Below are 57,671 nucleotides of genomic sequence, written 5' to 3'. Positions count from 1 at the left end.
GTTGAAGAGTTCCAGCATTGCCTTGACCGAACGCCTAATCTTCCGTTTGGTGTTATTAAGCGGATCATTTGCCAAGAGCTGGACCGCCCTATTGACCAAGTGTTTTCCGAGATTGATCCAGTAGCCCTCGCCTCAGCGTCTATTGCGCAGGTTCACGCTGCTCGATTGATCACCGGTGAAGATGTTGTGATCAAAGTTCAGAAACCGGGCGTTGAGAATATCTTGCTCACCGATTTGAACTTCCTGTATCTCTCGGCTCGTGTTCTCGAAACCTTGGCACCGAAGCTATCTTGGACATCCTTATCCGGGATTGTGGAGGAAATTCAGCGCACCATGATGGAAGAATGCGACTTCATCAAAGAAGCGAACAACCTAAAGGTGTTCCGAAACTTCCTTCACGATACTCACAACGAAGATGCCACTGTTCCTGTTGTTTATGAACATTGCAGCACTCGACACATTCTGACGATGGAACGTTTTTACGGTGTTCCCCTTACCGACTTGGAGAGCATTCGAGGTTATGCAAAGGATCCTGAACGCACACTGATTACAGCGATGAACACCTGGTTTTCCAGTTTAACCCAGTGTGAGTTTTTCCATGCTGATGTGCATGCGGGCAACTTAATGGTGTTGAAGGACGGGCGTGTTGGTTTTATCGATTTTGGTATTGTTGGCCGCATCCGACCAGACACTTGGCAGGCAGTGAGTGATTTTATTTCGGCCGTTATGGTTGGCAATTTTGACGGCATGGCCGAGGCAATGATTCGTATAGGTATCACCAGCCAGACAGTGAAAGCTGCTGATTTGGCGGCCGATTTACGTAAGTTGTACCAACAGATGGATAAAATGGTGCCTGACCATGTTCCTTACCAAGCCGATCAGGCGGAAGATGACGTGAACAGCATTCTTATGGATATGGTCAAAGTGGGTGAGAGCCATGGCCTCCACTTTCCACGGGAGTTTGCATTGCTTCTGAAGCAGTTCTTGTATTTTGACCGCTACGTACACATTCTTGCGCCGGAAATGGATGTATTTATGGATGACCGTTTAAACATGCTCCACTAAAGGCGGTCGCCTTCACCATCCCGGTTTTGTACACTAAGGCAGCGTTTCACCTAATCGGTGAAACGCTGCCTTTTTTCATGGATGTGTTCCATTCCTCTTGCTGCCGCGACGAGCTGTGCTTTCTATGGCGCTGGTAAAACTTCATACCGAGTTTTTTCGCAACTTATCCCCTACCGAAGCTATTTCGTTTTCACCGTCTTTTAATTTGTTGTACGGCGAAAATGGCAGTGGCAAGACGAGCGTACTTGAAGCTATTGGCTACCTTGGGCTTGGGCGATCTTTTCGGGTAAACAGGCATCAAGCCGTTGTCCAGCATGGACAGCAACGATTCACAGTATTTGGAGGGCTGGACCATGGATTTGATAGTGAGCGTAATGAAGTAACAGAAAATGCGCTCGCTCATCGGCTCGGCATTTCACGCGACGTATCTCAGAAGGAAACGACGCTTCGGGTAGATGGAGAAAGTGTACGAAGTCTTTCTTCTCTTGCCATGCATTTGCCGGTGTCTGTTATTGATCCCGGCGTTTTCGACATCGTAGCAGGTGGACCTGGAAAGCGTCGGCAATTTTTGGATTGGGCAGTGTTCCACGTGGAACCTTCCTTTGCATCAAGCTGGCAACAGTGCCAGAGAGTTACATCACAGCGGAATCAAACGCTGAGAAATGGTAGACTAGACGAATCCATGTTGCGTATCTGGGATGCCCAATACGTAGCACTGAGCGAACGGATAAGCGATGCTCGCAAACAGGCTTTTGATCAATTCAAAAGCGCCTTCGACGGTTTGGTTCACGAAGTTGATGTGAGCTGGACTAACGGGCTAAAGCTAGAGTTCTATCCCGGATGGGACACAAGCCAGTCGCTTTCAGATGTGCTTGTCCGTCATAGGGAGCAGGAAGCACGCATGGGGCATACCCTATATGGGCCAAACCGTGCAGATATCCGCATCAAGTTTCAAGGACGACCGGTAGCGGAGACGTTTTCCCGAGGCCAGCAAAAGACCCTCGTTATCTTGATGAAAATTGCCCAGAGTATGGTGTTAAATGATCTCGGAAAGCAGGTCAGCTTTTTGGTTGATGATATTAACGCCGAGCTGGATGAGAGTCACAAAAGCATGTTGGCTCGAAAGTTACAGGAATTACGCTGTCAGGTATTTATTACTGCTATTGAGCATCCCGACCCGGAGTCTTTGTGGCAGGGTAACCAGATACCCGATTATCGAATGTTCCACGTGGAACATGGCAAATTGAAGGAAGAATAAAACCGGCCTATCTACCTTTTGCACCGCAAACATGCGGCTTGAGGAACGCGCTGGCCCTTACGCTTCAGGAGTTACCTAATGAGTGAATCGAGCTACAATTCAGCCAGTATCAAAGTCCTGAAGGGGCTTGATGCAGTGCGAAAAAGGCCAGGTATGTACATTGGCGACACGGATGATGGCACCGGCCTGCATCACATGGTGTTCGAATTGGTGGATAACTCCATCGATGAAGCTCTGGCCGGTCACTGTTCCGAAATTGGTATTATCATTCACCCAGACGAGTCCGTGAGTGTTCACGACAATGGTCGCGGTATCCCGGTGGATCTCCACGAAGAAGAGGGGGTATCGGCAGCTGAAGTTATCATGACGGTGTTGCACGCCGGAGGTAAATTTGATGATAACTCCTACAAGGTTTCCGGTGGTCTTCACGGTGTAGGTGTTTCCGTTGTAAACGCCCTGTCCTCTACTCTCACCTTGACCATTCGTCGTGATGGTAAGGTATACGAACAGACTTATACCCACGGTGTGCCTAACGCGCCTTTGGCGCCCGTTGGCGATACCGATGCATCTGGCACTCGGGTACATTTTATTCCGTCTCCGGAAACCTTTACCCACATTGAGTTCCACTACGATATTCTGGCAAAACGCATCAGGGAACTGGCGTTCCTAAACAGTGGCGTTCGCATCCGCTTGACGGATGAACGTAGTGGCAAGGAAGAGGTTTTCGAGTACGAGGGTGGCCTACGAGCATTTGTTGAACATCTTAATACCAACAAAACGCCTATAAACCGAGTATTCCACTTCAACCGGGAACGGGAAGACGGAATCGCGGTTGAAGTTTCCATGCAATGGAACGATGCCTTTCAGGAAAATATTTACTGCTTTACAAACAACATCCCCCAACGGGATGGTGGTACCCACCTTGCTGGCTTTCGTGCGGCCCTCACGCGCTCCCTGAACAATTATATTGAACAGGAAGGATTGGGTAAGAAGGCCAAGGTAAGCACCTCCGGCGATGACGCCCGCGAAGGCCTAACGGCGATTATCAGTGTAAAAGTGCCTGATCCGAAGTTTTCTTCCCAGACCAAAGACAAGCTGGTGTCCTCGGAAGTAAAAACTGCCGTTGAGCAAGAACTCTATCAAAGCTTTGCAGAATACCTACAAGAGCAGCCAAGCGAAGCCAAACTCATCGTAAACAAGATGATTGAAGCGGCGCGTGCCCGTGAAGCGGCCCGCAAAGCGCGGGATATGACTCGACGTAAAGGCGCGTTGGACATTGCCGGGTTGCCCGGCAAGCTGGCTGATTGCCAAGAGAAAGACCCCGCCCTTTCCGAACTGTTCATAGTGGAGGGTGACTCGGCCGGCGGCAGCGCCAAACAGGGCCGAGACCGTAAAACACAAGCTATTCTGCCGTTGAAGGGTAAGATCCTGAACGTGGAAAAAGCGCGCTTCGATAAGATGTTGTCTTCCGCTGAGGTGGGTACGCTCATTACGGCATTGGGTTGTGGCATTGGGCGGGAAGAGTTCAATCCAGACAAGCTCCGGTATCACTCCATCATTATCATGACGGACGCCGATGTGGATGGCTCCCACATCCGCACTCTGCTGCTGACATTCCTGTTCCGACAGATGCGCGAAATCATCGAGCGCGGCCATGTGTTCATTGCCATGCCACCGCTGTATAAGGTGAAACGCGGCAAGCAGGAACAGTACCTGAAAGATGAGAAGGCAAAAGAGGCCTACCTCACCCAAACCTCTCTTGAAGGTGCGCAGTTGTATGTGAATCCGGAAGCGCCTCCTATCAAGGATTCTGCGCTTGAAACCATGGTCAAGGATTATCAAACCGTTATGGCCATGATTGAGCGCTTGTCCCGCGCTTATCCGGCGAAGGTGTTGGAGCAAATGCTGCACAATGACACCCTGAAAGCGGAACATCTCAAAGATGAGCAAACGGTTTCTGCATGGGCTAGCCGTCTTGGCGACAAGCTGGATGTGGATACGCGTACTGGCACCAAATACACCTTCTCTGTGGCCAAGGATAGCGAACGGGAGCTTTATCTACCTAAAGTAACTATTTATGTGCATGGTATTCCCCACGAGCATGTATTTGGCCACGATTTCTTTGATTCACCATCGTATGGCGCTATAGCTCGCCTTGGCGAGACTCTTAACGGGCTCATCGAGGAAGGAGCATACATACAGCGTGGTGAGCGTAAACAGGCTGTACTATCGTTTGAGGGCGCACTCGACTGGCTGATGAAAGAAGCCCAACGTGGCTTGAACATTCAGCGCTACAAGGGTTTGGGTGAGATGAACCCGGATCAGCTTTGGGAGACCACCATGGACCCAGAAAGCCGCCGTATGATGAAAGTGAAGATTGAAGACGCCATAGCGGCAGATCAGATCTTTACCACTCTCATGGGTGATGATGTAGAGCCGCGTCGTAACTTTATCCAGACTCATGCTCTGGAAGTCAGTAACCTCGACATCTGATCGTATTCGGATAGGTGATAAAAAAGGCGGCCAGAGTAGTGATACTCTGGCCGCCTTTTTTTGTTGCTGAAAAACAGCAAAGGTTATTGAATTAAAGCGTTATTTACCGGAAGAAGAGCCGGAGGATTTCGCTTTTTCCTTCTCCGCCAGGTGAGGCGCCATTACTTCTTCTAGTGTATAACCCGTAAGACGACGGATGGTTCTCCATAGGTAATAGAAGATAAGCATCATCATCACCATCGACGGGATAGCAATCATTGGATAACTCACGAGAGTCATCCTGCCAAGCTCTTCGTTAAAAGCCTGAGTACCGGAAGGGCTGACCACAATCCAGCGGGCTACCAAGTAGTTCATGATGGATGAGAACAAAAAGGTGCCGGCGAAAAAGTAACTGGCATTCAGTAGCCGCGCTTCAAACTCTTCTACACGCTCTTTTTCTTCAAGAGTTTCCTGAATCTTGTCCACATCGAGTACGTTCGGGTTATACAGAAGCGTTCGTACCAACGGGTATTTGGTGCGGGTGGAAGCCAGCACCGCCAGACCAATAATCGCCGGAACCGCTGCTTCTTTTATTGCAAGCCAACCGGCATCGAGCTCTAGCAAGCCTATACCGCCTGTTAGCCCGACACTGATTAAGCCCAACAAGGCGATGAAGTTCTTCTTTTTGTAGCGAATCAGTTCAAACAAGCCCCAGCCAAGCGGGAAGGCTAAGCCAAGAATAAGGGCGTTAACGCTACCAAGATGCTGGTCACCACTGAACTTCATTAGAATAACGGAGGGAATAATAATACTGACCAGCAGATCAACCCAAGGTCTGGGCTTGTGATCGGGCGCGGACGTGGTGTTTGGTGTCGTCATGGTTCTGCCTGATTGGTGAAACTACTCCGGGCAGTATACGACGAACACCATAAAAAAACCGAACCCGGAGGCTCGGTTTTCATTACACAAAACGAAAGGGTTTGTGTTAAGCGCCAGCTTCTTTCAAGCACTCTTCAACAATCGCCAAACCTTCATCAAGAATAGTATCCTCAATGGTGACAGGCATCAGGAAGCGCAGCGTGTTGCCATACATGCCACAGCTAAGAAGGATCAGACCCTTCTCTTTCGCTTTCTTGGTGATTGCAGCAGCCAGTTCCGGCATCGGCTTACGGCTTTCTTTGCTTTCAACCAACTCGAATGCTGCCATGGGGCCTAGGCCGCGCACGTTATCCACGTGGGTGAACTGCTCTTGCCATTGGGTAAAGCGCCGGTTGAGCTTCTCACCCAAGCTTAGGCTCTTGCCAAGAATATCTTCATCTTTGAACACCTCGAACACGGCTAAGGCCGCCGCACAGGCTGTCGGGCTGCCTGTGTAGGTACCGCCTAAGGAGTTGGGGCCAGACGAATCCATAACTTTGTCTGTACCAACAATCGCCGAAATGGGCATGCCATCGGCCATACTCTTGGCCATGGTAATAATGTCGGCTTCAACACCGCTGTGCTCAAGGGCGAACATTTTGCCGGTACGGCCAAAGCCGCTTTGGACTTCATCTATAATCAGCAGGATGCCGTTGTCGTCACAGATCTTCCGAAGTGCTTTAAGGAAGCTAGCGGGTGCCGCGTAAAAACCGCCCTCGCCTAGTACCGGCTCAAGCACGATCGCGGCGGTTTGATTTGCTGGAGAATCTGCCTTCATGGTCATTTCCAAACCACGCAGAGCGTCCTCTTCCGTCACACCGTGATAGGGCACCGGATAGGGTGCACGGTATACGCTACCGGGCATGGGGCCGAAATCCGTTTGGTAAGGTGCCGCTTTGCCGTTCATGGCCATGGTCATGAAGGTACGGCCATGATAGCCGCCGTTGAAGCAGATTACGTTGGTGCGGCCAGTGGCTGCACGGGCGATCTTTAGTGCGTTCTCGAGTGCTTCGGCACCGGAGTTGGCCAGCATAACTTTGGCGTGGCCTTTAACCGGAGTTACTTCGCTCAGCTTCTGCGCCAGACGTACGTAGCCCTCGTAGGGCATAACCGTTTGACAGGTATGCATCAGCTTATCCAGTTGGGCTTTTACCGCCTCAACCACTTTCGGGTGTCGGTGACCAATGTTGAGTACACCAATACCACCGGCAAAATCGATCATACGATTGCCGTCTGCGTCCCAGAGTTCAGAATTGGTTGCATGGTCGGCAAACTGTTCATTGGGACTCGCCGCACCTGCTGCAACATAACGTTCTTTGAGGGCCTGCAATTCTTTATTGCTCACTTTGCCTTTCTCCCTGTGTCTCTGATTTATCAATCTCGTTTAACAGTGTAGGGAGTAGCGGGGCCTGACACAAATTGACGACACCTAATATTATGCCGGTTGCTCCCGGAACTGCAGCGCAGCAAGGCGCCGGTACAGCTCATTTTGTTGAATCAATTCACTGTGTGTACCAACCGCCAGCAACCTGCCCTGATCCAGAACCGCGATGCGGTCAGCATCTCTAACGGTGGCTAGTCTATGGGCAATGACTAAGGTGGTCCTACCGGAGGTAAGCGCTGGCATGGCTTGCTGGATCAGGCTTTCACTTTCTGCATCCAATGCGCTGGTGGCTTCGTCTAGCAACAGTATGGGCGCGTCTGCAAGCAGCGCGCGTGCTATGGCCAGCCGTTGCTTTTGACCACCTGAGAGCCCAAGCCCCGCATCGCCAAGCTGAGTAAGATAGCCTTCTGGCAGCTTCTCTATAAATTCATGGGCATGAGCAATACGAGCGGCATGTTCAACATCGGCCTGACTGGCATCCGGGCGCGCATAACGGATGTTGTCTGCAACGGTGCCATGGAACAGAGCGGGGTTTTGGGGCACCAGTGAAAAGCAACTGCGTAGCGCCTCCAGAGAAACCGTGGCACTGTCCGTGCCGTCGATGTGGATTGTGCCGCTGTTGGGCTGATAGAAATATAAAAGCAGATCGAATAGCGTGGATTTACCGGCACCTGAGGGGCCAACCAAAGCAAGGGTTTCCCCGGCGCGGACATCCAAGCAAATATCGGTGAGCGCCGGGTGCTCGCGGCGGCCGGGGTAACTGAAAGTCAGGTTTTTAATGGCAATAGCACCAGTGACGGGCTTTGGAAATTCGTTTGTTAGGCTTGCAGGACGGTCAAACTCGGGTTCCGTTTGTAGCAATTCGAAAAGCCGCGCGGCGGAACCAGCCGCTCTTTGCAGTTCGCCTATAACTTCGCTGATAGCGCCGGCTGCAACGCCCACCAAAAGGCTGTAAAACACGAAGGCTGCGAGTTCCCCAGGAGTAATGCGGCCGTGAATAACATCAAGACCGCCAATCCAGATCACAACCCCAACAGCTCCCATCACCAGAGAAATGGCTATGGTAGTCAGCCAGGCGCGCTGCTGTATGCGAGCGCGAGCAATATCGAAGGCGCGTTCAGAAACATCTGCAAAAAAACGCCGAGAATGGGGCTGATGGTTAAAGGCCTGCACAGTTTTGATTTGTGTGAGGTTCTCGCCTACGTAGCTACCCACATCCGCCACTCTGTCTTGGCTGAGCCGTGAAAGTTGCCGAACTCGCCGACCGAAAAACAGGATCGGCACGATAACCAGAGGAAAGCCTAAAAGAATGATGCCAGCCAGTTTGGCATTGGTGATGAACAGTAAGATCAGCCCGCCCATCAGCATCAGTGCATTGCGCAGCGCGATGGAAACGGTAGAGCCTATGACCGATTGCAGAACCGTAGTGTCGGCAGTAAACCGGGACTGAATTTCGAGCGCGCGGTTCTGCTCAAAAAAACCGGGATGCAGGTCGATCAGGTGGTTGAACACTTGCTTACGGATATCCGCCACCACCCGTTCACCGATCCAGGACACTAAATAAAAGCGTGCGAAAGAGCCAAACGCCAGCCCCAGCACTAAGATGAAAAACAACCCCATGGCGCTTGCTAGGTTACCGGGAGATGCTGTGGCCAGGCCTTGATCGACCAAAATCCGCAGACCTTGGCCCAGCCCAAGCGTGATACCGGCAGTAATAATAAGCGCGACCAGAGCGCCTGCAACCGCTTTGCGATAGGGGCTTATAAATCCGATGACCAGTTTAAGGGCCTGCCGATGACGGGTTTTGATAGTGTGCCTCCTGACTGCTGTAGACTTGGCCAGCTATACGGTTACTCTTGAAGAAGAGACTTATCATACAGTCAGAGTAGCGCAGGGTGAGAAACCACTGCGCTCCAGCACCCGTTACCCGTTACATACCCATTCCGGAAACAAAGGAACCAGCAACTGTGAGAGCCTACGCCGACAGTGATTACCCGCAACACCACAAACCGGATTGGAAGGTCATCGCTGGGCTTTGGCCCTATCTCGCTGAATTTCGCGGCCGAGTAGCTCTATCTATAGCTTTCCTGATACTGGCAAAGCTGGCAACCGTCGCAACTCCGGTGGCATTGAAATACATAGTCGACTATCTCGATCAAGGCCGAGAGGGCGAACTGTTGTTGTGGATACCTGTAGTGCTGGTGGTCGCCTATGGCATGTTACGGTTTGGCAGCACCTTATTCGGTGAACTGCGGGATGCCGTGTTTGCACGGGTCGCCGAACGTGCCATGCGGCGGGTGTCGCTAAGGGTGTTTCGCCATCTGCACGACCGGGAACTGGCGTTCCATCTTGATCGCAAAACCGGAGGGCTAGCCAGAGACATAGAGCGGGGCACCACCGGGATCAGCTTCCTGCTACGTTTTACCCTATTCAACATAGTGCCTACCCTGCTGGAAATATTGTTGGTGGCAGGCATTTTGTTTGTGGCGTTCAATGCCAGCTATGTATTTGCCATCCTCATCGCGGTGGTGGTGTATGTGGTTTTTTCGATCAGGGTCACCGAGTGGCGCACCCAGTTCGTTCGTGAGGCCAACGCCCGGGATAACCAGTCCAATTCTCGCGCCATCGACAGTTTGCTCAATTATGAAACCGTGAAGTACTTCAATAACGAAACATTTGAAGCTGAACTTTACGACGAGAATCTGGAAGGCTGGGAGAAGGCACGGCTGAAAAATCGCCTGTCTCTAGCTGCGCTTAATTCCGGGCAGGCGCTGATCATTGGTTTGGCCATGATTACCATGATGGTGATGGCAGTAAGGGAAGTCGCCAGTGGCGAAATAACTCTGGGTGACTTCACCATGATCAACGCTTACCTGCTTCAACTGTTTATTCCGTTGAATGCTCTGGGTTTTGTGTACCGGGAAATTCGTCAGTCGTTGGTAAATGTGGAGCGTCTGTTTGGTTTGCTCGGTGAATCGCCGGTAATTGAAGACGTTCCCGGAGCTCCCGAGCTAAAAGTGGATAAAGGCGAGATAGGTTTTCATCACGTGCATTTTGCCTATCGTGAAGATCGGCCAATTCTCCAAAATGTGGACTTCACGATTCCCGCAGGGCACACAGTTGCGGTTGTAGGTGCCAGCGGTGCCGGTAAATCCACCCTCGCTCGTCTGCTATTCCGCTTTTTTGATGTGAGTAAGGGCAGCATTTCCATTGATGGCCAGAATATTCGCGAGATTAGTCAGGACAGCCTGCGCTCTGCCATCGGTGTGGTTCCGCAGGATACCGTTCTGTTCAACGACACTTTGTACAGTAACATCGCATACGGTAAACCAGAGGCCACCGAGGCGGAGGTCCATCACGCCGCGAAACAGGCGCGTTTGGACGACTTCATCCGCAGCTTGCCAGAGGGTTACGATACCAAAGTGGGCGAGCGTGGTTTGAAACTCTCCGGTGGTGAAAAACAGCGGGTTGCTATTGCCCGGGTACTTCTGAAAAACCCGCCGTTGCTGATCCTGGATGAAGCGACTTCTTCACTGGATTCCATTTCCGAGCAGGCGATTCTGGATGCACTGAACGAAGTCAGCAGGCAGCGCACAACACTGGTTATCGCCCACCGCTTATCCACAGTGCGCGATGCCGACACGATTCTTGTAATGGATCATGGCCGTATTGTAGAAAGCGGTGGTCACAGTGAGTTGCTGGCACTGAATGGCTACTACGCCAGATTGTGGATGCAGCAACAGCACAGTGAGGATGATAGTCCCGCGTGAGACTTATTTTCCATGGGATCAGATTTGGTGCAAGCCAGCCTCCGGAATCGAACTACGAAAAACGCCCGTGAATACGTCCCTGTAGGGCTCCGTCGCGCCATCCTTGGCGCTCCAGGTTTTCGTAACTCGCTTCCGGTGGCTCGCCCGAACAAATGTCTGACATCATGGTTTTTCGAAACAAGAAATCATCGAGTCAAAACCGAAGCCAACCCCGAAGCCCGAACCACCCGCTGCTCCACACTTTCCGAGAACACGCTAGCGTCGCCGGTTATCAGGCTGAACCAATTTTTTGCACGGGTGATGCCGGTATACACCAACTCCCGCGTGAGCACGGGGCTTAGGCGGTTGGGAAGCACCAGGCAGGTGTGATTGAATTCTGAGCCTTGGGATTTGTGAACCGTCATGGCGTACACGGTTTCCAGTTGCTGCAGTCGGCTGGGTGATATCCAGCGGATATCGCCGCTGCCATCGCTGCTTGGAAAGGCCACGCGTAATACTGGCTGAGGTTGTGCGTCATTGTTCTGATCGTTGGTGCCCCAGGGCTGGCTGAAGGTAATGCCCACATCACCGTTCATCAGGCCCAGATTGTAATCGTTGCCGGTAATCAGCACCGGGCGCCCGGCGTACCAGCCCTCGGCGCGGGGAATCAGTCTTTGTTTGAGCAGGTGGTGGGCGATCAGTTCGTTGAGTCCTTCTACCCCCCAAGGGCCACGGCGCAAGGCGCAGAGCACCTGAAAATCACTGAAGGCCTGTAATACGGATCTTGCCAACTCGTCCCACTGCGCTTGTGTGCTGTTGGAGTCCAGACTGTGGCTCTGCATCAGCGATAAGTAGTGACGGTAGCCTACCGGTGGCGGTAAGGGCTGGCTGCTTCCATCAATTCGCCCTTCCCCGTTATTGTGGAAAGCTTCCGGGCTGCCACTGACCGCATGGCGGCAGATCAGCGCCTGAGTGTCCTCCAGCGAAGGTTTTCGCGTATCGCCATTCAGCCACACCACATCCTCGAAGCCGGCGCTGCGGGCTTGCTGAAGCATGCTGTGGCTCAAGGTGTTGGTATTGACTGCTTCGGCCAGTTGGCGAATGCCACTGCCTTCGGCAAAGCGGTAGCTTTTACGCAACATGGCCACCGCCTGATCCAGCGGCTGGCCTTCGGGGTTATGCAGGTTTGCGGGGATGTCGGTGCCGGTTATGGCTTTCAGCCACTGCACAGTTTCTGGCAGGTAATGCCCTTCTTGCGCACGTTGGCACAGTTCACCCAGCACAGCGCCGGCGTCTACCGAAGCCAGCTGGTCTTTATCGCCCAGCAGAATGAGTTGGGCGTTGGCGGGCATGGCGTCGAACACCGACGCCATCATATCCAGATCCACCATGGAGGCTTCGTCGATCACCAGAATGTCCACCAGCAGCGGATTGTCGCGGTTATGGCGGAATTTGCGGGTGTCCGGGCGGCTGCCCAGAAGCCTGTGGAGCGTGGTTACTTTGGTGGGAATGTCCGCGAGAGATACCCGCCCCGGTAGCTGCGCCAGAGGCAGACGGCTGACGGCGCCGCCGATGGATTCGTTGAGCCGGGCCGCGGCTTTGCCTGTGGGTGCAGCCAGGCGAATACGGTATTTGCGCCCATCGCGCTCGGTGGATTCGCCCGCAACGGACTGAAGGGCGGCCAACAGGTTCACTACGGTGGTGGTTTTGCCGGTGCCCGGGCCACCGGTAATCACGGCGAAACGGTTGCGGGCAGCCAGAGCACAGGCGAGCTTTTGATAGTCTACCGTAGAGCCCGTGGAACTCTGCGGTTTGAACAGTACGTCCAGAGCATGGCTGAGTGTTTTCGCAGCGGCTGAAGAGGGGGCGGACAGGGTGGATGGCTGTGCCAGCCTTTGGAGAATTCCGTCAGCGATCTGCTGTTCGTAACGCCAGAATCGGCGCAGGTAGAGCCGGGTGCCGCTCAATACCAGTGGTGCAGTATGTGAGCCATCACTTACTGCAAAAGCCTCATCCAGAGCGATCATGCATTCCTGAACTGATACGCGAGCCAGAAGCTCTCCCGGGCCATTGAGGCTGCCGCCCGTGTCTTCTTGCTCCACAGATGCAGCCGCTTGATTGAACCTGTTTTGTGTGGGAAGAGCACCGCTCGGCTCCTCCGGTGGCAGTGATAAGGTGTTGTCCGCATCCGCCAGCAGAGTGGCCAGATCCACACACACATGGCCCCGGCCAACCTGATGGGATGTCAGTGCGGCGAGTAGCAAAACCAGCGGTTGCGGTGCTTCGCCCTGCTCTTCCGACAGATCCTGAATCAGTCGGGCAAAGCGCACGTCCAGCGGGCGAATCCAGCCAGCTTGTTGCCAGCTATTCAGAAGCTCCAGAACCGTTTCGGTCTGCTTCAACGCAAGGCTGATGTCCGGGCCGGACGATGTTGAAGGTGTCTTGTCCATATCAACGGCACTATCCATATCAGCAGCCTTGCCTGCCTCATCAGGGCTTTCCAGATCAAAGGCAAACTGGTTGTCGGTATTCCGTTTCTTGCTCATGCCGCCACCTCCTCAGGGATTGCCTTGCCGTCGAACATGGCATCCAGTTGTTCAATCAACTCTCTGGGTGGTTTGTCGGTAAACGCCCCAGCCCCGGGCGCGTTCACGCCGCGTAAAAACAGATACACCGCGCCACCTAAGTGCTGGTCGTAGTCGTAATCCGGCAGGCGGGCTTTCAGCAAACGGTGCAGGGCCAGCAGATAGAGGATGTATTGCAGGTCGTAGCGCTTCTCCAGAATCGCCTCGCCCATGGCCTGATCTGTATAGGCGCTGTCGTTATCGCCAAGGTAGTTGGATTTGTAGTCCAGCACGTAATATTGCCCGTTGTGTTCAAACACCAGGTCGATAAAACCTTTCAACATGCCGTTGAAGCGCCCGTCGTATACTCGCGGTCGATCCGCGCCGTTGAGGGTGTGTTGGGTCACCAGTTTGTCCATGGCCCGGGTACTCACATTGCGGCTCTCAAACCAGAACTCCAGTTCCGGGCGCAGGGTGTTCAGGCTTGCCAGACTCACGCTGTCGCCGCCGTTGCGGTTCAACGGCAGCGGCTGGCGGATGAGCGCCAGTATCCACTGTTCTAGGGTATCTACCCAATCGCTCCAGCCCCGCGTGCTGCAACGGCGGGTGAGCTGCTCACGTAAGTGTTCGGGGCTATCCATAACGTGTTGCAGGCCTTGCTGTACGCACCACTCCAGCAGATCGTGCAGAAAGGTGCCGGGGCCTGCGCCTTTCGGGAAGTTGTGGAGGCTGTGGCTGAGGGGAATGGTTACGCCCTCATCCTCCGGGTTGTGGGCGCCCTCTTCCAGCAGGTTTTGGGTTTCGGCGTCTTCCACCTCCCCGGCGAAGGCTATGCCGGTTCCGGAAAGCCCGGTGTATTCCAGTGAGGAGTAGCTGGCAATCCACCAGTCTTCCCGGGCTTCGCGGGTTGAGATCAGTGCGGGCCCGAGTGCTGCGGGCGCTTCTTCGGCGTAACGCAATCCGGTAGCGTCTGGCAGAGCCTCTGTACATAGCTCTGTGTGGCCATCAACCAGATGCTTCAGCGCGTCACTCAGCGGGTGTTGCGCAGCAGGCTCTCCACCCAGCAGATAACCCAGACCGCTGAGATGCCAGTTATCAATCTCCGCGACGCCGACCCAAGTAGCGAAACGGGCGCGAGTAAGGGCCACGTAGAGTTTGCGGATATCCTCGCCCAACCGCTCCTGATCTGCCCGGGCAACGTCTTCCGGCGTTGGATCAAATACGGTGATCAGCTTTGAGTGGTCATCGTGATAACGCACGAACGACTGTTTTTCGTTTTGAGCGCGGAAGGCTGTGCCAAAGGGCAGGAACACCAAGGGGTATTCCAGACCTTTGGATTTGTGCACGGTAATCACCTTCACCAGGCCGGCATCGCTTTCGAGGCGCAGGGTGCGGTGTTCGTCTTCTTCGTCCGCCGCCCGCAGAATCTGGGTATAGTGGTGTACCAATGCGTGTTCGCCGTCCAGTTGCAGGCTGTCTTGTTGCAAGAGTTCGGCAATGTGCAGAATGTCGGTCAGCCGGCGTTCGCCTTCCGGGCGCTGTAACAGATGGCCGGGTACATCAAAGTCCATCAGGAAGCTGCGCAGCATAGGCAGCACACCCTGGCTCTGCCACTGCTTCTGATAAGCCATAAAGCGGTCAATCTCCCGCTCCAGCGCCATCTCGTCGGTCAGCAGCTGGTCAAGATAGCGCCAGGGCAAGCCGAGCGTGGGCGTGGCCAGCGCCGCGCGGGCGTAGGCCAGTTGCCGCGGCTCGGCAAAGGCTTTGAGCCAGCACAGTACTTCTTTTGCCTCTTGCGAGGTAAGCACCGAATCCCGGTCAGACAGGTACACGCTCTTGATGCGCCTTTGGCCCAAAGCATCCCGCACCGCAGCGGCTTCGTTGCGGTTATTCACCAGAATGGCGATGTCTTTGGGCTCAACCGGCTCCAGATCGTTTTTGTTCTCTTCCAGAGCAAAACCAGCCAGTCCCTGCTGGCCAAGCGTTAGCAAGCGAGCGATTTCACTGGCGCAGGTTTCGGCCACATCCGTTGTGGCGGCGCCTTTCGCGAGGCCTTTACGATTGCCATTTTTGTCTTCCTGATCGCTTTCCAGTGACCATAGGGTGAGGCTGGGCTGTACCTCGCCATGGACCGACCACAGGCGCTTGGTGCCGTTGGCGTCTACGCCCTGAAATGGCAGGGCTGAGGTATCGCCCTTGCCGAACAGGAAGGCACCTTTTGGGCTGTTTAGGTCGCCATGTTCAAACACACGGTTGACCGCTTTCACCATGGGCTTGGACGAACGGAAGTTGCGGCCCAGCGTCCAGGTGCGGTCTCGGGCACCGGTGCGGGCGTCCAGATAGGTGTAGATATCGGCGCCGCGAAAGCCGTAAATGGCCTGTTTCGGATCGCCGATCATCAGAAGGCAGGTGTCCGGCTGGTTCTCCGCTACCCGGTAAATGCGGTTGAATATGCGGTATTGCACCGGATCTGTGTCCTGGAATTCGTCGATCAGCGCCACCGGGAACTGGCGACGAATGGTGGCTGCCAGTTGATCACCACGGGGGCCATGAAGGGCATCGTCCAGCCGTGTGAGCAGGTCGTCAAAACCCATTTCCGAGCGTTTTTGTTTTTCCGATTCCAGCCGTGCTGCAATCCAGCAGCTGGCGTGCCGGAGAATGTCGGCCTCGGCGCTGGGCAGGCTCTGGCTGAACTCGATCAGCTCTGCAATGGCATCAAAAGCGGGATGATGGGGTACATCGCCCTCGCCTTTGAGTTTTGTCGGCAGTATGTCCGGTGTCTGGTTCTGGAAACCGGCCTTGTCCAGACCCTCCGGGTAGAGCTCATCGGAAGCGGCCCAATCCAGCAGTGTGTCCCAAGCGGCAATCATCGGCTTCATGCTGCCACCGTGCAGGCGCTTGCTCTTGTTGAGCGCTATCAGCATGTCGGTGACTTCAGGTTTCCAGTCAGCCCAGGGGTAGGCTTTCAGTGCCTGAGCCAGTTCCATGCGCTTTTGCACGGTGGCTTCGATGGCCTGCTTTACATCGTCGGTGGCGACGTCGAAAGAATCGGCGTCGCCAAGCAGGTTATGCACAGAGGCGCGCAGGTTGTCCGGGGTTTTCCAGTGGCTCAGCACTTCGTCCATCAGTACCGGCGACAGCGGGTAGATAAAGGTCCGCCAGTAGTCCCGCGCCACTTCATCGAGCAAATCGCTCTGATCGGTTTCCAGTGACAGGCGAAACAGGCTGCCACTGTCGAACGCATGCTCCGTGAGCATCCGGTTACACCAGGCGTGAATGGTGGACACCGCGGCTTCGTCCATCCATTCGGCGGCCAGCAGAAGCTTTTTGCGGCAGTCCGGCCAGGTTGCCGGGTCTGGGTAGCTGTCATCCCGGAGCTGGTGGATCAGTGCGGTTTCCGGCGTGGGCTGAATGCTCCCCCCGTTGCTGGAAAACACCTCGGCCGCTTGCGTGAGCCGGGTGCGGATACGATCACGCAATTCCTTGGTGGCGGCGTCGGTGAAGGTGACCACCAGCAGATTGGGCGGCAGCATGCCAGCAGCCAGAGGGCTGCTCTCGGGTTGTCCGTGGCCCAGCACAAAACGCACGTACAGAATGGCGATGGTGAAGGTTTTTCCGGTACCCGCACTGGCCTCAATCAGGCTGCTGCCGTTCAAGAGCAGCGCCAGTGGGTCAAGGTTCGGATTTTTTGTCATGGTGATAGCCGTCATAGCTTGCCCTCAATCTGAGCAGCGGCGGATTTACCCTGTTCAGCCTCCCAAAGAGGCATATAAAGCGCGTGCAGCAAGGCTTCAAATTCGCCGCTTTCCATTAGAGCTTCGGGGCTTTCAAAGGCACCGCGCAAATAGCCTGTGTCCCGCTCCAGAGCCGTGGTGTAGGCCTGCTGGGCATCGCTGATGGCGCGGTCGTGATCACCGAGGAACTTTTTGCTCTGGTAGAAGCTGTAAATCCAGGCAAAGCCGGCCTCACAATGCAGTGGTAACGCGCGGGTGCTGGCTTCTATCCAATGGGTCAGTATGGCGTCCAGATGCTTGGTAGCGGTTTCTCTTGGTAATGGTGCAAAGCGGACTTTCCGGCCTTCTTCCTTGCCCAGAATCAGGGTTTCAAACGGTTGTGCGGTGAGTTGCCCCGCCAGATGAATCACCCAGTCCCGCATCAGGTTGGCGTAACGGAGCTTCTTGCTGCTACCGCTGCCGGTGAGCAGGCTGGAACCGGCGATAATCAGGCGGCAGGCATTGCCTTCGTGGTTGCGGCGCAGGTTGTTAATTAAATCCAACACTTCTACCGATCCCGTGTTATTGGCCAGACGATATTCAAACGGCAAGGGTTCAGTGATCGCTTCGGGCCACTCTGCCAAGGCGCTTTGATAGCGCTGGAACAGATCTGGTAACCGGCCAGAGAGGTCGCTTCGCAATCGGTGCTCGGTGACGCCCATACCCAAGTCGCCACGTCGCGCCATGCGATCCAGCGTGCTTTCCAGTCGTTCGTGCAGGTCTTCTTCATTACCGGCTTTCAGCAGGCCCTGCTCAATCAGCTCTGTATCCAGACGCCAGCGGTCGAGACCGTTCAGATCAAAGTTTTCGTTATCTGTGTCGTCGTCTTCCACATCCTCGAAGCGCACCTGCAAGCGGCGCTGGTAAAAGGTATCCACAGGCTTTTTCAGGAAGCCAGCCAGATCGTTGAGGGTAATAGGTTCCTCGGGTTGCTGATACGGCAGAGCGGTTTGTTGCTCACGCGGTTCTTCCGCTTCGTTGCCATGGGCACCGCGCCATTCGTGCTCATAAGTGAACAGGCTGCGGGCGGCCAGCACCTCCGTGAGGGGCTTTGGTTGATTGCCCTCGCCTTCGCCCATACCGTTAGCTTTGGGGAAATAATCCCGGCTGAAGGGTTGCAGCGGGTGGCAGGTGGTCAGTGCTTCGGTTACGGCAACGTCCGGCTGGTCGGGCACCTGCCAAAGGCTATTGAGATGATCCTGCAGCTGACCCACAAGCACAGACGGTGGGCGTTCGGAATCGTCTTTGATGCTGCGCCCTACCCAGCTGATGTAAAGCTGTTCGCGGGCCGAGAGCATGGCTTCCAGAAACAGGTAACGGTCGTCTTCCCTACGGGAGCGGTCGCCCGGGCGGTAATCCTGAGCCATCAGATCAAAATCTACAGGCGGCCGTGAGCGAGGATAGTCGCCGTCGTTCATACCCATAAGGCACACCTTGCGGAAGGGGATCGCTCGCATGGGCATGAGTGTGGCGAAGTTTACCTTGCCGGCCAGGAAGCGCTGGTTCAGTCCGCCTTCATCCAGGCCTTCCAGTAACACGTCCTTCACGATATTCAACGGAAGCGACTGTTGATCCAGCCCGGCGGCCATCGTGTCTTCCAGCCACTGCTCCAGTTGCCGGCGAAAGCGGTTCAGCAGCAACAGGTCATGCCCTTCCACCTTGTGGAAAAACTGCTCCAGCATGGCCGAGAAGAGCTCTTCCCACTCTTGGGGTGTGCGGCTTGCCTGCAGCTCTTGCCATAAGTTTTCCAGGCGGTACACAAACTCGCCAAGACGCCCGGCCAGGCTGGCTTGCAGCCCGCCGATTTCGCCGTAGGGCTGAACACCGGCCCAGGGCTCATCGTCGCCCATGCCGTATCCTAAAAGCATGGATCGCAGGCCCAATTGCCAGGTGTTGCGATCCAGACCGGCAGGCAACTCCAGGCTCTCCCGGTGAGCGCCGTGCAGACCCCAGCGGATGTTAGCGCCTTCTACCCAGCGCCGGGCTAGTGGGATTTCCTCTTCTGCAATTTCAAAGCGATCGCGAATGCCAGGCACTTCTAGCAAGCTGATGATTTCACTCACCCCGAAACGGCTGCGGGGTAGAGACATGAGCGTTTCCAGGGCAATCAGTACCGGCTCGTGGTGGCGCTGGCCTTGATCGGAAATGGTGAACGGAATGTGGCGCTTGAGGCCTGATGTGTAGCGACCAAACACCGCCTGAATATGAGGTGCGTAGACGTTGATATCCGGCACCATCACCATCACATCCCGGGGCCGCAGCGTGGCATCTGCATTGAAGGCAGCCAGCAGCTGATCGTGCAGAATCTCCACTTCCCGTTGCGGGCTGTGGGCATCGTGGAAAGCTATGGAATGGTCATGGGCCAGATCGAGTTCACGCTGTTCGTCCCGGATCTCCTGAAGGGGCGTCAGGTTGTAAATATCATTCTGAAGCTGATGCAGCAGGCAAGGCGACTGGACAGAGCCGTGTTCTGAAAAGATATCGATCTTCTGATCCGGGGTCTGGAAACTGGCGCGGTACTCATCGGGATTATCGAATTCATCCAGCAAGCGAATGTAATCCCGGCCTTGTTTACCCCAGGCGGCCAGCAGCGGATTGGCATGCTGGTGGAGCTGGTCGGCATCTTCAATCTTCGACAGAACATGGTGGACTTTGCCGCGCTTGCGTTCGGCTTTCAGCAGTTCGCGGTCGCTAACAATATCCGCCCAGTAGAACTGCGACGGGTTGTGAACGCACAGCACCACCTGGCTGAAACGACTAAGCACGTAGAGAGCTTCCAGTGCCTGACGCGGCAGCGAGGATACCCCGAACACCACGATGCGTTTGGGCAAGCGGCCCGGGTGAGCGGGCGCAGAGATACGCTGGCCTTCGGCCATAAATCGCGTGTGAATCTGCGAACGGCTGGTGTGGGCTTCAGCGCCTGTATCTTCCACCAGCTTGCGCCACAGCATTGGCTGCCAAAGGGTGTCTTCCTCAACCGGCTTTTCTTCGCTGCGGGACGTGATCACCACATCCCGGCCCTGCTCCCAGGCGGCCAGCCAATCGGCGCGGAACACCTGATACTGGTCGAACAGATCTGCTACTTTTTCGGCCAACTGGAAGGCCCGCAAATCCGAGTCGCTGCCTTCCAGAAAGCGCGCCAGCGGATTGAATACCTCGTCGGTATGAACCAGTTCCGGTAGCAGGCGATAAAGCCGCCACACCAGCCGCCGCTTATCAAAGGGGGATTGCTCGGGTACTTCGCCATCCGGAAGCACAGCACGGTAGGCCTGCCAGATAAACCGCGCCGGGAACAGGAAATCCATACCCGCAGCTATGCCCAGACCACCTTCGCTGCCATCTTCCGAACGCTTCTCCGCCAGCGCCAGCTTCAGCCACTGGGCAATACCATTACTCTGCACCAGAAAGGTTTCACTCTGCAGCGGCGGTAGAGGGTTCTGCTGGCAGATAAACACCACAGCCCGGCGCAGGTCTTCCAGATGATTGGCGTGCACGGCGTGAAAACCGGGGGTGATGGTAGCGTGTTCGGGCATGGTTTTCCCTGTTTGATATCTTAGACTGATCCAATGCTACAGGTTACCGCATGTGGTTGGAGAAACGGATAGCCCGAACCGGTAGTGTTCCAATCAGGGATTGAAGTGATTGCCGCTTTTCGGTCCCCCATTCAAGCTTCTTTCCGCCCTTGATCTTGAGTTGCGTGTGGTGGAGCGTGGAGCCCCGGATCCGGCGAGCGGCTGGCATGAAGAATGGTGAGTGTGCGTGTCTGACTCAGCCTAGCGCCGCAAAAAACCAAAATGGCCATGTCAGTAAAAGGTCGAAACTGCCACTATCATTGGGATCGCATCGAGCCAAGACACTTCGTAAGTACCGCCCAACAAGTTGGGTTCTCCAGCGAGAGGGCACGCGAACTGCTTGGCGAGGTCGCGGAACAAGTTCCTGCCGTTATCGGTAAGGTGGAAATGTTGTTACCAAACGATTTTCCTTTGCGCATTGCAGAGTCAATTCTGGAAGGTGTTTAGAGCCAGGCCGGAAAACTTATTTAAATCCGAATAGTTGTTTATGAAATTTCGAAGGCTAACATATTACTACCTGAGCTATGGCAGTGCTGGCCAGATCGCCTTTTGACTCTCGGGCCTATCTGGGCATTCTGGCACCTATTTTCATCTGCAGGATTTTGACGCGGCAAAAGCCGATGCAAAGAGGGCCATGGATCTTGGGAGCGCGGAAGCCAGACGGGTTTACCAGAGGCAGCAGCAGTTGACCGGAAGCTAATCTTAGCCCTCACGCCGCTTTCGTCGCCTCATAGTAATCAAACACCCCATAAACGAACCCAACCATCTATGGAGTGTGACAATCGCTATACCCGATGAACCTACTTCAAAAGCCGTATGCCTGCGAAATGGCCTCTTTGTCGCCAGACTCTACAAGCTTGCGATAGCCTTCCTTGAGCGCCTGTATAACCTTTGGGTCTGTTTCATTGTTAATTGCAAGGAACATGGGAGTCTCGCGGAAGACCAAAACCCGCTTGAGGTTGGTTACGTCTGCAGCATCGGCGGCTAGGTAGGGGCCTGCCAAGCCGTCTGCTACCCATAAACTAATTTGATCCTCTACCAGCCGACGGGCGTTCAAACCGTTTTTGCTGATGGCCAATACATTGAACCCTTCATCCGCTAGGTAGTTTGTCATGATGTCGCCGTTATAGCCCCCGATGCGGTATTGACGAGCCTCTTCCAAACTTTTGAGTTCGATAGACGATCCGGGTTTGGCGAAGAGGGTCCACTTGATAGAAGCTAAGGGGCCCACCCATTCAAACGACGGCTCTCGTTCAGGTGTTTTAGAAACGCAATAAATTGCATGGTTGGGGTGTTGTCCGGCCCGGTTTAGACCATAACTAAGCTCTCTTAACTTGGTGCTGTACTTTAGGTTGGTGTTAGCCAGAAGGGCTTTTAAAATGTCAGTACACAGGCCGCTAATCTCTTCCGTCGAGTGAGCAAAAGGCTGGCCGTTGGTCGTCATATTATAAGGAGGGTATTGCTCTGTGTAGATTCGTAGCTCTTCAGCGGCTGTTGCAGTGTTAACTGTCAACAAGAGGCCGAGTAGTAACCCGATTTTTCTTCTCATGAAATCGTTCCAGCTGTTTGATTAACGTTATTTGAAATTGCAATGTGAAAGGTCGCGAGTGTAGCAATTGCGCGGTTAAGCGAGCAGTTCGTAGAAACCGGAACGAGGGCAAATTGCTATCCAATACTCAGGTTTAAGGTTTGTTTGTGAATATATGAATATGCGCCCTCGGCCCGCCACAGCGAATCTCGAAAACCCCCTGTACTACCTGCAAAACATGGAAACAGTCGTTGCTTGGGTGGCGAGCCATTACTCGGATTTGTTAATGAGGCCAGAGCAAGAGTTTTTGGACGAGTTCTTTGAGTTATCTCGCCCTGCTCGAGCACTGCTCACCCGGATGGTGATGCGCGCGGGTGACTCGTTTCGTGCAGACAAATTGAATTACCCCGAGTTGGGAAGCCCGGAAGCCGACGCACTGGAGGAGTTGATTACTCGCAGGTGGCTGGATGCTGATCCTCTGCTGACTCTGGATGACATTTTCCGTCTGTTCACTTTGGCTGAACTGCGCACGGCTTTTTCACCAATGCTGAAGCAAGCTGGTCTAGCCAAAAGCCTGCCAAAGGCACGGATGAAGGAAGCCCTGCAGGAAACCTTTACCGATACTCGCAGGCTGGCGGATTGGTTTGATGACGTGTTTTCCCCGGTGGTGCGGGTCAGCCACATGGCGTTGTTCGATCGCATTCGCCTGATGTTCTTCGGCAACTTACGCCAGACGTGGTCGGATTTTGTGCTGGTGGAGTTGGGCCACCATCGCTATGAGCAGGTGGAGTTTACCCCTGAATCACGGGCGTTCTCTCAGCGCAGTGAGGTGGATAGTTACTTGGCCATGCACCAGTGTCGCGAGAGTCTGGATGCAGGCGTGCCCGCTGCTGAGGTTTGGGCTGATATTCCAGCAGCTACGGACAACGCTTGGCTAACGAGCCGCCGTGATCGCCTGCTGCTTGAGCTGGGGCGGCAGGCTGAACGTCAGGGTGATCGGGAACTGGCACTGCAAGCGCTGGCGGCCAGTGGTCATCGCGAGGCGAGATTAAAACAGCTGCGGCTACTAGAGCGATTGAAACGTTTTGAGGAAGCTTGGGCTATCGCTGCTCGTTGGGGAAATGGAGAGTTGAGCGACGCCGAAGCTCAGGGCTTAGCCCGAATTGTTAAGCGGCTGGCGAAAAAGGTAGGCGAGCCGGGTCCGCCCGCCCCGGTGCCTCCTGCTATCCGCGAGTTCACATTGACCCTGCCACACACCGGTGACTCGGTTGAGATGGTAGTTCGGGATCATCTTTCTACGCCTGAGGCATCGGTGCACTATGTAGAAAACACGCTGATCAATGGCCTTTTCGGCTTGCTGTTCTGGCCCGCAATATTCAAAGCGATTCCCGGTGCCTTTTTTCATCCTTTTCATACCGGCCCCGCAGACTTGGTTCGGGAGGATTTTGCAAGCCGTCGGCAAGCGTCATTTGATGAGTGCTTCGTTGCGCTGAAGAACGGCAGCTATCGCCAGAAAATTCTGGATACCTACGCCGCCAAACAGGGCATCAATAATCCTTTTGTTGCCTGGCCAGCGCTGGATGAAGAGTTGCTGGATCTGGCACTGGATAGAATTCCCGCCGTAGATTTGCAGGTTATGTTTGAACGGATCCTGTTAAATATTCGCGAACATCGAAGTGGTTTCCCGGATCTTATTAGGTTTTCGGGACAAATCGAGGAAGATCAGCCCGGTTATGAAATGATCGAAGTAAAAGGCCCGGGCGACCGACTACAGGATCACCAGGTCCGCTGGCTGCACTTCTTTGCCCGCAAGGGCATTGCCGCCAGCGTGTGTTATCTGCGCTGGCAAGACAGCGAGGCAAGAACATGAGGGTGGCGGTCCGAACCCTTTGCGAGTTTGCTGCTCGAGAAGGTGATCTGGACTTTCGTTACACCCCGGCTCCCAGCGCTGAAGAGGGTATTCTTGCCCATCAGGCCATTCAGGGTAAACGCGGGCATGGCTACAAAAGCGAGTATTCACTTACCGGTGAATGCATGGGGCTGGAGCTCTATGGCCGGGCCGATGTGTATAACCCCCACTCCGGCCTGCTGGAGGAAATTAAAACCCACCGGGGCGACCTATCGCGAATCCGGCCACACCAACGGGCGTTGCACCGGGCCCAACTAAGAGCCTACGGTGCCCTGCTCTGTAAGCAGGAAAACCGTAAAAACCTGAAACTGTCGCTGGTGTATTTCAATATCGGCAATAACCGGGAAACACCGGTGACTGAAACCGCCACTGCCAAGGAGTTGTGGCAGGAGCTGGAAATCCTGTGCGGGCGTTATCGGTTATGGGCAGAGCAGGAAACCCATCACCGGGAGCAGAGGGATAGTCGCCTTGCGGGTCTGCGCTTTCCGTTTGAACAATTTCGTCCCCGCCAGCGGCAGCTTGCCGAAACCGTGTATAAAAACACCGTAAAAGGCGAAACCCTGCTGCTAGAAGCGCCCACAGGTCTGGGTAAAACTCTGGGCACTTTGTTCCCGGCCCTTATGGCCATGCCCGCAGCCAAACACGACCGGTTGGCGTACCTCACCTGTCGAAACACCGCAAGGCAGTTGGCGCTGGACGCAGTGGTGCGTTTGCGAGCTGCGCAGGAAGAACCACAAATCTGGCCTCTCCGCACTCTGGAGTTGGTGGCCAAGTCAGATGCCTGTGAACATCCGGACAAAGCCTGCCATGGGGATTCCTGCCCGCTAGCCAAAGGCTTCTTTGATCGTTTGCCGGATGCCCGTGCCGAAGCCGCTCAGGCGGGCACAACGCTCACTCAGGACGAGTTAGCAAAAATCGCGGCGGGCCACGATATCTGCCCCTACTTCTTGGCACAGGAAATGGCGCGCTGGTGTGATGTCATCATCGGCGATGTGAATCGCATGTTTGATCAGTCTGCCCTACTCCATGGCCTCACCCGGCAGAATAATTGGAAAACGGCCATTCTCGTAGATGAAGCCCACAATCTGGTGGACCGGGGGCGAGGTATGTATTCGGTGCAGCTGGACCAGCAACGGCTGCTGAAAGTCCGAAAAACCGCGCCCAAGGCCCTGAAACCCCATCTAGATCGCACAGCCCGGGCTTGGCAGGCTGTAATCCGTGAGCAATCAGAAAGCGGCGATACCCCCGTCTTTGTTGCCAAGCTTCCTGCTGCTTTGACTGCTGGCCTACAAGGATTGGTCTCCGGGCTTACGGATTACCTTGCAGATAACCCGCCGGACCTCGCCTTGCAGGAACTGCTGTTTGAATCCGTTGCTTTCATGAAGCTGGCAGACTCCTTTGGTGATCATTCCTTGTGTGAGCTCCACCGCGAAGGCCGAGGTCGAGCGCGCCTGAGCATTCAAAATCTAGTACCGGCGGACTTTCTGCGTGACCGTTTTCAGGGCGCCGCCTCGGTTTTGCTATTTTCTGCCACGCTAAGCCCCGGTGTGTACTACCGAGATTTATTGGGTTTGCCCCAGAATAGCCGTTTCATCTCTCTGCCCAGCCCTTTTAGTGCCGACCAGTTACAGGTGCAATTCACGCCAAAGATTAGTACCCGGCAGGCTCACCGCAGGGCGTCGGTAGCGCCAATTACCGAACTGATCGCGCACCAATATCGGAAGTGCCCCGGGCACTATTTGGCATTTTTTAGTAGCTTCAAGTATTTGAGTGAGGTGAGTGATGCTCTGGCAAACCATGCGCCGGATGTGCTCCAACGTTCGCAACACTCGGGCATGAGCCAACAACAGCGGAAAGAGTTTTTGGCGGGATTTCGGGAAGAGACTGGCCGAGTGGCTTTTGCGGTTCTCGGGGGCGTGTTCAGTGAAGGCATCGACTTGCCGGGTAATCAGTTGATTGGCGCTTTTGTCGCCACCCTGGGTTTACCGCCGTTCGATGCCTGGCACGAGATTCTCAAACATCGGCTGCAGCGGCGGTTCGGCGCAGGATATGACTATACGTATTTGATTCCGGGTTTACAGAAAGTGGCGCAAGCTGCCGGACGGGTTATTCGCACGCCGGAGGATCGTGGGGTGATCTGGCTTATAGACGATCGCTTTATGCAGCCGCAGATTCGGGGGTTATTGCCTGAATGGTGGTTTAAAACAGAGACCACCGAATAGAGCGGTCTCTGTTTTGCGGCGTTCCGAATTAACCGAAGTGGAAGAACGCCATTTTGTTGCCGTCCTGGTCTTTCAGGTAGGCACCGTAAAACTGGTCTGGGATACGCTGCCCGGGTTCACCATCACAGGTTGCACCCAACTCTATGGCTTTCTTGTAGTAAGCATCAACCGCCTCTTTCGAGCCCGGCCAGAATGCCAGCATATTGCCGTTACCGGGATGGTTGGGTTGTCCGTCGAAGGGTGTGCAAACAGCTAACGAGGGGCCTTTCATGCTTTCACCAATAAACGCAATGCGCCCCATGTCCACAAGAAGCTTTGCACCCATACCGCTAAGAAGCTCAACGTAGAACTTCTTGGCTCTTTCCATATCGCTGACACCAATGGTGACGTATCCAATCATGTTTTATTCTCCTTTATCGCGTTTTCTACGCGGTTGGCATTAAGCCGTTAATCTGTCTTCCCACCTGAAATTCTCTGCCCAACGCAGAGCTTCCGGCAGCGGCAGGGGTTTGCTGTAGAAAAAACCCTGTCCCAAATCGCAGCCAAGCTCAATTAATTTGCTTTCAACCTCCGCACCCTCAATGCCTTCGGCAACCAGCCGTCGATTAAAGCTTTTCGACAGGCTAACGATAGCACTGACAATCATGCTGTCGTCTGTGTCTACCAGCATGTCCATGACGAACGAACGATCAATTTTGATTTCTTGTGCCGGTAGCCGCCGAAAATAATCCAGCGATGAATACCCGGTTCCGAAGTCATCAAGAGAAATGTCCACACCCTGTTCACGACAGGCTTTCAGGTTTCTCAGAGCGGCTTCCGTATCGTCCATCGCAGTGGTTTCCAGAATCTCCAGAATGAGGCGGGCACGCAATTCATTTGGGCAATCCTCCAGCGCACTGGATAAATCGTTCTCGAACTCTTGGCTTAAGAAGTGGCAGGGGCTTAGATTGATACTCACAGTGTAAGGAAGATCCCGCTTGGAAAATTCCACAAGCTGTTTTACGGCTTCCCGAATCACAAAGTTACCCAAGGTGCGCGCATACTCTGTGTACTCAATATGCTCTAGAAAGTGCGCAGGGCTGAGAACGCCTTCGCTTGGGTGGTTCCACCGGATAAGCGCTTCAAAGCCGTTCACGCAGTGGTGTTGGAAGGAGATCTTGGGTTGATAGTACAACTCCATCTGTTGTTCGCGCAGGGCCGTATCCATCTGCTCCAGCACTCGAACCCGCTCTTTGCGGGACGAATGTGATCGAAGGTCGAATACCTTGAAACAATTCTTACCGGTTTCTTTGGCCGCATACATGGCCTGATCCGCGTGGCGAAGCAGCAAATCGGAATCTGCGTCATCGTCCGGGAACACAGTAACGCCCATGCTGCCGGATACCTGCAGTACATGGTGCTGGAAATTAATGGGCTGCCGGATAGCGTCAAGGAGGCGTGCGTACACCCTTTCATCGCCTACATCCCTCAGGATAGCCACAAACTCATCACCGCCTAAACGGGCTACGATATCGTGATTGCGCACGGTGGCCTGTAGCTTTGCAGCGACAGATTTCAGAACAGCATCACCTACGGCATGGCCATGCTCATCGTTGATGCTCTTGAAACCATCAAGATCGATAAAGCACACAGACACTTGGCCATTTCTCTGTCTGGCTTCGTAAAGTTCTTGTTCGAACAGTTCAGTAAGCCGCTGGCGGTTAGGTAGGCCTGTCAGCGCATCGTAATTCGCTGCCAGCTCAAGATCTTTCTTATGAGTTCCCTTTTCTGCATACAGGCGCTTGCGTTCAATAAGATGGCCGAGGGTTTGTGATAGAGGTGCCAGCTCGTCTGCCAGTTGTTGAGTGTAGCCTTCGGGTCGGTTAGCCAGGCCAATCATCCCAAGATGGGTCTTGCCGGAAAATACCGGGATACCTATATAGGTATCGATAGCGGGGTGCCCGGCAGGTAGGCCACCGCGTCTTGGGTCCTGCGATAAATCGTTGGAGATAACGATCTCACCGGACACCATGGGCAACCCGAGAATATTGTCCAGACGATCGAAAACCATGCCCCGACGCTCCAAACCTTGATATAGAGCTTGGGTTTCCGGGTTCCATGCGATGTTGGTAATGGCACCAACCTTGAGAAAGGGTGTGCCGTTGCTCTTATGCAGTACTTCGCCAATAAGCCCGAACTGACTGCCCGTTAAGGTGAGCAGATCGTTGAGCATTTGGCTGAACGCCGAGCTTTCGTTGCTGCTTGTGAGGAATACATTCTGGGCATTGTGGATAGCGCGGTTGAGTTGGGATACAGGCACATACTTGCTTTTATCCGACTCGATATACGAGCGCTCCAACTCCTCCTCCACTATGCTTGCAAGAATGCGGAGCACATCCAGATCTTTCTCGGAGAACTGTCGAGGCCTGTCGTCGATGATGCATAAGGTACCAATTTTGAAGCCGCTCGGTTCGCGCACCGGTACGCCAGCATAGAAGCGGATATTTGGGCCATCGAGTACGAAAGGGTTGTTGCGAAAGCGCGGATCTTGAGAGGCATTTTCCACAATAAAAATATGATCCTGCCGTATGGCATGATCACAAAATGCTATCGAGCGTGGCGTTTCGGTCTCCTCAAGCCCTTGACGGGATTTGAACCACTGGCGGTCGCTATCCAGCACTGTGAACAAAGCGACTTTGACCCGGTAATGCTGGCGAGCGATACGGGTAAGGCGCTCAAACCGCTCTTCTGGCGGCGTGTCGAGAATCCCGAGCCGAATGACTGCCGCGAGTCGTCTTTTCTCATTTTCCGTCACACTCATTCGGGATCCTTGGAGAAGCCAGCAGGTGAAATGTTAACAGATCGCGATTTGATACTTTGTGACATTTGGTGAACCGGGCAAGTGTTTACATCGGCGTATTCGACAGGCCAGCCAGAATAGAGTTTCTTGATATTAAATAATAGCAGCGGAGGGTGGTAATGCGAGTGGAGGTGACTTTGTCACTGAACGAAATGTGGCTCGGTATTAGTCTGGGTGTCATCCGATGCTAAAACCGATAAAGGAGATCGTACTAATGATGAAATCACTCAAAGCACTTGTCGCGGCGGCCGTGGTTGCTGTTGCCCCTATCAGCGCTCAGGCAGGAGATCAGAAAATGGTTGAGGAAGTACTGGTGATTCTTTCAAGTGAATCCCTGCAAACTCAGGGCATGGCGATGGTGCTTTCCAACACCATGGCGCAACAGGGTGCCAAGGTGAACGTACTCTTGTGTGACAAAGCCGGCGATCTGGCCCTGAAAAGCTATGAGGCCCCTGCGCTAAAGCCGAAAGATGTAACCCCCGGTCAGATGCTGCGTGGTTTGCTGAAGCAAGGCGGAGTTGCCAACGTGTGTGCCCTGTATCTACCTAACAGCGATTACAGTAAGAGTGACCTGATTGATGGTGTAGGTGTTGCTACGCCACCTGAAATGGCCGGCCAGATGCTGAACCCGGCCATGCGTACCTTTACCTTCTAAGCTCTTTTTAGCTTTTGGTAAGACGAAAAAGCCGACCCTGTTCAATGCAAGGGTCGGCTTTTTTTGGCTGCTTAGTCAGCGGATAGTCAGTTCGTCAGGGCTTTTTCGCTGGCTCGTCTAACTCCTCATAGCCAGTCACCATAGGTTTGATATGGCTGGTGAGAGTGTGCCCCATCGTAGTCATGTACACATGAGCAATAATGAATACCAGCATGGCAAAAGCTGCAGCGGTGTGAACCAGAGCTACGGTTTCAAGGTTGAGCGCTCCTGCCAGCACGGCGGGCCAATCGTTGTAAAACAGATACAACAGGCCGCTTACCCAGATGATGGGTGAGATCACCAGCTTGAAGAACAGGTACGCCAATCGCTGCAGCGGGTTGTGCTTGGCTTTGCTGGTTTTGCGGTAAGGGTGTTTAGCCCCGGTAAAGGTGCCAATCAAGTAATAGTGCATTACCGCAAACAGTCCGTCGCGTGTGGGTACATACTGGCGCCACTCGCCGGTGGTGATGTGCCAGAAGATAGCAAACAGCCAAAGCACAATCAGTGACCAGGCCGCGATGGTGTGCAGCCGCGTGGCATCACCGAAGCCCAATAGTGAATAGCTGCCGTGGATCTCGAAGCCGGTAATCAGCAGGCTGAAAATCAGCAAAGCCTGAAACCAGTGCCAGAAGCGCTCAAACCGTTTAAAGATCATTACCCGGTTCATGATTGCTTCCTCTTACTGAATACCACGCGCGCAAGGGCGTGAAGCACAACACCTGCAAGGGTTAATGCCACCACCAGCCAACCGATGCGATCAAGCCAAACGTTGCTGCTGTGCCCCGGCATATAAATTCCACCAAGGCCAGCTAAGCGGCTTTCTGCTGTATGGCAGGCACTACAGCGCAGAGCTTGGTCGGCGGTGGGTACCATGTGGGTAATGGGCCAGTACATTCGGGTTTCTATAAAATCGAAGTTGCCACTAAACGGTAGCCCCGACTTCTCGCTGGCAAACTTCAGGGCTTTCGGCCAGTTGTAATTGCTCCAGAGCGAGGAATCATCAGCGCCAAATACGTGGGTTGCCAACAGGGTTTTGTATTCGGTGTCGAAAGGCTGCTTGCCCTGCATTAGCTTGAACGGCCAAATGCGGGAGCCGGGGTCGTTTGGTTCGCCGTCCAGTCGATTGATTTCAAGCGGCGGGTTATCAATATCAAACTGATCCTCCACCATGGTGTATTCAACGGTGCCATCAAACCAAGCGTAGTAAGGCACCACATTCTCACCGTGGCGGAAGTCCCCCTTCTCGCTCAGATAGCTCACATGGCCATCTGCATCGTAGGTGGCAATGGGTTTGCTGTTTTCATCGAGTTCGCCGGCCGTGGACCAGTCCCACCACATCTTGGTGGGTACACCTCCGCGAGCAAAGGCGGGTACGTGACAAGTCTGGCATGCCACTTTGTTCACGTGATCGTTCAGCTTTTCTTTCTCGTGGGGCGCAGGACCGTGGCAGGATTCGCAACTCGCCCGGCTGAGGTCTGTGTGGCCGGGGATATCAATGCCCAGAGTGTCTTTGGCGTTAACCTGATAGCGACTGCCGGACACGCTGTGGCCCCAAGTTGAATGGCAATCAGAACAGCTGAAATTGGCGCCATCGGGGGACATGTGTACATCAAGAGAGCGATCAGGAGAGACCAATGACGAGTCAAGGTCGCCGTGTTTTACACCATCGCCACCACCGCCATAGAAGTGGCAGCTACCGCAGTTAGCGCGGCCGGTAGCGCCCACGTTTTGGGCAATGTTGGGCAGGTCGGGCGGCTGAACCATCTTGCCGCTGCCTTTGGGCCATTCTCTGGGTATATAGGTTGGGCCGCCTGCAAGAGTAGGGAATTTCCAGTAATCGCCGGTGGTGTCGTGGCACACCAGGCAATCTACGGCAGAGTCCGCCTCTGGTGGCGGCTCGTTCATATCCTTCCAGCCATAGCCGACGTGGCACGAGGTACACCGGGGCTCATTGGTAACAGCCATACCGCAAAAGCTGTTGATAACCTTATTTTTACCTAAGGTTTGCCCGGTTTCTTTGTGTTGGTAGAGCCAGGTCCAATGGGTGGTTGCCTTGATTTGCCCGGCGGCCTCGGTGTGACACTCCAAACAGGCTTCGGTTACCTGACTGGCGGTTTCAAACGGGCCTTTGAGGGCTTTGAATTTGGTGTGGTCAGCGGTGGCAGGGCTGCGCTCAATGGCAGCCATGCCGGGGTTGCCTGTAAACATCAACAGGGCGGCCAAAGCGCTAATCACAAGGAACCTAGCCGGGTGAGTCTTGTTCAGCTTGGCCATGACGTCCTCCATATTTTTATCAGATTAAGGAATCGCCTGTGCCCTGCGGGTATAGCGGTTGTCAGGGCTGGTATATTTTTTCCGGGTTAAGCTTCATGGACCAGGGCAAACCATCGTTCTGCCAGCCGTTTACAATTCTCATGCCGGACTTTTCACCTTCTTTTGAACCGCTGCCCTGAAAGCCGTGATCGATGTACTTTACGTTGGTGAAACCGCGCTCCAGCAGGTAGTCCGCACTGGGCTTGCCACGGGTGGAGCCTGAGCGGCACATGGTTACGATTAATGCATCTTTGTTAAGCCCTTTATCCTTCAATGCCTGCTCAACACTGGCAGCAAAATCCGGATTGGGGGTCATGGCAAACCGGCCTTTATCAGCAAGAAACGTGCTGCGATCGGCCAACATGAAGGGAATGTTCTTGTCCACAACGTCGGTGAAACCGATAAACATGATTTCGACCGGGTCCCGCACATCAACGAACAACATCTGATCGCCTTGCTTTTGAACCAGATCGTAGGTTTCTTGCGGGGTTAGGGATAGAGCTTCTTCCGCTGAAGCGTGAAAGCTCAACCCGAAGGTTATGAGAAGTGCAGCCAGTAACAGCCTCATCGCGTTTTCTCCTGAAGTCGCAATACGGTAAGGGGGCAGCCTTAACCATACTCTTAACAGGTCTAAAGGTTAAACGATGGAATAAGCTTATAACTATAGATTTGACCAAGGTCAAAATAACTGGAGAAGAGCTGGTTCGCTTATCCTCTAGTCAGGAGGCGTGGGCTGTTGTTGAACCAGCTCATTCTGTACATGCTATTTGTCGAGAAGCACCTGTATAAGCTTTCCAGGCAACGCATTCAGTATCTGACTATCGGTTTTTTGTATGCCTTCCCACCGTTGGTTACCGCTGCTGTGGCAGCCCCACATCAGCACACGGTCTTGTGAATAATCGTAGTCCAGGCACTTTCCGTTACCTGCATTTCTCAGCCTGTCATTGTCATCGTAATTCCAGCTTTGATTGTTATTGTCAGAATCACACAATGCGAGACTTAGGTGCCCCTCGTATGGAATCAGGCAGTTCCAGGGTTGATCAAGCGGGTGTGCCCTACAACTGCCACGGGGGGCAGTTCAGGAATTTGGCCGTCAAAGGTTGTTTGAGTTAGCTCAATATCCACACCGTCGCGTCGGCACGTCAAGGTTGCCTCGGTGGGACGGAACATCGCCTCTACGTTGAAGTGCAGTTGGTTAACGCTGCTGCTGCTGTAAAGGGTTCCAATACCATTGCCGCCACTGAGCCCGTGCCCTTGGCGCCCGTTTTGATCTCGGTCTCGCCTCCGCTCTCGGTCTCGCCTCCGTTCTCGGTCTCGCTCCCGCTCTCAGTCTCGCCTTCGCTCCCGGCCTCGCCTCCGCTTTCGATCTGGCTTCCGCTTTCGACCTCATTGCTGCTGTCACTTCCACCACAGCCTGCCATAATCAGTGCAGCCAATACGCCTATCAGATTGTTTCTGAGCATTTCGAAATAGTCCTTAACTTTCGATGAATGCTGGGGAGTCTACGGCCCAGCACAAAATGCCCAACTGGTATTGCGTTACTTTTTGTACGCTGTGACGGTGGCCACTAAATTCGTTGTAGATGAAGGAGGTTGCCAAGATATTTATGCACTACGCATCGACGCATAGGATAGAAAAGAGCGGCTGCGTTTTGGGTAGAGACTTGATCAAAAAGGAGTCATTCAATTGATAAACCGACCCGGAAAGTATTTTCCGAGAGTGGTGGCTGTTCTGGCTATATTGTTGGCCATTGGCGGGTGCGCTCTACCTCCCATGACCGATCGCACCGATAGCTACTCGGTACCCAGTGAACAAACCGCAGATACCCGGCTGGGACGCGCAATTGCTCCTTTGGCGCAGGCACACCCGGGAGACAGCGGAATAGTGTTGCTGGAAAACGCCCACGATGCGTTTGTTGCCCGTGCCCTACTGGCCGAAGGTGCAGAAGCGACTCTGGATGTGCAGTATTACATCTGGCAATACGATATCACCGGAACCATGTTGCTTGATGCGCTCTACCGGGCTGCTGAGAGAGGTGTGCGGGTTCGCCTTTTGCTAGACGACAACGGCATTACCGGGCTGGATTCCGCTTTGGCCGCATTGAACACCCATCCGAATTTTGAGGTGCGGCTGTTTAATCCATTTGTGGTGCGCAACCCCAAGTGGATAGGCTTCCTTACCAGTTTTCCGCGCCTGAACCACCGCATGCACAACAAATCGTTCACAGCAGACAATCAGGCCACCATCATCGGCGGGCGCAACATTGCGGACGAGTATTTTGGTGCAGGCTCGGGCGCCCTGTTTGCTGACCTTGACGTGTTAGCTATTGGCCCCGTAGTCAGTGAGCTTTCTGATGATTTTGACCGCTATTGGTCAAGTGCTTCTGCCTATCCGGCAGCACTCATTCTGCCGGAAGCCGCAGAGGGTGACATGGCCAGAGTTGTGGGAACCGCTAGGGAGTGTAGTGCCAGCTCCGAGGCTAGCCGATACGTGTGTGCGGTGGCGGAATCTGCGTTACTGAAGAACTTGTTACAGGGCAACTTAGGGTTTATATGGGCGCCGGTTTCCATGGTCAGCGACGATCCGGCCAAAGTACTCGGAAAAAAGCCAAAGAACGGGTCCATGAGCCGACAGTTGGCCGAAGCTATGGGCAGCCCCGAACACTCGATAACATTGGTTTCGCCTTACTTTATCCCCACCAAGGCCGGGGTAGAGATATTCCGCAGTCTGGAGCGCAAAGGCGTTCACGTGCGCATACTCACCAACTCTCTGGAAGCCAACGACGTAGCCATGGTTCACGCCGGTTATGCCAAGTACCGCAAGCCGCTGCTGGAAGCCGGCGTGCAACTTTTTGAGTTACGCAAGGTGCCGGGCGAAGAGTCGGTGGAGCGTAAACTGCAAGACAACCTGATGGGCAGCTCCTCATCAAGCCTACACGCCAAAACCTTTGCGGTGGATGGCAAAAGGCTGTTTGTGGGTTCATTCAATTTTGACCCCCGCTCGGTTCATATCAACACTGAGCTAGGCTTTGTGATTGAGAGCCCGGAACTGACCCAGATGATGGAAGGCCACTTTGAAGAACAGGCCCGGATAACCGCTTACGAAGTGGTGCTGGATGGCTCGGACGATTTGCAGTGGATTGAACGCAATGGTGACGAAGAGGTTCGTTACAGCCATGATCCGGGAACCGGTTTGTTCAAGCGGATGCTGGTTTCGATTTTTTCGTTTTTGCCGATTGAGCATTTGTTGTAGGGGTGGCTTGGTTAAACCGTTTTTTTATTCGGCCTGCGTCGCCTTTAGTATCCGCTCTAGCTACTTGCGACATATGCTGAAGACTATAGAAAAGAGGCCTTACGCTTTGACGCGTGTCAGTTTGGCGCAGAAGTTTTTTTGTTACACTGATAGCAACCTAATTTTAACTGCAACAACTCATGCCTGCGCCAGGGAAGAACAATGTCCGGTTCAAAGTCCAAAGTTCGCCAGAAGCTTCTCATTACTCTTGCTGTGATCGCTGCTATTGCCATAGTCGCCTGGCAATTCTTGCCGGATAGCGACATGCTTCCAGAACACATTGCCTCCGGAAATGGCCGCATAGAGGCTACTCAGGTGGACATTGCCACCCGTATACCGGGCCGGTTGCAGAGCTTTTTTGTAGCTGAGGGCGACCTAATTGACGCCGGGAGTGCAGTGGCTGAAATGGACACTGATGAACTACTGGCAACCATGGCTGCCGCTCAGGCTACCCTGAATCAGGCAATAGAGGCCCGGAAGCTGGCCGAAGCCGTGGTGGTCCAGCGTGAAAGCGAACTCCGGCTGGCCCGAGCTGAGCTGGGCCGGATAGAGTCTTTGGTCGATAAAGGCCATGTCTCCCGCGAGCAGCTTGACCGTGCCCGCACCACTGCAGAAACTGCTGAAGCTGCATTGCAGGCATCGAAGGTTCAGGTAGCCTCTGCCGGTGCCGGTATTGAAGCAGCGAGAGCCAGCATTCGTAAGGTTCAAACCACGATTGACGACAGCCACCTTGTCAGCCCGATTGGCGGGCGCGTACTTTACCGTTTGGCTGAACCAGGCGAGGTGTTGGCGGCCGGAGGCAAGGTTGCAACGGTGATCGATGTTACAGATGTGTACCTCACCATTTTTCTGCCCACCGCCCAGGCCGGTAAGGTTCGGGTTGGTTCCGAAGCCCGTATTGTTCTGGATGCTCTGCCCGATTACGTAGTGCCGGCGGAGGTGAGTTTTGTGGCGGCCGAGGCCCAGTTCACGCCCAAGGCGGTGGAAACCCGCAGCGAGCGTGAGAAGTTGATGTTCCGGGTGCGCATAAGAATCAATGCGGAGTTGCTCGAAGCCTACCGCGATCGGGTTAAAACCGGTGTGCCGGGGGACGCCTATGTGCGCCTGGATGAAAGCCAGTCCTGGCCGGAGCAACTGGAAGTGAATCTGCCCAATGGTTGATCAGTGTAACGCCGACGCCATGGAGACAGAACCGGTTGCCCGGCTGGAGTCAATAAGCCACTACTACGGCAGCCGCACTGCCCTGCAAAACGTCAGCCTTGATGTACCCGCTGGCTGCATGGTGGGCCTGATTGGTCCCGATGGCGTGGGCAAGTCTACCTTGATGGGGTTGGTAGCCGGCGCCCGCGAGTTGCAACAGGGCCGTTTACAGGTGCTGGGTGGCGACATGGCCGATTCACGCTTTCGTAGCCAAGCCGCGCCGCGCATTGCCTTTATGCCTCAGGGCCTTGGCGGCAACCTCTATCACACCCTGACAATCGATGAGAACATCGGCTTTTTTGCCGACTTGTTCGGTTTGCGAGGAAAAAATCGCGCCAACCAAATTGACCGACTGCTTTCGGCCACCGGCCTGCTGGAGTTCCGCGACCGGCCCGCCGGCAAGCTTTCCGGCGGTATGAAGCAGAAGCTGGGGCTGTGCTGCGCCCTGATCCACAATCCGGAACTGTTGATTCTGGACGAGCCCACCACCGGCGTAGATCCACTTGCCCGTAAACAATTCTGGGATCTGATCGACTCTATCCGCGCCCAGCAACCCATCATGAGCGTGCTGGTGGCCACCGCCTATATGGAAGAGGCCGAGCGCTTCGACTGGCTGGTTGCCATGGACGGGGCCGCCATACTGGATACCGGGTCCCCTCAGGAGCTGAAGCAGAAAACCGGCACAGACACTCTTGACGAGGCCTTTATTGCCTTGCTGCCGGACGACCGGCAGGAAACCGCCGGCACAAACCCGAAAACCGCAGCGCCGACCGTAGTTTCAGCCGATGACATCCCGGCCATAGAAGCCCACAACCTCACCCTGCGCTTTGGTGACTTTACCGCAGTGAAAGACGTCAGCTTCACCATTCCCAAGGGCGAAATATTCGGTTTTCTGGGTTCCAACGGCTGTGGTAAAACAACCACCATGAAAATGCTGACGGGCCTGCTAACCCCAACCGAGGGCGAGGTCTCGCTGTTTGGTGCGCCTCTGGACTCCCGTGATCTGAGCACTCGCCAGCGCGTGGGTTACATGTCCCAGTCGTTCTCGCTCTATAGTGAGTTGACGGTGCGTCAGAATCTGGTGCTGCACGCCAAGTTGTTCCATATAGCGCCGGAGCGTATACAGCCCAGGATAGATGAGCTGGTTGACGAGTTTGATTTGGCCGATGTGATGGACGAGCTTGCCGGCGATTTGCCGCTGGGTGTTCGCCAGCGGTTGTCATTGGCGGTTGCGGTGGTGCACTCGCCGGAGCTGTTGATTCTCGATGAGCCTACTTCCGGAGTGGATCCAGCTGCTCGCAACAGTTTCTGGCGCCTGCTGCTGCGGTTATCCCGCGAAGACGGTGTCACCATTTTTATTTCCACCCACTTCATGAATGAAGGTGAACGTTGCGACCGGATTTCTCTGATGCACGCCGGCGAAGTGGTGGCCTGCGACACCCCTGCTGCACTGATTGAGCAGGCCGGGGCAGAGAATCTGGAAGGCGCCTTTATGCAAACGCTTGAGGCAGCCATCGATCCGTCCACAAGTCAGGGCGACGGTAAGGTACTGGGCTCCGACAGCGCCTCTCAGCCTCGTCACCGGCGTTTCAGCTGGCAAAGGTTGCTGGCATACGCCCGGCGCGAAACCCGCGAGCTGCTGCGCGACCCTATTCGCATGTCGTTTGCGTTCATCGGTTCAGCCTTGTTGATGATGATTCTGGGCTACGGCATTACGCTGGATGTGGAAGATCTGCCCTTTGCGGTTCTGGATCAGGACCAGAGCCCCCAAAGCCGCGACTACATAACCGCTGTCTCCGGCTCCCGGTATTTCATTGAGCAACCCGCGCTATCCAATGTGGAAGAGTTGGAACGGCGAATGCAGTCCGGCGAGCTCAGTTTGGCGCTGGCCATACCGCCGGGCTTCGGTAAGGATATCAAGCGCGGCCAGTCCGCTGATATTGCCGTGTGGGTAGATGGCGCTATGCCGTTTCGTGGCGAAACCATTCAAGGATATATCCAGGGGCTCCACTTCAGCTATCTGAAAGACCTGGCGCTTCGCACCTATGGCGCCGTGCCAACGCTGAGCTTGGTGACCATCGAATCCCGCTACCGCTACAATCAGGACTTCCGGAGCCTCGACGCCATGGTGCCAGCGGTTATCCCGATTTTGCTGGTGTTCATTCCGGCCATCCTGATGGCGCTGGGTATTGTGCGGGAGAAGGAGCTGGGCTCGATCACCAATTTGTATGTAACACCGGTGAACCGGCTGGAGTTCCTGCTGGGTAAACAGCTGCCTTATATCGGGTTCAGCATGTTGAGCTATGCCAGCCTAGTGCTGCTGGCGATTTTCCTGTTCGATGTGCCCGTGAAAGGCGGTGTGCTGACACTGACCCTGGGCGCTCTGCTGTTCGTAACGGCCACCACCGGTCTGGGTCAGGTTATCTCGGCCTTTGCCTCTACTCAGGTAGCCGCGCTGGCAGCCACCGCCATCGTTACCATACTGCCCACCATTCAGTTCTCCGGCATGACAGAGCCGGTGTCGTCACTGGAGGGTGCCGGTGCGGTTATCGGCCAGTTCTGGCCCGCCACCTGGTTTTTGCAGATCAGCCGTGGTGTGTTTACCAAGGGGCTTACGTTTGCTGATCTGCAGTATTCTTTCCTGATCCTGGCGGCGTTTATTCCGATGCTTACGCTGATGTCTGTGTTCCTACTTCGTAAACAGGGGCGTTGATGATGGAATCAATCGTCAATATCTGGAATCTGGGAATGAAAGAACTGCGCAGCATCTGGAGCGATAAGGTGCTGCTGGTGTTTGTCGTACTGGCATTTACCCTGATAGTCTATACCGCAGGCTCTGCTGGTTCCATGGAGCTGAACAACACGCCCGTTGCAGTTGTGGATGAAGAACAGACCGCGTTGTCTGGCCACATTATCGATTCCTTGCAGCAGCCTTGGTTTCTTGAGCCCGATCACATCAGCTTTGGCCAGATAGATACCGTGCTGGACAGCGGCAGCCACACCTTCGCACTGGTGATTCCCGAGGGCTTTGAGCGCGATATGCGCACCGGGCGTGTAACCAGCCTTCAGCTGAATATTGATGCCACACGCATGACCCAGGCCTTCATCGGTTCCCGTTACATCGAGCAAATGGTCACCATGGAGGTGGCGGAATTCTTGCGCCGTGATAGTGCCAGTGCCGCCTTGCCAATCAATCTAGTGGTTCATGCCAGCTTCAATCCGAATCTGGAAGGCACCTGGTTTGGTGGGGTGATGGAACTGATCACCATGATCACCATGATCAGTATTATTCTGTCGGGAGCGGCGCTGATTCGGGAGCGCGAACACGGCACGGTGGAGCACCTGATGGTCATGCCCATCCGGCCTTTTGAAATCATGGCGGCAAAAGTGTGGGCCAACGGGCTTATTGTGATGCTGGCGGCGATTTTTTCGGTGATGGTGATTGTCCAGCAAGTACTCGGGGTGCCAATACAGGGCTCGCTGCTGCTGTTTTTCTTCGGTGCCTTGATTCACCTGTTCTCCACCACCGCCATTGGCATTTTGATTGGCACTGTGGCGCGCACCATGCCCCAGTTCGGCCTGTTGTTGATACTCACCATCATCCCCCTGCAGTTGCTCTCAGGCGGCATAACACCAAGGGAAAGCATGCCCGATCTGGTGCAGAACATCATGCTTGCAGCGCCCACCACCCACTTCGTCAGCATGGCGCAAGCCATCCTGTACCGTGGCGCGGGGCTGGAGGTGATATGGCCACAAATGCTGGCGCTGGCGGGTATAGGTGTGGTGTTTTTCAGTGCTGCGTTGGCGCTGTTCAGGCGGCATTTGTCGGTCTAGAAGTCAGTAGCCTGCGGATTGCGTTGGTAAGGGTTCAGGCGAATAAACAGGGAGGAGGATAGCTGGGGAAAGCGACAAAATGGTCGGCGTGGCAGGATTCGAACCTGCGACCCCTTCGTCCCGAACGAAGTGCGCTACCAAGCTGCGCCACACGCCGATTAACCGCCGGTATTATACGGGTTCACTTACTCTTTTCCAGCCCTGGGCCGGATAAAAACGCATCCGTGAAAGCACTAAGGTGATCGTATATTGCCACTTTAGCGCTGGGGATCGGGCGGGTTTTCAGATGGTGTTCTGTGTCTTTGCCATTGCCGGTTCTGACCAGTACAGGCTGGCAGTCTTCCGCAATGCCAGCTTCCAGATCTTTGCGGCTGTCCCCTACCATAATGGCACCCTTGAGGGTGTTCAGTTGTAGGTGATCACGGATTTGTTTCAGTAGACCGGTGAGTGGCTTGCGGCAAGCGCAACCGTCATCCGGAAGGTGTGGGCAGTATGCAATGAACTCAATGCGTCCGCCCATAGCCTCCAGCAGTTGCGTCATCTTTTCGTGCATGCCATCCAGTATGTCGGTGCCGTAGAACCCGCGGGCAATGCCCGATTGATTGGTGGCGATGGCTATGCGATGGCCCGCTTTGTAAAGCCGTGCCATCGCCTCGATACTGCCGGGAATGGGTTGCCAATCATCCACAGAGCAGATGTAGTTGCCATCGTATTCGTTGATGACCCCGTCCCGGTCGAGGATGATTAGCATCGGTCAGCCAGCGGTGGGCAGCAGTGATATATCGGCAACGCGCAAGAACAGGTTGTGCAGCCGGTTCAACAATGCGAGGCGGTTATCTCGCACGGCGTCATCTTCTGCCATCACCATCACTTCGGTAAAGAAGCTGTCTACAGGCTCTTGCAGACTGGCCAGTGACTGCAGCGCGTTGGCGTAATTGCCTTGCTCAAACAGTGGAATCACCTTGTCAGCTTGCTGCTCTACCTGTGCTGCCAGTGTTTTCTCGGCGGCATCTTGCAGCAGGTTGCTGTTTACGTTTTCCCCAACGCTGTCTCCGCCCTGCTTGGACAGGATGTTGGAAACACGCTTGTTGGCACCGGCGAGCGCTTGGGCTTCCGGTAGTTGGCGGAAGGCTTCCACCGCCTTTACCCGGCGATCAAAATCCAGTGGGCGTGTAGGCCGACGGGCGTGAACAGCCAGGAATACCTCGGCACCAATGCCGCGCTCATCGTAGTAGGCGCGGAACCGGTCGAGCATGTAGTCCACTACGTTGGAGGCAGTGTTATCTTCAGTCAGCCCGGAGAAGTTTTCTTCCGCCCATTCGCAGCACGTTTGCAGATCCAGCGGCAGTTCCCGCTCAATAATGATGCGCAGTACGCCCAAAGAGGCCCGGCGCAGGGCGAAGGGGTCGCGGGTGCCGGAGGGTGGCTGGCCGATACCAAATAGCCCTACCAAGGAATCCAGACGGTCTGCAATGGCGAGTGCGCAGCTGGTCATGGTTGTAGGTAGGCCATCTTTAGCGAAGCGGGGCATGTACTGTTCGTTCATGGCCTTGGCCACATCTGCAGGCTCGCCGTCGTCGGCTGCGTAGTACTGGCCCATAATGCCCTGAAGGTCGCTGAACTCCAGCACCATCTCGGTTACCAGATCCGTCTTGGCCAGCATGGCGGCACGTTCAGCCAGAGCGGGATCGCTGCCAATGGCGGCGGCGATTTTCTTCGCCAATGCGGCTACCCGCACAGACTTATCGTAAATACTGCCGAGTTTCTCCTGAAAGACAATCGGCTTGAGCCTTTCTACGCGGTCTTCCAAACGGGTCTTGCGGTCGTTTTCGTAGAAGAAAGCGGCATCCGCCAGCCGTGGCCGAATCACTTTTTCGTTGCCGGAGATAACCTGAGAAGGGTCTTTGCTCTCAATGTTCGCAACGGTTACAAACAAGGGCAGCATGTCGCCGTCGGTGCTTACCACGTGGAAGTATTTTTGGTGCTCTTCCATGGAGGAAATGAGAGCTTCTGCCGGCACTTCCAAGAAGCGTTTGTCAAACCGCCCCATAAGCGGTACTGGCCACTCGTTAAGGCCGGTGACTTCATCCAAAAGGTCTTCGTTGATCACTGCCTTGCCACCTGCCTCAGCTTCAGCAAGAGCGCTGACGCCGGAGCGAATCATTTCTCTGCGCTTGGCAAAATCGGCAATCACATAGCCTTCTTGCTCAAGAACAACTTCGTAATCGGTTGGCGTTGGGATGATCAGTGTTTTTGGGCAATGAAAGCGGTGGCCCATGGTTTTGTTGCCTGGCGTCAGCCCCATGATGGGCGTATCAATAACTTTATTGCCGAACAGCATAACCAGCCAATGTACAGGCCGAACGAACTCAGTGCGGTGAGCGCCCCAGCGCATGCGCTTGGGAATAGGCAGCGACGCAAGCGATTGCTCAACCAGCCCGGACATCAGATCCACCGTTGGCTTGCCTTGCTCTACGGTGCGGTAAACCAACCAGGCACCTTTATCGGTTTCCAGCGTGTCGAGCTGATCCGGAGTTACGCCCAGAGAGGTGGCGAAGCCGGTAAGAGCACGTGTTGGGTTGCCGGAGTCATCAAACGCGGCTTTCACGGCCGGGCCGCGTTTTTCAACGGGCTTGTCGGGCTGGGCATCGGCCAGATCGCGTATGCGTACAGCTATCCGGCGAGGCGTAGCAAAGGTTTCTACCTTACCGAATGCGATGCCAGCTTCTTCCAGACCCTTGGTGATACCCTGAGTGAACGCATCAGACAGTGGCTTGAGTGCTTTCGAGGGCAGTTCTTCAACGCCCAGTTCGACCAGAAAATCCTGCTTTGCCATGATTATGCGTTTCCCTGTTCCTGTTGTGCCTGCTTCGCTTTTTTGCCTTTCTTGCCGTTGGCCTTGTTATCGGCGGCTTCGGCGACGGCTAATACTTCTTGGCGCAATGCTTCCGGGGCTAGCGGGAAGCCGAGTTTGCGGCGGCTGTCGAAGTACGCCTGAGCAACAGCCCGAGCCAGAGTGCGTACACGCAAAATGAAGCGCTGGCGCTCGGTAACGGAGATAGCGTGGCGGGCGTCCAATAGGTTAAATGTGTGAGAAGCCTTCAAAACCTGCTCATAAGCAGGCAACGCAAGGCCCGCTTCGATCAACCGGGCACTTTCACGCTCGTGCACATCAAAGCTCTGGAACAGAAACTCAACGTCTGCGTACTCAAAGTTGTACGTGGACATTTCCACCTCTTGCTGGTGGAACACGTCGCCATAGGTGACTACGCCGTCCGGGCCTTCGGTCCATACCAGATCGTAAACGCTGTCTACGCCTTGCAAGTACATGGCGATGCGCTCAAGACCGTACGTCAGCTCGCCGGTGACCGGGTAGCATTCAAGGCCGCCCACTTGTTGGAAGTAGGTAAACTGGGTGACTTCCATACCGTTCAACCAGATTTCCCAACCCAGACCCCAGGCGCCGAGCGTGGGCGATTCCCAGTTGTCTTCTACAAAACGAATGTCGTGCACCAGAGGGTCAAGCCCTAGTGCTTTCAGCGAATCGAGATAAAGTTCCTGAATATTGTCTGGCGACGGCTTGAGTACCACCTGAAACTGATAGTAATGCTGCAGGCGGTTGGGGTTTTCGCCATAGCGACCGTCAGTTGGGCGGCGACTCGGTTGTACGTAGGCAGCGTTCCAGGTTTCCGGCCCTATGGCCCGAAGGAAGGTAGCCGGGTGAAAGGTACCTGCGCCCACTTCCATATCCAATGGTTGAAGCACAACGCAGCCGTGCTGCGCCCAGAAATTTTGCAGAGCCAAAATCAAGCCTTGAAAAGTCTTGATGTCTGGAGTGCTGTTCGTTGCCTTGTCTGTCGCCTTCTCTTTCACAACGTTTGCCTGCTGATTCGGTCTGTGTGTAGCCACTCTTTTATATCGATCGCATTCATCGCGCCAATCTCGGGCTCATTCGCCCGCAAGAGGGTCATTCGGAAAAAAGGCGCATTATACGCTCGCCAAAGCGGTATTTCTAAGTAGTCTTCATGCTATTGATTTTGAACTAGAAGAACGTTAGCCCCACGGCGAAAAGCTTCTCAACCTCCCGTACCCGGGATTTATCTACCAGGAACAGAATAACGTGGTCGTCTGGTTGCACACGCAAGTGATCATGTGCGATCAGCACTTCATTGAGGCGAACAATTGCGCCAATGGTCGCACCTTGAGGCAGGTTGATTTCATCCAGCCGCCGGCCAACGACTTTTGAGGACTTATGATCCCCATGGGCAATGGCTTCGATTGCCTCGGCAGCGCCCCTACGCAGTGAGTGAACGTTTACAACGTCGCCACGGCGTACATGGGTGAGCAGGCTGCCAATGGTGGTTTGCTGGGGAGAAATCGCCACATCAATCTCGCCGCCCTGAATCAAGTCCACATAGTCGGGGTTGTTGATCAGGGTGAATACTTTGCGGGCGCCCAAACGCTTGGCCAGCAAAGACGCCATGATATTGGCTTCGTCATCGTTGGTAACTGCGATGAACACATCGGTATTCTCAATGTTTTCTTCCAGCAGAATGTCTTTGTCTGCAGCATTGCCTTCGAGCACAACCGTTTTGCGCAGGCTTTCGGAAAGCAGCACACAGCGCTCGTGGTCGCGTTCAAGCAGCTTTACCTGATAACGGTCTTCCAAGGTGTAGGCTAAACGCTGGCCGATGTTGCCACCGCCGCAGATAAAAATACGTTTGTAGTTTTTTACCAGCGGTTGCAGCTCGCTCATCACCGAGCGTATGTGATCGGCGCCAGCGATAAAAAACACTTCGTCGCCGTCTTCAAGCACCGTGTCGCCTTTGGGCATAATGGCTCGGTCTTTGCGGAAAATGGCGGCAACCCGGGTTTCTATTTTCGGCATGTGCGTGCGCAGATAGGACAGCTCTCGGCCCACCAGCGGCCCACCTTCGGTGGCGCGGATAGCCACTAGCCGAACCAGACCTTTGGAGAATTCCAGAACCTGCAGGGCACCCGGGTATTCAACCAACCGTGTAATGTGACGGGTAACCAGATGCTCCGGGCTGATCATTACATCGATCGGGAAGCCGCTTTCTCGGCCGAACAGTTTTTTGTTCGAAAGGTAAGCGCTGGCTCTCACCCGGCTGATGAGTTTGGGCGTGCTGTACAGAAGCGAGGCTATTTGACAGGCGACCATGTTGGTTTCGTCGCTGTTGGTGACAGCAATCAGCATGTCTGCGTCTTCCGCATTCGCCTGGCTCAGCACCGTGGGGTAGGAGGCCATGCCCTGTACGGTTCGAATATCAAGACGATCCTGCAGCTCCCGAAGCCGTATTGCATCTGTGTCTATGACGGTAATGTCGTTGGCTTCGCTGGCTAGATTCTCTGCCAGAGTACCACCCACTTGGCCAGCACCGAGGATCAGGATATTCATGATTCAGGTTTCTCCAGCACGGCATAGAAAAAGCCGTCATGGCTGATTGGATCGGGTAGAAGCTGTCGCCCTGCGCCCATATCGCGGCCCCATTGAACCTCTGGTTCAATCAGAACAGCGCTGCTTTGCTGCTTAATAAACCTTTGGATTATACGGTGGTTTTCCTGTGGGAACACGGAACAGGTGGCGTATACCAAGCGCCCGCCCGGTTTGAGCACGGCCCACATGGCGTCGAGTAGCCCAAGTTGTATTGCTGCCAATGGCACAATATCGGTTTCCCGGCGCAGTAATTTGATATCCGGATGGCGGCGGATTACGCCGCTGGCGCTGCAAGGCACGTCGAGCAATATGCGATCAAATGCTTGACCGTCCCACCATTGCTCTATATCTGCTGCATCGGCCTGAAGCAAATTGGCCTGCAAGTCCAATCGGTCTAGGTTTTCTTGAACCCGTGGCAGTCGCGCAGCAGATTCGTCGATAGCGACCACCTCGGCAAGCTCTGCCTGGCTTTCCAGAATGGCACAGGTTTTACCCCCTGGTGCCGCGCAGGCATCCAAAACCCGTTGGCCGGGGGCTAGGTCTAACAGTGTGGTGCAAAGCTGCGCAGCTTCGTCTTGCACGCTAACGGCGCCGTCAGCGAACCAAGGCAGCTGATCAACCGGTGCTGGACGGCCCAGTTGGATGCCGTGAGGTGCAAAGCGGGTGGCACTAGCTTCGATGCCTGCTTCGTTTAATAGCGCGAGATACTCGTCGCGACTGAAGCGCAGAGCATTGACCCTAAGCGTCATGGGAGCTTGGGCATTATTTGCTTCCATAATCTGCTGCCAATGGTCGGGCCAGTTATGGCGCAGTTTTTCCACCATCCATACGGGGTGGCTGAAACGGCTGGAATCGTCTCCCGGTTCCGGGGCACCTTCGCGTTCAGCGGCCCGCAAAATACCGTTCACCAAACCGGTGAGGTGGGGCTTGTCGAGTGCGCGACACGCTTCCACAGATTCGTTCAGAACAGCGTAAGTAGCCTGCTGGCTGAAACGGAGTTGGAAAAGCGCGACCAGCATCAGGTGGTGAACAATGCGATCCTGTCTTTTAATCGGTTTTTTGAGCCGACTATTCAGCTCGCTGTCGAGGCGGTGAAACCAGCGGCAAGTGCCGTAGCACAGGGCCTGCAGCACAGGGCGCTCGTTGGGCGCGAGACGTTGCAGAGCAGGAGGTAGGCATTGCGATAAAGACTCGCCCTCTTCTACCGCCAGCAGAACATCCGCAGCAACAGCGCGCATGGGCACATAGTAGTCGCCCATGTTAGTTCAGCTCCTGTCCGGGTAGCAGCAGTTGTTTGCCACCGTTGATTAAGTCATTCACGCTCTGGGCCCGGGACCCTGGTAGTTGCAGGCGCGTAATGCGTAGAGTGCCGGTGCCACAGGCGATATCAATACCTTCTCTCTCCCGCGTGATGACGGTGCCGGGCGGATTTTGACTCTGCTCATCGGTGGCTGTGGCCTCGTGGATTCGCAGGCGTTGCTGCTCAAGGTCTGTATAAGTGCCGGGCCATGGGTTGAAGGCGCGAATCAGGCGCTCTATGTTTTGTGCGCTTTGGGTCCAGTCAATATGGCCTTCTTCTTTTGACAGCTTGTGGGCATAGCATGCCTGCTCGTCACTCTGCGCTTCGCCTTGAAGCTTGCCTTTTTCCAGCAGCTCCAAAGCGTCTAGGAGCGCTTGGCCGCCCATTTGTGCAAGGCGGTCATGAAGGCTGCCGCCGGTATCGTTTGATTCAATAGCCGTGGCGGATTTCAGCAGCATGTCGCCGGTATCCAATCCCTTGTCCATCTGCATGATGGTAATACCGGTATTTTCGTCGCCCGCGGCAATCGCGCGTTGGATGGGGGCTGCGCCGCGCCAACGGGGTAAAAGCGATGCGTGAATGTTGAGGCAGCCATGAACGGGTATCGCCAAAACCGCCTCTGGCAGAATCAACCCATAGGCTGCAACAATCATCACATCCGGTTGGAGGTTGGCCAGTTCTTGCTGTGCTTCCGGAGTTTTCAGGCTTTCCGGCTGAAACACCGGGATTCCGTTGTCTAGCGCAACTTGTTTGACGGGGCTGGGCTGAAGCTTGCGACCCCTACCGGCTGGCCGGTCTGGCTGGGAGTAAACGCCCACAAGGGTGTGGTGGGTGCCCAATAAAGCGCTTAGGGCGGTGGCTGCGAAATCCGGGGTGCCGGCAAAAACGAGTCGCACGGTGTTGGGTCTCTGTTTCGTTGAATACGAAAAGACCGGGCGTTGCCCGGTCCGATACTTATCAAGCGTTCTGCAATTTACTCGCGCGCCTGTCAGGCAATATTCACGCGCTCTGCTTTTGCTGCTTTTCCAGCTTCTTGCGAATGCGGTTGCGCTTAAGGTTGCTCAGGTAATCCACGAACAACTTGCCATTCAGGTGGTCCATCTCGTGTTGGATACACACCGCCAAAAGGCCCCGAGCTTCGAGCTCAAACGGCTTTCCATCGCGATCCAGAGCGCGAATAATGCAGTGTTCCACCCGCTCGACGTCTTCATAAAATCCGGGCACCGAGAGACAACCTTCTTGCATGGCTTCGCGCTCACCATCGAGGACTTCAACCTGCGGGTTGATAAATACCCGTGGCTCGCTTTTGTCCTCGGACAAATCCATCACAATGATTTGCTTGTGCACGTTGACCTGAGTGGCGGCCAAACCAATGCCGGGCGCATCGTACATGGTCTCGAACATATCGTCGATCAGTGTGCGGTCGGCGTCTGTCAGTTCGTCTACCGGCTTGGCAATAGTGCGAAGACGGGGGTCCGGGTATTCAAGAATATCTAGTATCATAGTGCTCGTACTTTTGGCCTGTATGACGAACGTCAGGAATTTCGGCTGACATTCTGAATGACTAACGGCTTGGGCGAAATTTTAACGTTGCCTTTTGTAACTGTGTGAAAGCGATCTCTGAATTGAGACAGCAAAGAGCGCAAATTGTTCCCCTAACACTAATATTGGCGGTGCCTTGCCTATTTGAAGTACATTATCCAACAAATAGTCGATTGAGTACAAACTGATCAGGCAATAGCCAAAACCTTTCGTAAATGGCATAGAATTTACTGGAAGAACAAAAGATAACATCACAATTCGCGAGACTTCTTCTATAGTAAGTTGCATAACAACGTAATAAGCTGCAGAAAACTGGCTGCATCCTTACCAGAATGCATAGAATCAAGGTACGCGATCAAGGACTTAGACAATGAGGAAACTGCTGTACGCTCTGGCAGCCACTACGCTGCTATTCACCTCCTGGACTCATGCTGCACCCGAACTGCGGTCTGATCATCCTGAGCGTTACACTGTTGTGAAGGGTGACACCCTCTGGGATATATCAGGGCGGTTTTTGAATGATCCCTGGTATTGGCCAGAAATCTGGCACGTAAATCCGCAGGTTGCCAATCCACACCTAATCTACCCGGGCGATCGTCTTGCTCTGGTTTATATTGACGGCCAGCCTCGCGTAACCAAGGTGGCGCACAGTAACGGCGTGGTGAAGTTGTCACCTCAGGTGCGCTCGGAGCGGATAGAGACGCCTATTCCGGCTATTCCTCTGGATGCGATCAGCAGCTTTCTGACTGATACCCGCATTGTTAGCCCCGAGCTGATCAATAAGGCACCGTATGTTCTGGAAGGTGCAGATGGGCGTATCGTGACCGGTGCTGGCGACAGGGTGTATGCCCGCGGCGAGAAGCCCGCGGATAAAGTGGGTGTATTCCGTCGCAGCAAGGAATTCCGCGATCCGGATACCGGCGAGTTTCTGGGTCTTGAAGCTCGTAGCATTGCCCGTGGCGACGTGTCTTCTGAAGATGGCGATGTTCTAACCGTAAATCTCACGCGCTCTAGCGAAGAAGTGCGTATTGGTGACCGTTTGCTGGTCAACGAAGATCGCCGCCTGACCACCAGCTTTGTGCCCAGCGCGCCGAAGCAGAAGGTTGAGGGCAGGATGATGTCAGTGGATGGCGGTGTTACCCAAATTGGTCAATTCGATGTGGTCGCCATTAGCCGTGGTACTCGCGAGGGGCTGGAGGCTGGCAACGTAATGGCTGTTCTCAAAAGCGGCAATTTCGTTCGCGACCCGGTGACCAACGAAACCGTTGAGCTGCCCTCGGAGCGGGCCGGTTTATTGATGGTGTTTCAGGTTTACGAAAAAATGAGCTACGGGCTGGTTCTGCAAGCAACGCGTCCGTTGTCTGTGGGCGACAAAGTTACAAACCCATAGTCTCTTAATCGGTTAATTAAAAGCCGGGCCAGGAAGGCCCGGCTTTGCTGTCTTCAAGGATGATGTCGTGTTTTCCTCCCTTTCTGCGCATTGGCTGTTTCTTACCTGTTTACCTAAATTCGGGCGTACCCGTCGACGAGCGCTTCTCGCAACCATTCCCGACCTTACCGATCTTCTTACAAAAAATGCCGCTACCCTCCGCGCTCTGGGCTTGCACGCTGAAACAATAGCGGCAATTCTGGCATGGCAGCAGCGTGATGAAACCCATACGGCGGTCAATACAGCTCGGCAGGCTCTGTTGGACTGTGAGCGGCATGGCATTGATATCGTAACTTGGCAGAGCGCTGGTTATCCGGAAGCGTTGAGGCACATCCACGATGCACCTTTGGTGTTGTACACCCGGGGTGATGCGCGTTTATTGTGCAGCGAGCAGATCGGTATAATCGGCAGCCGCAACGCCACGCCTGCGGGGCTTGATCACGCGCGCCGCTTCGCTGCCGAGCTTGGCGAACGAGGCTTGCTGGTCACCAGCGGTCTGGCTCTGGGAGTTGATGGCGCGGCCCATGCCGGGGCCTTGGATGCCGGGCATGCAACCATTGCCGTTATTGGGTGCGGGCTTGACCGAATATACCCCAACCAGCACCGCCGACTTGGCGAGCGTGTTATCGCCAATGGACTTATGGTTTCGGAGTACCCACCTGGCACACCGGCAAGAGCTGCCCACTTTCCCCAGCGCAATCGCATTATCAGTGGCCTGAGCCGGGGCATATTGGTCGTTGAGGCAGGGCTTAAAAGTGGCTCCCTGATTACCGCCCGCCTTGCATTGGAACAGGGGCGAGAGGTCTTTGCTATTCCCGGGTCGATTCATAGTCCTGTGGCGCGAGGCTGCCATCACCTGATCAAACAGGGCGCCCGCTTGGTTGATCAGGTAGACGACATTCTGGAAGAGCTGGGCTGCGCTTGGTCACTGTCAGCCGGGCACCTGCAAGAAACAGCCAGCCCAACGGACGCTCTCGACAGCCGGGAAATCGCGGTGTTTGAGGCATTAGGGTATGATCCTCTATCAACCGATGCACTGTGTTCGGCAACCGGTCTTCCGGCCGACCAGCTTGTCCAATCACTTCTGCTTCTAGAGCTTGAAGGGTTGGTGAGCTCTGTTCCCGGAGGCTTCCAGAAAATCGCCTGAATTCAGTGTGATGATTAATTCCGTTATGGTCTGACAACATCATCATGGCTGCCCCCAGTGCTTTAAATGATCAGCAGTTACAACGTGCCCGTGGCACCATTTTGAAAGGTGGCGTTATCGCCTACCCCACTGAAGCTGTGTGGGGGCTCGGGTGTGATCCTTGGAACCTTGAAGCGGTTACACGCATTCTTGAGCTCAAAAATCGGCCCGTTGATAAAGGCCTGATTTTGGTAGCTGCGTCTGTAGAGCAAATTCGCTTTTTGCTCGATCCTTTGCCCGAGGAACTTCAGCAGGAGGCTCTGAGCCATTGGCCCGGCCCAGTGACCTGTTTGTTGCCCGACGTGAACAAGCAAATTCCTGAATGGGTTCGCGGTAGCCATAGCTCGATTGCCGTAAGAGTGAGTGAGCACTCGGTGGTTAGAGCCCTGTGTGAAGCCGCCGGTATGCCTCTGGTTTCTACTTCCTGCAACCCGGCCGGACTAGAGCCTGCCCGTGACGCCTCTCAGGTTAGCCGCTACTTTAAGGGCCAGCTTGACCAGATTGTGCCCGGCGCCCTTGGTGGTAATCAGAAACCCAGCCGTATTATTGATATTGTCAGCGGTAAACAGCTTCGTTAGGAGAATTCATGCCACAGCAACCGGATAGCAATGCGGTTAAACAGTATCTGCTTGGCTTACAAGACGCGATATGCCAACGATTGGAAGCTCTGGAAGACGGTACAGAGTTTGAGCGTGACGCTTGGGATCGCCCCGAAGGCGGTGGCGGTGTAAGTCGTGTGATCAGTGACGGCCGCATCTTTGAAAAAGGTGGGGTCAATTTTTCCCATGTTATGGGCGCGACCATGCCTGCGTCTGCCACCGCACATCGTCCCCATTTGGCCGGTGCGCCTTGGCAAGCCATGGGTGTATCCCTCGTCATTCACCCGAATAACCCTTACGTACCTACGTCTCACGCCAACGTACGATTTTTTATCGCCACGCCGGAGAACGGTGAACCCGTGTACTGGTTTGGCGGTGGCTATGACCTAACTCCCTATTACGGGTTTGATGAGGACTGTGTGCACTGGCACAAAACCGCCAAAGAGGCCTGTGCTCCATTTGGTGAGGACACATATAGCCGTTACAAAGACTGGTGCGATGATTATTTTTATCTGAAGCATCGGGATGAGCCCCGGGGCGTTGGCGGGCTTTTCTTTGATGATCACAACACCGGGGATTTTGAAAAAGACTTCGCGCTGATGCAATCCGTGGGTAACAGCTATATTGAAGCCTATGAGCCGATTGTTCAGCGTCGTATGGATCATGCCTACGGCGAGCGCGAGCGGGATTTTCAGCTCTACCGGCGAGGGCGGTACGTTGAATTCAATTTAGTGTACGACCGGGGCACCTTGTTTGGCTTGCAGTCTGGTGGGCGCACAGAATCTATATTGATGTCGCTGCCACCTCTGGTGCGCTGGGATTACAGCCGGGTACCCGAAGCAGGCAGCGAAGAAGCACGCCTGACTGAGCATTTTCTAACCGGGCGCGATTGGCTGGCCGGTGACGCAACGTAAACGGGGTTGTTAATGAGTAATGAGCTTTATGCGGTGGTTGGCCACCCGATAAACCACAGCAAGTCACCGAGAATTCACAGCCTGTTTGCTAAGCAAACCGGAGAGCCGGTTGAGTACACAGCCATTCAAGCGCCTCTGGAAGACTTCGCCGGAACGGTTCGCCAGTTTTTCGAGGGTGGCGGAAAGGGGCTGAATGTAACGGTACCTTTCAAAGAGCAGGCGTGGGCGCTGGCGGATAGCCGGGCTGCCAGAGCCGAAAAAGCGGGTGCCGCGAATACGCTGTACCAGAACAATCAAGGTCAACTCATGGCCGATAATACCGACGGTACAGGACTGGTTCAGGACCTGACAGCCAATCATGGTGTACAGCTCAAAGGCGCACGAATATTGATTCTGGGTGCTGGAGGAGCCGTGCGTGGTGTTCTCGGACCCCTGCTTGCACAGCTGCCCGCAAGCCTGATGATCGCAAACCGTACAGTGGCCAAAGCTGAAGCTCTGGCTACACTGTTTGCAGACGAGGCGGGTGCTACGACCTTGAGCGCTTGCGGGTTTGAAGCACCAAATCAGCCATTCGATATCATTATCAACGGCACCAGTGCCAGCTTGCAGGGCGACTTGCCACCCCTTCACACAAATGTGATCAACGCTGCCACGGTTGTTTACGACATGATGTATTCTTTGCAAACAACCACGTTCAACCAATGGGCTATAGATAATGGGGCGGTTCGCGTTTTTGATGGTTTGGGCATGTTGATTGAACAGGCCGCAGAATCATTCCGTGTGTGGCGGGGAGTAATGCCAGACACTGCGCTGGTTATTGATGCCTTGCGCAACGACTGACAGCTTGCACCGCACGGGGCCTGTCTCACAGACAACAACCCGCAAGGGCTATCTAGTAAGTGCTAATCATTAGGGGCTATGCATGGACATTCTTACCCTAGTCGGGCTTGTCGCCGGTATTCTGATTGTGATTCTGGCGATGTTGGCAAACGCCTCGCTTCTCACCTTCCTAAACCTGCCGGGTTTGGCAATTGTTGTAGGTGGCACCTTTGCGGTCACACTCGTAAAGTTTCGCATGTCCTCGGTAATGAGTGCTTTCCGTTTAGCCATGAGAGCGGCGTTTACCGATAAAGTCGAACGACCAACAGAACTGATTCGTGAGGCAGGTGCGCTGGCTCTGGTAGTGCGCAAAGAAGGTATTTTGGGCCTCGAAAACCACAGTACCAAAAATGAATTTCTGCAAAAAGCCATCAACTTGTGTGTGGATGGCCACCCGCCTGAACTGGTGGAAGAGGCACTGGCCCAAGAGTCCCAGCAAATGGCAGAACGCTACGAAGTAGCGGAACGGGTATTCCGAGGCATTGGTGAATCCGCGCCAGCTATCGGTATGTTGGGTACCTTGGTGGGGTTGGTGCAAATGCTCAATTCCTTGGACGACCCCTCGTCCATCGGCCCAGCTATGGCCGTGGCTTTGCTTACAACGCTATACGGCGCCTTCATCGCTCAATTGATTGCCCTACCACTGGCGGACAAGCTTCAGCTCAAGGCAGAAGATGAAAGCCGCAATCAAATTTTGATCATCACCTCCATGCGCAACATCATGCGTGGCGAGAACCCAAGAGTGATGACCGAAATGCTATCGTCATTTGTGACGCCGGAGCACCGCAAAGGGCTGGCACCGGAGCGGGAGGCCTGAGGTTTTGCAAACAATCCGGAACGCCATAAAGCCTCGGCAGAAAAACCAAACACCTGCGTGGATTGTTACTTTTGCCGATCTTGCCACGCTGCTGCTAACGTTTTTTATTCTGTTGCTGTCGTTTGCGGAAATGGATATCGAAAAATACAAAGCCATGGCCAATTCCATGTCCGTGGCGTTCGGTTCTGCCAATGTGTTGAGTGATGACATAGGCGGCTCACCGATTACTCTGGTGGAGTCAGATACCGTATCACTGCCAGAGCCCACGGAGTCCCAAACCCGGGAGCCTGAATTTATTGACGAGCGCGCGCCGGACTCCACAACCACGGCTATTTCCGGCGGCGTTATAGACCTAGCCAGCAGCATGATCCGCGAGCTGGAAAACGAAGTGGCGTCCGGTGCTTTGAGCGTTAACTACGACAAAAATAAAGTGGTTATCCGGTTCTCGGAAGAAGCCGCCTTCCGGTCTGGTGAGGCCGCTATCAAGCCAGAGATGATCCCCATTATTGAGCGAGTGGTTGGCGTGTTGGCGGGGTGCACCGGGGATGTACTGGTTTCTGGCTACACCGACGACAGACCTATATCCAGCAGCCGCTACCGCTCCAACTGGGACCTTTCCGCTGCCCGTGCTGTTTCTGTGGTACACGAATTGGTTATGACTCGGCAGGTCCCCGCCGAGCGCGTTGTCGCCGCTGGCCGTGCCGAAACCAACCCCCTTGCCCCGAACGATACGGCTGAAAACCGTGCATTGAACCGCCGGGTAGAAATTGCCATACGCGATCCGGAGTGTGACGAATCCGTCTCAACCAGCGACTTGCCCGTGGAAATCCTGCCTTGAGCATAAATATACAAATATAGGAGAGAAAATATGAGCGGCCCAGATAAACCCAAGGTTCTCGATGAAGAGTGGAGCGACGAGCGCGTAAAAAGCCACCTGCCAAGCGAGTCCAAAGAAGAAGGATCTGACTACTCGGCCTTGCTGAAAGCATACAGAGCCATGAGAGCAGAGGATTTTGAACGTTTTGTGGGCTTCTTCGTAGAAACCGGTGGTGATCTAAACGCCACTGACGAGGCCGGTAAAACCTTTCTGGATCACGTATCCCAGCACCGCAAAGGCGCAGACTACGCCCGGGCGCTGGAACAGGCGGGTGCAAAAAGAAGCACTGTGGCCGAGCACTAAGCGTCGGCCAGATACTCGTCCTTGAGCTTCACATAGTTGGCCGCCGTGTACGCAAAAAACGAGCGCTCCTTATCGGTCAAAGCCCGCGCCTTCTTGCACGGCGAGCCAACATAGAGATGCCCGGATTCCAGGGTTTTGCCTGGCGGCACCAAACAGCCCGCTGCCACAATCACCTCATCCTCCACCACCGCACCATCCATAATGATACAACCCATGCCCACCAGCACCCGGCTACCAATGGTGCAGCCATGCAACAAAGCTTTGTGCCCTACGGTCACGTCGTCACCCAGAGTAAGCGGATGACCACCCGGATTAAAATCGCTGGCATGGGTGATATGAAGCACTGAGCCGTCTTGAATACTGCAACGGTCGCCGATACGTATCCTGTGCATATCACCCCGCACCACGGTCATCGGCCAGATGGAGCAATCGTTACCGGTTTTAACATCGCCGATCACCACCGCACTGGGGTCCACCAGAGTGCGCTCCCCTAAATCTGGCGTGGTACCCTTGTGAGAACGTATATTCGTCATTACATATACCCTATGTTGCGTTTTCCCGGGAGCTGAGGGCGGCTGTGTAGAGGCTTTGCCAAAACCGTGCGGAGCCATGGGTGAAGAGCGAAAGCTCTTCACGGGCTGGCCATGGACGGCCAGCCCAGGACTCTCACTGCGCCGCAGGAGCATTAAGCAGTGAGAGGCGGAGCCGAGCCTACATGGACGTATTTACGGCGTGTTTTGGCAAAGCCTCTACACAGACGCCTTCCCCCGATGTTTGATACAAAGGAAGCTACCTCACACTTTAACAGCTGAGAAGGGGATCCATGAATAACCCGTTATTGACTAATGATTTGCTGCCAAGGTTTGACCATGTGAGACCCGAACACATGGAAACGGCGATCGACCAGATACTCAGCGAAAACCGCGTGAAAATCGCCAGCCTGGCCCAGAATGAAGACCCCACCTGGGACACACTGGTTCAGCCCATGCAATCGCTTGAGAACAAACTGAGCAACGCCTGGTCCGTCATCTCACACCTAAACAGCGTGATGAACAACGACGACCTGCGCAAAGTTTATAAAAACTGTCTGGAAAAGCTCACAGAGTACAGCACCGAAGTCAGCCAGAACTCAGCCCTGTGTGAAGCCTACAAAAAGCTCGCCGCCCGGGATGATTTCAACGAACTGAGCGAAGCCCAACGCAAAGCGGTGGATAACACCCTGCGCGACTTCCACCTTGGCGGCGTCGACCTGCCCGACGATCAGAAAAAGCAGTATGCGGACCTTTCCCGTGAGCTGTCAGAACTCACCAACCGCTTCAGCGACAATGTACTGGATGCCACCCAAAACTGGTTCAAGCATATTACCGATGTTGAAGAGCTGGCCGGTATACCAGAATCCGCTCTTGAAGGCGCGAAACAGGCGGCCAGCCAGAAAGAACTGGATGGCTATGTAATTACTCTGGATTTCCCCAGTTTCTTTCCGGTGATGACCTATTGCGACAACCGTGAGCTGCGCCACGAAGTCTACGAAGCCTTTGTTACCCGAGCTTCAGACGTAGGGCCAGATGCCGGAACCTGGGACAATACTCAGGTAATGGCCGAAATCCTCAAGCGCCGCCATGCGCTGGCCAAACTGCTGGGCTTCAACAACTATGCCGAGCGCTCGCTGGCCAAAAAGATGGCTCGTGATACGGATGAAGTTCTGGGCTTCCTCAACGAGCTGGCGGCCAAATCCAAGCCGGTTGCAGAGAAAGACTACGCAGAACTGAAAGCCTTTGCCAA

At 54.6% G+C, this 57,671-nt stretch carries 43 protein-coding genes and 1 tRNA gene (2 of these 44 running past the window's edge); 21 read left to right on the top strand and 23 right to left on the bottom strand.

Annotation, left to right across the window (positions count from 1 at the left end; all coding sequences use genetic code 11):
• The 3 genes from FE845_RS09350 to gyrB form a co-directional block, all read left to right on the top strand.
• Window positions 1-1,065 carry the 3' portion of an ABC1 kinase family protein gene (locus tag FE845_RS09350; RefSeq protein WP_200363756.1) on the top strand. The gene continues 207 nt to the left of window position 1, outside the view, so only the last 1,065 of its 1,272 coding nucleotides appear in the window; the start codon falls outside the window, past its left edge; the stop codon is at window positions 1,063-1,065.
• Window positions 1,066-1,189: 124 nt separating this feature from the next.
• Window positions 1,190-2,323 carry a DNA replication/repair protein RecF gene (recF, locus tag FE845_RS09345; protein WP_200363754.1) on the top strand — a complete coding sequence of 378 codons (1,134 nt, stop codon included), beginning with the start codon at window positions 1,190-1,192 and terminating at the stop codon, window positions 2,321-2,323.
• 78 nt (window positions 2,324-2,401) lie between these two features.
• Window positions 2,402-4,816: a DNA topoisomerase (ATP-hydrolyzing) subunit B gene (gene gyrB, locus FE845_RS09340; RefSeq protein ID WP_200363751.1), complete on the top strand. Its 2,415-nt coding sequence runs from the start codon at window positions 2,402-2,404 to the stop codon at window positions 4,814-4,816.
• A 99-nt stretch (window positions 4,817-4,915) separates the two neighbouring features.
• On the opposite strand, the gene FE845_RS09335 is transcribed toward gyrB, so the two are convergent.
• The 3 genes from FE845_RS09335 to FE845_RS09325 form a co-directional block, all read right to left on the bottom strand.
• Complete coding sequence (locus tag FE845_RS09335) at window positions 4,916-5,674, bottom strand: VC0807 family protein (RefSeq protein WP_200363749.1); 759 nt, start codon at window positions 5,672-5,674, stop codon at window positions 4,916-4,918.
• Between the two features lie 106 nt (window positions 5,675-5,780).
• Window positions 5,781-7,058 (bottom strand): 4-aminobutyrate--2-oxoglutarate transaminase, encoded by a 1,278-nt coding sequence (gene gabT, locus FE845_RS09330; RefSeq protein ID WP_200363747.1) that lies wholly within the window; start codon window positions 7,056-7,058, stop codon window positions 5,781-5,783.
• A 90-nt stretch (window positions 7,059-7,148) separates the two neighbouring features.
• Complete coding sequence (locus FE845_RS09325; RefSeq protein ID WP_413785079.1) at window positions 7,149-8,876, bottom strand: ABC transporter transmembrane domain-containing protein; 1,728 nt, start codon at window positions 8,874-8,876, stop codon at window positions 7,149-7,151.
• A 188-nt stretch (window positions 8,877-9,064) separates the two neighbouring features.
• On the opposite strand from FE845_RS09325, the gene FE845_RS09320 reads away from it, so the two are divergent.
• Window positions 9,065-10,867, top strand: coding sequence for an ABCB family ABC transporter ATP-binding protein/permease (locus FE845_RS09320; protein WP_200363745.1), 1,803 nt, complete (start codon window positions 9,065-9,067; stop codon window positions 10,865-10,867).
• 185 nt (window positions 10,868-11,052) lie between these two features.
• Here FE845_RS09320 and recD read toward each other — a convergent pair whose 3' ends face one another.
• Genes recD through recC form a run of 3 tightly spaced genes read right to left on the bottom strand, consistent with a single transcriptional unit; the run spans window position 11,053 to window position 20,716 of the window.
• A complete protein-coding gene (recD, locus tag FE845_RS09315; RefSeq protein ID WP_200363743.1) occupies window positions 11,053-13,392 on the bottom strand; it encodes an exodeoxyribonuclease V subunit alpha in 2,340 nt (779 codons plus the stop codon).
• Window positions 13,389-17,120, bottom strand: a complete 3,732-nt coding sequence (gene recB, locus FE845_RS09310) for an exodeoxyribonuclease V subunit beta (RefSeq protein WP_200363741.1) — start codon at window positions 17,118-17,120, stop codon at window positions 13,389-13,391. The genes recD and recB overlap by 4 nt, the downstream gene beginning before the upstream one ends.
• Window positions 17,117-20,716, bottom strand: a complete 3,600-nt coding sequence (gene recC / locus FE845_RS09305; protein ID WP_200363739.1) for an exodeoxyribonuclease V subunit gamma — start codon at window positions 20,714-20,716, stop codon at window positions 17,117-17,119. The genes recB and recC overlap by 4 nt, the downstream gene beginning before the upstream one ends.
• A gap of 261 nt (window positions 20,717-20,977) precedes the next feature.
• Between recC and FE845_RS09300 the strand changes: the two genes are divergently transcribed.
• Entirely contained in the window at window positions 20,978-21,202 is a 225-nt protein-coding gene (locus FE845_RS09300) for a hypothetical protein (RefSeq protein WP_200363737.1), read from the top strand.
• A 358-nt stretch (window positions 21,203-21,560) separates the two neighbouring features.
• Here FE845_RS09300 and FE845_RS09295 read toward each other — a convergent pair whose 3' ends face one another.
• Window positions 21,561-22,304 (bottom strand): substrate-binding periplasmic protein, encoded by a 744-nt coding sequence (locus tag FE845_RS09295; RefSeq protein WP_200363735.1) that lies wholly within the window; start codon window positions 22,302-22,304, stop codon window positions 21,561-21,563.
• Between the two features lie 154 nt (window positions 22,305-22,458).
• Here FE845_RS09295 and FE845_RS09290 point away from each other — a divergent pair, with 154 nt between their 5' ends.
• Complete coding sequence (locus FE845_RS09290) at window positions 22,459-24,153, top strand: VRR-NUC domain-containing protein (protein WP_200363733.1); 1,695 nt, start codon at window positions 22,459-22,461, stop codon at window positions 24,151-24,153.
• Complete coding sequence (locus FE845_RS09285) at window positions 24,150-26,414, top strand: ATP-dependent DNA helicase (RefSeq protein WP_200363731.1); 2,265 nt, start codon at window positions 24,150-24,152, stop codon at window positions 26,412-26,414. The genes FE845_RS09290 and FE845_RS09285 overlap by 4 nt, the downstream gene beginning before the upstream one ends.
• Window positions 26,415-26,442: 28 nt before the next feature.
• On the opposite strand, the gene FE845_RS09280 is transcribed toward FE845_RS09285, so the two are convergent.
• Both FE845_RS09280 and FE845_RS09275 read right to left on the bottom strand, forming a co-directional pair.
• On the bottom strand, window positions 26,443-26,814 hold the full coding sequence (locus tag FE845_RS09280; protein WP_200363729.1) for a VOC family protein: 372 nt from the start codon (window positions 26,812-26,814) through the stop codon (window positions 26,443-26,445).
• Between the two features lie 39 nt (window positions 26,815-26,853).
• On the bottom strand, window positions 26,854-29,214 hold the full coding sequence (locus FE845_RS09275; RefSeq protein WP_200363727.1) for a GGDEF and EAL domain-containing protein: 2,361 nt from the start codon (window positions 29,212-29,214) through the stop codon (window positions 26,854-26,856).
• A gap of 253 nt (window positions 29,215-29,467) precedes the next feature.
• Between FE845_RS09275 and FE845_RS09270 the strand changes: the two genes are divergently transcribed.
• Window positions 29,468-29,908, top strand: a complete 441-nt coding sequence (locus FE845_RS09270) for a hypothetical protein (RefSeq protein WP_200363725.1) — start codon at window positions 29,468-29,470, stop codon at window positions 29,906-29,908.
• A gap of 94 nt (window positions 29,909-30,002) precedes the next feature.
• Here the strand turns inward: FE845_RS09270 and FE845_RS09265 are convergent, their stop codons facing one another.
• The 5 genes from FE845_RS09265 to FE845_RS09245 all read right to left on the bottom strand — a co-directional run bounded on the left by FE845_RS09265 (window position 30,003) and on the right by FE845_RS09245 (window position 33,723).
• On the bottom strand, window positions 30,003-30,614 hold the full coding sequence (locus FE845_RS09265) for a cytochrome b/b6 domain-containing protein (protein WP_200363723.1): 612 nt from the start codon (window positions 30,612-30,614) through the stop codon (window positions 30,003-30,005).
• A complete protein-coding gene (locus tag FE845_RS09260) occupies window positions 30,611-32,221 on the bottom strand; it encodes a tetrathionate reductase family octaheme c-type cytochrome (protein ID WP_200363721.1) in 1,611 nt (536 codons plus the stop codon). The genes FE845_RS09265 and FE845_RS09260 overlap by 4 nt, the downstream gene beginning before the upstream one ends.
• A 61-nt stretch (window positions 32,222-32,282) precedes the next feature.
• Entirely contained in the window at window positions 32,283-32,828 is a 546-nt protein-coding gene (locus tag FE845_RS09255; protein ID WP_200363719.1) for a rhodanese-like domain-containing protein, read from the bottom strand.
• 195 nt (window positions 32,829-33,023) lie between these two features.
• Window positions 33,024-33,281: an RICIN domain-containing protein gene (locus FE845_RS18980; RefSeq protein WP_413785078.1), complete on the bottom strand. Its 258-nt coding sequence runs from the start codon at window positions 33,279-33,281 to the stop codon at window positions 33,024-33,026.
• 154 nt (window positions 33,282-33,435) lie between these two features.
• On the bottom strand, window positions 33,436-33,723 hold the full coding sequence (locus tag FE845_RS09245) for a hypothetical protein (protein WP_200363714.1): 288 nt from the start codon (window positions 33,721-33,723) through the stop codon (window positions 33,436-33,438).
• 223 nt (window positions 33,724-33,946) lie between these two features.
• Between FE845_RS09245 and FE845_RS09240 the strand changes: the two genes are divergently transcribed.
• The 4 genes from FE845_RS09240 to FE845_RS09225 all read left to right on the top strand — a co-directional run bounded on the left by FE845_RS09240 (window position 33,947) and on the right by FE845_RS09225 (window position 40,585).
• Entirely contained in the window at window positions 33,947-35,512 is a 1,566-nt protein-coding gene (locus tag FE845_RS09240; RefSeq protein ID WP_227714201.1) for a phospholipase D family protein, read from the top strand.
• 201 nt (window positions 35,513-35,713) lie between these two features.
• Window positions 35,714-36,712 (top strand): HlyD family secretion protein, encoded by a 999-nt coding sequence (locus tag FE845_RS09235; RefSeq protein ID WP_200363712.1) that lies wholly within the window; start codon window positions 35,714-35,716, stop codon window positions 36,710-36,712.
• On the top strand, window positions 36,705-39,464 hold the full coding sequence (rbbA, locus tag FE845_RS09230; protein WP_227714200.1) for a ribosome-associated ATPase/putative transporter RbbA: 2,760 nt from the start codon (window positions 36,705-36,707) through the stop codon (window positions 39,462-39,464). Before FE845_RS09235 ends, rbbA begins: the two co-directional genes overlap by 8 nt.
• Window positions 39,465-39,466: 2 nt before the next feature.
• Window positions 39,467-40,585, top strand: a complete 1,119-nt coding sequence (locus tag FE845_RS09225) for an ABC transporter permease (RefSeq protein ID WP_200363986.1) — start codon at window positions 39,467-39,469, stop codon at window positions 40,583-40,585.
• 80 nt (window positions 40,586-40,665) lie between these two features.
• Here FE845_RS09225 and FE845_RS09220 read toward each other — a convergent pair.
• From FE845_RS09220 to def, 8 genes are all read right to left on the bottom strand, one after another.
• A tRNA-Pro gene (locus FE845_RS09220) sits at window positions 40,666-40,742 on the bottom strand.
• A 24-nt stretch (window positions 40,743-40,766) separates the two neighbouring features.
• Window positions 40,767-41,336 carry a D-glycero-beta-D-manno-heptose 1,7-bisphosphate 7-phosphatase gene (gene gmhB / locus FE845_RS09215; protein ID WP_200363710.1) on the bottom strand — a complete coding sequence of 190 codons (570 nt, stop codon included), beginning with the start codon at window positions 41,334-41,336 and terminating at the stop codon, window positions 40,767-40,769.
• 3 nt (window positions 41,337-41,339) lie between these two features.
• Entirely contained in the window at window positions 41,340-43,421 is a 2,082-nt protein-coding gene (gene glyS, locus FE845_RS09210) for a glycine--tRNA ligase subunit beta (protein ID WP_200363703.1), read from the bottom strand.
• A gap of 2 nt (window positions 43,422-43,423) precedes the next feature.
• Complete coding sequence (gene glyQ, locus FE845_RS09205) at window positions 43,424-44,458, bottom strand: glycine--tRNA ligase subunit alpha (protein ID WP_200363699.1); 1,035 nt, start codon at window positions 44,456-44,458, stop codon at window positions 43,424-43,426.
• 169 nt (window positions 44,459-44,627) lie between these two features.
• Entirely contained in the window at window positions 44,628-46,004 is a 1,377-nt protein-coding gene (gene trkA / locus FE845_RS09200) for a Trk system potassium transporter TrkA (RefSeq protein WP_200363697.1), read from the bottom strand.
• Window positions 46,001-47,302, bottom strand: coding sequence for a 16S rRNA (cytosine(967)-C(5))-methyltransferase RsmB (rsmB, locus tag FE845_RS09195; protein WP_200363695.1), 1,302 nt, complete (start codon window positions 47,300-47,302; stop codon window positions 46,001-46,003). Before rsmB ends, trkA begins: the two co-directional genes overlap by 4 nt.
• Before the next feature lies 1 nt (window position 47,303).
• Entirely contained in the window at window positions 47,304-48,239 is a 936-nt protein-coding gene (gene fmt / locus FE845_RS09190) for a methionyl-tRNA formyltransferase (RefSeq protein WP_200363693.1), read from the bottom strand.
• 103 nt (window positions 48,240-48,342) lie between these two features.
• Window positions 48,343-48,846 (bottom strand): peptide deformylase, encoded by a 504-nt coding sequence (gene def, locus FE845_RS09185; RefSeq protein ID WP_200363690.1) that lies wholly within the window; start codon window positions 48,844-48,846, stop codon window positions 48,343-48,345.
• Between the two features lie 409 nt (window positions 48,847-49,255).
• Here def and FE845_RS09180 point away from each other — a divergent pair, with 409 nt between their 5' ends.
• The 8 genes from FE845_RS09180 to FE845_RS09145 all read left to right on the top strand — a co-directional run bounded on the left by FE845_RS09180 (window position 49,256) and on the right by FE845_RS09145 (window position 55,889).
• Window positions 49,256-50,275, top strand: a complete 1,020-nt coding sequence (locus tag FE845_RS09180) for a LysM peptidoglycan-binding domain-containing protein (RefSeq protein ID WP_200363688.1) — start codon at window positions 49,256-49,258, stop codon at window positions 50,273-50,275.
• Between the two features lie 67 nt (window positions 50,276-50,342).
• Complete coding sequence (gene dprA, locus FE845_RS09175; RefSeq protein ID WP_200363686.1) at window positions 50,343-51,461, top strand: DNA-processing protein DprA; 1,119 nt, start codon at window positions 50,343-50,345, stop codon at window positions 51,459-51,461.
• A gap of 44 nt (window positions 51,462-51,505) precedes the next feature.
• On the top strand, window positions 51,506-52,078 hold the full coding sequence (locus tag FE845_RS09170) for an L-threonylcarbamoyladenylate synthase (protein ID WP_200363684.1): 573 nt from the start codon (window positions 51,506-51,508) through the stop codon (window positions 52,076-52,078).
• Window positions 52,079-52,086: 8 nt separating this feature from the next.
• Window positions 52,087-53,013 carry an oxygen-dependent coproporphyrinogen oxidase gene (gene hemF, locus FE845_RS09165; RefSeq protein ID WP_200363681.1) on the top strand — a complete coding sequence of 309 codons (927 nt, stop codon included), beginning with the start codon at window positions 52,087-52,089 and terminating at the stop codon, window positions 53,011-53,013.
• A 12-nt stretch (window positions 53,014-53,025) separates the two neighbouring features.
• Window positions 53,026-53,853, top strand: a complete 828-nt coding sequence (gene aroE / locus FE845_RS09160) for a shikimate dehydrogenase (protein ID WP_200363678.1) — start codon at window positions 53,026-53,028, stop codon at window positions 53,851-53,853.
• Window positions 53,854-53,935: 82 nt separating this feature from the next.
• A complete protein-coding gene (locus tag FE845_RS09155) occupies window positions 53,936-54,709 on the top strand; it encodes a motility protein A (protein WP_200363676.1) in 774 nt (257 codons plus the stop codon).
• A gap of 4 nt (window positions 54,710-54,713) precedes the next feature.
• Window positions 54,714-55,547: a flagellar motor protein MotB gene (locus tag FE845_RS09150; RefSeq protein WP_200363674.1), complete on the top strand. Its 834-nt coding sequence runs from the start codon at window positions 54,714-54,716 to the stop codon at window positions 55,545-55,547.
• Window positions 55,548-55,577: 30 nt separating this feature from the next.
• Window positions 55,578-55,889, top strand: a complete 312-nt coding sequence (locus FE845_RS09145; RefSeq protein ID WP_200363672.1) for a PA4642 family protein — start codon at window positions 55,578-55,580, stop codon at window positions 55,887-55,889.
• Here FE845_RS09145 and FE845_RS09140 read toward each other — a convergent pair.
• Window positions 55,886-56,422, bottom strand: a complete 537-nt coding sequence (locus FE845_RS09140; RefSeq protein WP_200363670.1) for a gamma carbonic anhydrase family protein — start codon at window positions 56,420-56,422, stop codon at window positions 55,886-55,888. The genes FE845_RS09145 and FE845_RS09140 overlap by 4 nt on opposite strands.
• Before the next feature lie 290 nt (window positions 56,423-56,712).
• Here FE845_RS09140 and prlC point away from each other — a divergent pair, with 290 nt between their 5' ends.
• Window positions 56,713-57,671 carry the 5' portion of an oligopeptidase A gene (prlC, locus tag FE845_RS09135; RefSeq protein WP_200363668.1) on the top strand. It continues 1,087 nt past the right edge of the window, so the window shows 959 of its 2,046 coding nt (coding positions 1-959); its start codon is at window positions 56,713-56,715; its stop codon lies beyond the right edge, outside the window.

Origin of the sequence: Marinobacter sp. 1-4A (assembly GCF_016597725.1) — a bacterium.
GTDB lineage: Bacteria > Pseudomonadota > Gammaproteobacteria > Pseudomonadales > Oleiphilaceae > Marinobacter.
This window is presented reverse-complemented; position numbering and strand designations above follow the sequence as displayed.

What these genes read in the sequence shown, in the direction of transcription:
- recF (WP_200363754.1), top strand. Translation starts at nt 1,190, where the DNA reads ATGGCGCTGGTAAAACTTCATACCGAGTTTTTTCGCAACTTATCCCCT.
- gyrB (WP_200363751.1), top strand. Translation starts at nt 2,402, where the DNA reads ATGAGTGAATCGAGCTACAATTCAGCCAGTATCAAAGTCCTGAAGGGG.
- FE845_RS09335 (WP_200363749.1), bottom strand. Translation starts at nt 5,674, where the DNA reads ATGACGACACCAAACACCACGTCCGCGCCCGATCACAAGCCCAGACCT.
- recD (WP_200363743.1), bottom strand. Translation starts at nt 13,392, where the DNA reads ATGAGCAAGAAACGGAATACCGACAACCAGTTTGCCTTTGATCTGGAA.
- recB (WP_200363741.1), bottom strand. Translation starts at nt 17,120, where the DNA reads ATGACGGCTATCACCATGACAAAAAATCCGAACCTTGACCCACTGGCG.
- recC (WP_200363739.1), bottom strand. Translation starts at nt 20,716, where the DNA reads ATGCCCGAACACGCTACCATCACCCCCGGTTTTCACGCCGTGCACGCC.
- FE845_RS09300 (WP_200363737.1), top strand. Translation starts at nt 20,978, where the DNA reads ATGGCCATGTCAGTAAAAGGTCGAAACTGCCACTATCATTGGGATCGC.
- FE845_RS09295 (WP_200363735.1), bottom strand. Translation starts at nt 22,304, where the DNA reads ATGAGAAGAAAAATCGGGTTACTACTCGGCCTCTTGTTGACAGTTAAC.
- FE845_RS09290 (WP_200363733.1), top strand. Translation starts at nt 22,459, where the DNA reads ATGAATATGCGCCCTCGGCCCGCCACAGCGAATCTCGAAAACCCCCTG.
- FE845_RS09285 (WP_200363731.1), top strand. Translation starts at nt 24,150, where the DNA reads ATGAGGGTGGCGGTCCGAACCCTTTGCGAGTTTGCTGCTCGAGAAGGT.
- FE845_RS09280 (WP_200363729.1), bottom strand. Translation starts at nt 26,814, where the DNA reads ATGATTGGATACGTCACCATTGGTGTCAGCGATATGGAAAGAGCCAAG.
- FE845_RS09275 (WP_200363727.1), bottom strand. Translation starts at nt 29,214, where the DNA reads ATGAGTGTGACGGAAAATGAGAAAAGACGACTCGCGGCAGTCATTCGG.
- FE845_RS09270 (WP_200363725.1), top strand. Translation starts at nt 29,468, where the DNA reads ATGATGAAATCACTCAAAGCACTTGTCGCGGCGGCCGTGGTTGCTGTT.
- FE845_RS09265 (WP_200363723.1), bottom strand. Translation starts at nt 30,614, where the DNA reads ATGAACCGGGTAATGATCTTTAAACGGTTTGAGCGCTTCTGGCACTGG.
- FE845_RS09260 (WP_200363721.1), bottom strand. Translation starts at nt 32,221, where the DNA reads ATGGCCAAGCTGAACAAGACTCACCCGGCTAGGTTCCTTGTGATTAGC.
- FE845_RS09255 (WP_200363719.1), bottom strand. Translation starts at nt 32,828, where the DNA reads ATGAGGCTGTTACTGGCTGCACTTCTCATAACCTTCGGGTTGAGCTTT.
- FE845_RS09245 (WP_200363714.1), bottom strand. Translation starts at nt 33,723, where the DNA reads ATGCTCAGAAACAATCTGATAGGCGTATTGGCTGCACTGATTATGGCA.
- FE845_RS09235 (WP_200363712.1), top strand. Translation starts at nt 35,714, where the DNA reads ATGTCCGGTTCAAAGTCCAAAGTTCGCCAGAAGCTTCTCATTACTCTT.
- rbbA (WP_227714200.1), top strand. Translation starts at nt 36,705, where the DNA reads ATGGTTGATCAGTGTAACGCCGACGCCATGGAGACAGAACCGGTTGCC.
- FE845_RS09225 (WP_200363986.1), top strand. Translation starts at nt 39,467, where the DNA reads ATGGAATCAATCGTCAATATCTGGAATCTGGGAATGAAAGAACTGCGC.
- gmhB (WP_200363710.1), bottom strand. Translation starts at nt 41,336, where the DNA reads ATGCTAATCATCCTCGACCGGGACGGGGTCATCAACGAATACGATGGC.
- glyS (WP_200363703.1), bottom strand. Translation starts at nt 43,421, where the DNA reads ATGGCAAAGCAGGATTTTCTGGTCGAACTGGGCGTTGAAGAACTGCCC.
- trkA (WP_200363697.1), bottom strand. Translation starts at nt 46,004, where the DNA reads ATGAATATCCTGATCCTCGGTGCTGGCCAAGTGGGTGGTACTCTGGCA.
- rsmB (WP_200363695.1), bottom strand. Translation starts at nt 47,302, where the DNA reads ATGGGCGACTACTATGTGCCCATGCGCGCTGTTGCTGCGGATGTTCTG.
- def (WP_200363690.1), bottom strand. Translation starts at nt 48,846, where the DNA reads ATGATACTAGATATTCTTGAATACCCGGACCCCCGTCTTCGCACTATT.
- FE845_RS09180 (WP_200363688.1), top strand. Translation starts at nt 49,256, where the DNA reads ATGAGGAAACTGCTGTACGCTCTGGCAGCCACTACGCTGCTATTCACC.
- FE845_RS09170 (WP_200363684.1), top strand. Translation starts at nt 51,506, where the DNA reads ATGGCTGCCCCCAGTGCTTTAAATGATCAGCAGTTACAACGTGCCCGT.
- hemF (WP_200363681.1), top strand. Translation starts at nt 52,087, where the DNA reads ATGCCACAGCAACCGGATAGCAATGCGGTTAAACAGTATCTGCTTGGC.
- aroE (WP_200363678.1), top strand. Translation starts at nt 53,026, where the DNA reads ATGAGTAATGAGCTTTATGCGGTGGTTGGCCACCCGATAAACCACAGC.
- FE845_RS09155 (WP_200363676.1), top strand. Translation starts at nt 53,936, where the DNA reads ATGGACATTCTTACCCTAGTCGGGCTTGTCGCCGGTATTCTGATTGTG.
- FE845_RS09145 (WP_200363672.1), top strand. Translation starts at nt 55,578, where the DNA reads ATGAGCGGCCCAGATAAACCCAAGGTTCTCGATGAAGAGTGGAGCGAC.
- FE845_RS09140 (WP_200363670.1), bottom strand. Translation starts at nt 56,422, where the DNA reads ATGACGAATATACGTTCTCACAAGGGTACCACGCCAGATTTAGGGGAG.